Here is a 45,507-nt window from a genome sequence, read left to right as displayed (position 1 = left end):
TATAGAGCGACAATTAACTTGAACGGTTGAGCGACAACTATCTTGACCGGTTGTTCTGTTAAGGTTCGACACGACAATTCGAGGAGAATGGCGTGTCGGGAACTCACATCACAGAAAAACAAGTCAGGTTATATATGAAGTTTCGAAAGGATTTCACGCAGGAAGTTGCCGCCAGCAAAGCGAACATTTCTGTCAGTTCCGCCAGACGCATAGAGAACGGCCGTCACCAACCTAAAAAAGCCCACCGTCATTGGCGCACCCGGCCCGATCCCCTTGAGGCAGTCTGGGAGAGTATTGTTATCCCCCTTCTGAAGCAAGATAAGCTAATTACGCCAGTGGGCGTATTTGATTATTTGTGTGATTCGCATAGCGATCAGTTTCCTACCTCAGCGCGACGTACACTTGAGCGCAGAATTAAGAAGTGGCGACAATTACACGGTGGTGCTCAGGACGTAATGTTCTTACAGCACCACGAGTCAGGTTTATTGGGTATTTGCGACTTCACGCATGTTAAGTCTCCGGTCACTATCGGGCATGAGCCGTGTAAGCACATGTTGTTCAACTATCGCCTGGCCGCCAGTGGCTGGCACTACAGTCATGTAATTTATGGTGGTGAGAGCTTCGCTGCCTTCTCTGATGGGTTACAGAATGCCTTCAGAGCCAGTGGCGGCGTCCCCAAGGAAGTCCGCACCGACAGCTTGAGTGCAGCGTACCGGAATCATGATGATGCCGGTAAATTTACAGAACGGTATGCTTCACTGATGGCACATTATGGTTTTACCGGCACACGCAATAACACCGGTGTCGCGCATGAAAATGGCGTCATCGAGTCCAGTAATCGCCATATTAAAGCGCAGCTTGAGCAGGCGCTGCGCATTCGTGGCTCGTATGACTTTAATTGTCGCGACGATTATGAAGACTTTATCCGGCAATTAGTGGCGAGACGAAACAAACGCATTAATACGGCATTTATTAAAGAGCAGCGACAATTACAGCCACTGCCGCCGGCGGGCAGCGTCAATTACTCAACCGAATATGTGCGCGTCTCGCGCACCAGTACCATCAGCATTAAACGCGTCACTTATACCGTGCCTTCGCGTCTGGTAGGCAGTCGCCTGCGGGTGCAAGTGTATGATGACCGCTTAGCTCTATATCTCGGTCATGAGCTGACCTACACCTTAGAGCGGGTATATACCACGGGCACCGCGCGTAAACGCAGCGTCAATTACAAACACGTTATTGATGCGTTAGTAAAAAAGCCTCAGGCCTTCCGGTGTTCACAGTGGCGGGATGAGTTATTACCTAATGAGGATTACCGGAGTATCTGGCAGTACGCTAATGGCAATATGAAGGCTGATGATGCCTGTCGCTATATCGTCAGAGTACTTCACCTCGCGAGCAAGGGGGATAATGAAGTCAGGCTGGGTCGCTTCATTATGCAGCAACTGAATAGCGGCCGGTTACCCAGCTTGTTCGACTGTCAGGAACGCTTCCAACAGCAACCTCGCCACATCCCCCAGCTTCAGGTGGGGCAACACCCGTTAAAGCTGTATAGCCTGTTATTACAGGGAGGGAGGCAGACATGACTAATACAGCATCCCTGCCACTCATGCTCAAGAGCCTGCGACTGAGTGAGTTCAGGCTCCACTGGGAGAGCCTGGCTGAAAAGGCATTGCATGAACAATGGCGGCCAGAGCACTACTTAAGTGAGTTGTGCCACATGGAGTTGTCGAGCCGGACAGACAAGCGTCAATTACGTTATCTGAAAGAATCCAATCTGCCATCAGGCAAGCATGTTGGTGGGTTCGATTTTAATGTCATTGAAGGTCTCACCAAAGCCCGCCTCCATGAACTGGCGGATAACCATGAGTGGGTAAAACACGCCACCAATCTGCTGCTGTTCGGCGCAAGCGGTGTCGGTAAAACCCATCTGGCCAGTGCATTGGGCTACAGCCTGATAGAAGCCGGAACCCGCGTAAAGTTCTATGCGGCCACCGCGTTAGTGCAACATCTGCAGGAGGCAAAACAGCACCTCAAACTCCAGGACGCACTGAACAAACTGGATAAATACCAGGTGCTTATCATTGACGATATCGGCTACGTGAAAAAGACAGAGCAAGAAACCAGTGTGCTGTTCGAACTCATTGCTCACCGGTATGAAAGGTTCAGCCTCATCATCACCTCCAATCAATCGTTCGAAGACTGGGATGCACTGTTTACTGATACCACCATGACAGTCGCAGCCATCGACAGGCTCGTGCATCACTCACACATCATTCAATTAGAGGGAGAAAGCTACCGCAGAAAAGCAGCAATAAAACAGGAAGAATAACTCAGCGACAACCGGTCAAGTTAATTGACGCCAGACCGGTCAAGATAGTTGACGTTCTATACTGGGGTTTTTTAAATGCTGCTTTGATTCCAATTAATGGGTTGGCCTGAACCAAACCACAATTGGTAGCGAAGTTCATAATCTCGTTAAGGCGTTGAGACAGACGTTTCACGGTCTCCAAGCTGCCTTTCGCTTCAATTGGCTTCAATAATTCAATAATCTGCGGTGCAGTGATAGAACTTATTGGGACTCCAGAAATAGAGGGGAAGATGTGCAGTTCCAGAGAGCGCCAAATATCAACGGCATAATCTGGTGTAACTTCGTCCCTTTTTATTTCAAACCATTCTTTTGAAACGTTGATGAAGGTGTGCTGGTGGACTGATTTATGTTCTTCTTGCTGTCGCTTGCGGTCATCTTGAGGATCTATGGATTGGGCTAGTAGCTCGTTGGCTTCAAGTGTCATCTTCCGAGCATTGGCTAGCGATAGGTCAGGGTACTTGCCCAAACTTAAGTTGGCTCGCTTACGGCTAGTGGGGCGATAGTAGTTAAAAATCCAATGCTTTGAACCATTCGGTTTAATACGTAACCGCAGCCCGTCACCATCAAACAGGTTATATTCTTTATCACTTGGCTTCGCTGATTTGATTTCTTTATCGGTAAGCCGTGTCGTTACTTTTGCCATGTTGGGTACACCAAATTAATTCAGTTTTTGCAGTGTACCCAATCGTGTACCTATAAATCAAAGAAGCCACGGGAAGCTAATGAACGTTAAAATACGCTAAGTTATTGATTTTACTGTTCTGCAGATAAAGAAAAAGACGCCCTTGGACGTCTTTAAACTATGAATTGGTGGAGCTGGCGGGATTTGAACTATTCATAATATACCGTTTTTCAATGACTTATATTCTATTTGTCGCTATTTATGTCTTCATCACTGTTCAGGTTTATGTGAACTTCATACCAACAAACTGAATGGAAAATTGCAAAAGTAGCTGCCATTGTTGCTAATATTGCATAAGTAAAAACAAAATAGCTAATGCAATAAAATATTGGCGTCATGAACAAAATGAGTTCACCGAAAGTCAAGTAAATCTCGCTCGTTGGGTCCAGCTTGAAATCATAAGCTTTGGCGATTAAAGCAATGACAATAGACATAATCTGCAAAAGTATGAAATGGACAAAAGCACAATTTACATCCATCAGTGCTGATGTCTCGCCATTCTCTTTGTGAGCTAATATTTCTTGAAACTTCTTGTCTCCAAAGGCAAGAAACATTGCATAACCGCCCAAGGAAAACCCCAGCAAGTTTGGCATAATCGAAGTAACATCGTCCCACCAACCAGCTTTGGTCCATGAGGGAAACATTAAAAAGGTTAGTACCCAAGCAGTCCAGAAAAACGGACTTGCCAATAGAGCTCTAATCCCGCCATAGTTTCGCCAATAGAGAACCAGAGCGTTACGTGAATCATCAGAAGTAGTCATTTAATCAATCTTAATTGTCAAATGTTTGAGCAATACTCTCTTTAGTTTGAATCGACTTTTCTACAAGGGTACGGCTACTATTAGAATGATCTACATCATACGTTGAATCAATGATCATTGGATGTTTTTTCGTTGAATATGTCACTACCTTATTAAGTGCATCTCTTCCTTTAATAAAGAGTTCACCCGTTTTAGCAGCAAGCCTCGAAAAAAGAGTAATTTCCTCATCTACCTCTAAACTTTCGCCTTTCTCAGCCTTATATGTTTGTTGCATCGATGCTGCGTTGATATTTTGCATTCGTTGCTTGACCTTATTTGCAGTCTTAGCAAATGTGTCAGGATTAGGCTTTCTAATATCCATCTCAATGACGGTTTTAATAGGTAATCTCATCATCTCGTTATAGACATCGGCAGAAGGAACATGTACCACATCTACATCACCAAATTTTTCTACGAGCTTTTCTGAAGCAAAAAGGTATTTGAAAAAATTTACTGCAAGTGATGGGGCTAGTCTGTGGCCGCTGACATATGATTCGTAAAAAATAAGATGTTGTTCAGGATAAAATACAAAAGTAAATTTCTGGGAGTTTGGAAATAAATTATCAGGTATTTTAACCTGACCTACTTCATCGTCAGAAGCATAGGTGTTAGTGTCTAGATTAAACCAATTTGAATCCATATCAATTTGTGTGAATTTATATATCTCCCCAAGTAAAAATTTTTCTTTTCCAAGTTTTTCTGGAGCGCATGAAGTCATCAAAATATGGGTGTCACCATAAACTTTAATGGGCTTTTTCATCGAATAAGCTGCTTCAAAAAGATCTACGTAGGTGCGCGGAGAGTGAGGATGGGTAGTAATGTTTATAGCACCATAAGACATTTTTTTTCTTTTCATTTCGATTCCGTTCTAATTTCTAATGAAGTACTTAGACAGATATCCATCGACCATATATTCTTCTAATCATTCCCCAATCTGAATGGCCCATTTGATTTGCGACCCACATTGGATTTTTACCAGAAGACAGCATCATTGATGCATAAGTATGTCGACATTGGTAAGGATATCTATATGAAATATTTAATTTTTCTAAAGTGGGTTTCCAGATGTACTTTCGTAACCCGTCAGCGTATTTGTAACCTTTCATGGTTCTTGGGTCAATGAATACTCTTTCTAGGCCGGAATATATTGTCTCTCTGATGTTTGTTAATGCGACAATTGCTCTTGGGTCAAGTTCTATTGTTCTGATGCTACCCTTAGTTTTGGGGGGCTTCTCAATCCCTCCGGTTAGATTTACTCTTATGTGCGCTACGCCACGGATTAGATCTATATCCTCCCATCTTAGGCCTAAAAGTTCGCCAGTTCTTAGACCTGTGAAAAAGGCAAACTGAAAAAATTCACGGTATGGAGTAGTGAGTTCATTTAATATTCTAGCTATTTCTGTTTGAGTAAATGGTTTAGGTTCTTTTTGTATCTGTTTATATCTCTCGATTAATGATGCAGGATTTTTCTCTAATACTTCATCAAGAACTGCACGGTTATAAATTTGTTGTAAGACATTTCTTGTTTCATTTATTGACTTACCTGACAGCAAACTTTCAGATGCCCACTCATCAAACATACTTGCCTTGAACTCGGTGAGCAACAAATGTCCCCAATTAGGCTTGATATAAGTATTGTACTTCTGCGAATAGCCACGAATAGTGGTATGCGACCAGTTGCGCTGCTTCTGCTTGAACCAAATGCTTGAGTAATCGTCAATTGTATAATTGCATCCAGAGTCGAAAGCCTTCTGAATGATTTTGCTGCTCGGGAAACGGTCAGCAATAGATTTGTCGTTCATACTGATTGCAAATTTATAAACGGCTTCCTGTTCTTCTATTCGTTTCAATGCGGCTTTGTTTTGCGGGGCAGGGATGGTTTCCCTGTAGCGCTGATGCCCCAGAGTAAAATCTATAACGTAGCCGCCTTTAACTGCTTTAACACTCACTTGCTGTTCTCCTTAAACCATTGGTAAACCATCTCGACAACGAATATCAATTTGCCGTCTGGTGCTTTGAAATAATGTTCGTTTCGTGTCCACACGCCTTTCTTGACCTTCATGTGGATCGCGCCTTTCGTGTAGCCAGTTAGTTCAGAAAGCTTTTCAGTAGTCACCATTGTGTTCATTTGTGTACCTCCGTATTAAGACGGGGCTAGCATGGTCTGAAAAGGTCTGCTACAACAGGCACAATACGGGTATGTTACGGGTAGCAAAGGAAGTGATTAGTCAGGATATTCAAGAACTTAAAGAATCTCTGCAATTAGCTGATAAGTTTTTGAATGAGAAGCTAAACCAGCAGGGAAAAGCCGAGGAGGTGCTTCATGCGATAGTCATCAAGTCTCTTGAACTCATCAATGATGAAGTATCGGTGAGGGATATTTACTTCTATTACGCTGATATTTATGCCGCTGTCTGGGGGGAGGGCGATACCGATAAGGCATCCAGAACGGTCAGGAAATATCTGGACGATATTTCAAACGACAAGCTATCTGCTAACTCAGAACTTAATAATTTTTTGGTGTCCGAAAACTGTCAGCCATTATTCCTCACAGTCGATGCATCGACAGGGGGAAAGCGTACACAATTCTACTTGATAACATGTCGACAAGTAGACGAGTCGACGAATGAACAAAGTAATAATTCGATAGAGTATGTGGCAACGAAGCTGCCTAAACCTTATTGGTGGGTTAAACCGCTCATGGAAATTAAGGTCACTGTCTGGCGAGTCTTCTGTGTTGTGGCAATCGGTGTACTTTTGAGCTGGATGGGCGTGTACTCGCTTTCGAAAGTTTTTTCCGGTTCAGTTTCGACTGCTATGGCGATAATTACTTTTAGCATTGCTGCTATAGCTGGTTATCTGATGATGCGGTTAAGCGAACTCAGCACTAAAGGTTTAACACAAATCCCTTCATTCATGGTGCCGCTGAAACAAGCTAACAGCCTTTTTACGCTTGCAAGGGATACCGTTAATGAAAAGCAGAACCTGAAAATACTTGCTGTAACTTATGAAGCAAAATGCCCCCTTTGCGGTGATAAAATTATCATCGAAAAGAGCAGGGAGTTTCACGGTAGATATGTTGGCAAGTGTGCAATAGCACCCAGTGAACATGTATACACGTTTGACCATGTAGTGAAAAAAGGACGCTTCCTCAGAGGTTAAGGAAGCCCTTTGCTACCAGTTTTTAAAGAGCCGTTGATTAGATAAATTCAGGAGGTTGTAAGAAGCGCTCAGCAGCAAACTTCTCTTTTGCTACTGACATGGCATCTTCAGCGGATGAATATTTGAAACTGAATTTCATCTGACCATATTGCCGCCCCATCACAAACCAATCGCCAGGCTTCAACATTCTGAACTGCAACATCTGGTTATGAAGGTTTGCCAGATACATATTCGCTTGTAGAACCTGACAACAAGACTGCCGGTCAAAATCCAGATTAAAAGGGGATGCTTTGAGGTACTTCCTTTTGAACCCGTAATAAATGGTCACACCGGTATAGTCCGGTTCTCCGAGAACGTCATTTGGTTCAGGTCTGCGATTTGTGAATAAACAGCAATCTTTGAGAGGTAATCCGCTGCCGCAGTTACATGGAATGCTAAGTGGTTCGTTCATTGTTTTTCTCTTTATTAGATGTTCAGTACAGTTATTTACACAAGTCCAAGATTACCTACAGCTATTGGGAACCCTCCCCGCCAAGGCGGGTCCCCTCCCAATCGCTTTCGGTGACCCCCAGAGCCTGCGTCGACCTCGCGTCCGTCCCGTGGGACGGGCGCGTTGCCGACTTGTTCTGCGGGTGACGATAAAAGCAACCAGCCTTTATCCGCTAGCGGGTGTCTGGCCGATATAGAAAGGATGGTTTTGGGTTTGCTGTTATAAGCATGTTTTGAAAGCAGGTCGGGAGAAATATCTTCAAACATGGCTTTCACCTGCTTTTCATATTCGAGAGCGAAGGGGCGTTCTACCTTGCGCTTATTGGTGCCGCCCATCATTAGTAAGTAGGCCAGCCAATCAGATGAATCCGCAGCCTGCCTAAGCTGGTCTAACTCAAAATCTTTAATTGAACCGTCGACTTTGCGAAGCTGCCGCCAGAGCGAAACAGAGGGCAGGCCGAAGAACTGAAATTGTCTGATTTTGAAGAGTGAAGCCCAAGCCGTGATTCTCGATGCGGCAACTTTTGCATCATTGCCGTACTTGTCCGTATCGAGATATTCACCGTCGATGTTTTTGCAGATGTATTTGGCAATATAGTCTTGTGCTGAACCTTTTTCCTCGCGGATTTCTTCAGCTTTGAAGCGGCTTTCTTTTGCGCCAGATTCATCACCGTCATGCTCCATTGCATAATGACGCAAGATTTCAGTTACCCGTGAAGCTTTGTCCGGTGGCATGAACAGCATTAAGTGCCAGTGAGGTGTGCCATCATGGTGGGGTTCAACGACTCGAAGGCCATACACATTGATATCTTCTCTGTCGAACTGCGCCCGTGCTTTCTGCCACTGGGTATTTAAGTAATCACTGGCATCTTTGACGGTTAGCTTCTGATATTTCGGGTTAGCTTTACCTGACTTGTAGTGGGAGTGAAACTTGGAGGGGGTAGTCAAGGTGTAGAACCAGCCGCAATCGCCCTGTAATTTTGAAAATTCCTCAGTGCCTTTAATCCTGACCATGAGTTCTGCGCGCCTGATCTTCGGGTTGGAGACATTGGCGTTGTATGCATCCAGCATTGAAATGAATTCACCATCTGCACTACAGAACCACTTATTTTCCATAAACGCATGGGCTTGTTCTTTTTCCCATTGGTGCTGGCGTAGCCTGTCTTGACTGCAATAGGTGCTTTTCGCCTGATTCACTAAATCTAACTGTCGACGGACTTCTTCCATCTTTTGTGTGGCAAGTGTTTTCAGCTTCTTAAACCAGAACTTGTCGGAGCGAAGCAGAGAAAGGGCTTCAGTCTGCGACATATCATCGGGGATGGTAAAACCATAGCGGCTGAATTTGCTGATGCAGAACTGAAAGGCAACGTCAGTCGACATGTGCGCGGTATCCCGCATACATTCTGCGGCTTTGTGTTTGGCAAAGTTTTTTAGTTCGGCGATATCTTTGGAAAGATTGAGATCAGCCACTTCCAATTCTTTATCCAATTGGGATAGAAAACGGTTGGCTTCAACGTAGCTGAATTGTTCACTAATCTTGATGTATTTGTGCGCTACATTGTAGGCGATAGGCGGCATCTTATCGAAGATGCGTTTTCGGAACAGGTGGCATTCCCGTGTACCTATTCCGCGCGTCAATTCTTCGGGCGAAGTGACAGATTGGCGACATGGAAGTACAGATTCGCGACACTCTGTAGCCCTATTTAGACCATTCGAGAACGCATGATGATTTTGATGAGACTCGCTGGAGCCAGCGTATTTAGGGGGATAGAGCGGTCTAGAGTGTTCTAGACCGCTTCTGGTATTGGTGGAGCTGGCGGGATTTGAACCCGCGTCCAGAAAATGTCTACCTTTGGTACTACATGCTTAGTTTGTCTTTTATTTAACTACTTTAGACCCCGACAAACAGGGTTCCTGGTAGCTGTCCTGATACTATTTCGCGGTTCAACCTCAGGAGAGTTTCCCTCGCTAGTCTACTTATATGACCTTCCAAAATCCTGGCTAGCAGACAGAGCTTAGGTGGAAGGGCCTATGCCGGTTATTAAGCGGCTAGTGCGTAGTTTTCGTCGTTTGCGACTATTTAAATGCGGCTTTTTAAGAGGCAAACCGCTCCTCTGCATGCACCTCCAGCTTCCTAGATCCTGTCGAATCCTAATCAGCCCCGGCGATCGCCTGTTTCCAGGTTATTCAATAACCTTGAAACAACATGTTATTGAATATTGGGTGGAGTCTAACTTATTCAAGTGTACGCCACAAATTATTTCACCTTTTGTACGTCTGTTTGCTCAAAAAGTTTACGATAGGTAAAAGACCGGCATTTTGCCGGTCTGAGTTTTGATTTACTGCGGCGTTGTTACCACAAATAAGCAGGCAGCACGGCTACCGATTCTGGTGCGGTGAAAGTTACGCTGTAATCGGGCATTACATCGCCACTAGCGGCATTCATGATGTCGTCAAAGCGCAAGATCATGCCATTGGATTTCTCGGCTACATACACGTTACCGTTGCTTACCATGATGTCTACCGGGTTACCCAGCATACTCATTGGGCCTGCAATGTTCACCGTCATGTTGGTGATTCCCTCTGCCATACCCGCATCGGGCAAGACATACAGTTTACCGTCAGTTGCACTGTCGGCACTGCCCACATCGGAAAGTACCAGAGCATCACTTTCGGCATCGTAATCAATACCGTGTATGTTAGTGGGGGCCGCGATGGCAGTGTCGTTCATTGCCGGTACGATTAAACGGTCTTCGCCAACAATTTCGCTGGTGCCGCTCATTAGCTTGCGTGTCACTTCGTCAAATACCGCCACGGTTCCGTTGGTTAAGGCTAAGAAGGCGCGGTCTGTTTCGGCGTCGTAGTCTACATCCCATGGGCGGGCGCCGTCAGAGGCGGTTAGGGTCATAAGTGGCATTACGTTGCCTGCAGCACAACCTGAGAACACGCGAACGGCTGGCGTTGTTTCATTAAAATCGGCGACAAACACTAAATTGTGCTCACTGTTTACATCCAGGCCTTTAGGTGCAACCAGGCCGGTCATATCGCCCATGATTTCACGGTCTTGCGACAAACTGAACATGCCGTCATCACGCATGGAAGCTAAACGGTTCACTACCAATAATCCGCCCATTGCCGTGTCGGTATCGTCATAAGTAACAAAGCCATCGCCGTTTACCGAATACGCTACGCTTTCAATACTCATGCTGGTATCAAACATGGCCGTTTGACTGCCCAGCGGGGCATCGAACTGTGCAATCATACCGGTGCTGTCGCCTTCGGTGGCCGGGTTGCTGCTTACACTAATGCCGCCAATGGTGCTGTCTGCCAGTGCCTGATCAGAGAAGTCCATCATGTCAGGCATCGCTTTCATCTCTACCAGGGATTCAGGTTTTACTGATGCCGTTGAAAGTGTAGGCGCGATGTCGCCACTCTCGCCGCTAAATATTTCGGTATAAACTAAAATCGCATCATTAGACTTTTCTGCCACCCGAAGAGTAGTGCCAGAAAGGATAATATCAACGGGGTTACCCAGCATGGTAGAAGGGCCTGCGATGGTGCGTGCAGGCTCTACCGCGCCATCTGCCGTTGAGGCATCGTTAATAACAAAAATCTGTCCGTCATCGGCAACGCTTGCATCACCCACATCGGAGACTACTAAACGGTCGGAATCGGCGTCGTACACTATGCCGTGGCTGTTTATTGAGATTTGGTCGCCATTGGCATCTGAAGGCACAATAATGCGCATGACTGATGGTGCAAAATCAGAACCCATTACATTGTCATACACTGCGATAGTACCGTCGGTCAGAGCGACATACATGCGGTCGGCAGCTTCATCAACGGCGACGTCCCACGGTTGAGCGGGCAGCATAATTTCTGCCACGGGCATTACGTCGCCTGCGGCCGCGCTACCAAAAACGGCGATACGCATAGCATTGAAGTCGGCCACATAAATCATGCCGCTGTCATCAGCCAGGGCAATCCCTTTTGGATTTGTCAGACCGGTATTCGCGCCCATAATTTGAGAATCGATAGATGACATCATCATGCCATCTTCGCGGCCGGCAATCCGACAGAAAGCGCCAAGCATGGGCTCGCCGCTGTCTCCAGCCTGATAAAGCGTGCCTGAACTCGACAGCACAACACCTTCGTTTGCGCCGGTTTCAAAACTGCTCAGTGTTTCACCATCCTGATTGATCCAATCTACAGTGCCGCGATTGTCATCGCCGTTATTTGCGCGGATAAAAGTGCCTGTGGTAAGTGCTGGCGTGCCGTCCTGACCGTCAGAGCCATCCATACCGTCCATTCCATCATCGCCATCGCTGCCGCTACAGCCCGCAAGTGAAACGGCGAGTAAACTGGCTAAAAGAGAATATTTAAATGGTGCGTTTTTCGTCTGTGTATTCAGCATTGTTGTCTCCATTTGTGACATGCATATTTGAAGACGCGCCTGCTTTTCTGCGTCCGTACATGAAGCCAAACGACTGACAGATCTAACTGGATGCAAAAAATATAAATATTTTTAAATTTTTATTTTTTAGAAATTTAGCAGTGTAAATGAGAGGGTGTGAGAAAACCCGCGCAAAGCCTGATTAACAGGCGTTACGCGGGTGGCTAACTAGCACAAACGCTACACAGAGAAAATATTGGTGTGATACAGCACATCGGTTGGTGAACCATTGGGCGAACCGCCTAAAGGTTCCAAACTGACAGCTAATACGGTGACGTTTTTGTCTAACAACATCTCGGGAGGAATGCGGGTAATATCCCCGTTTTTAGGCAGCAGACCAAGTGATATGGGGGCGCCGCCGTCGGCTGGGGCCATCCATAATTGGTAGTCTTTGTCTGATACCGCCGCAAGGGCGTCGGTTACTCTCACGTTTAACGAATCCCCGGAGATTTCAATAATCCACAAGGGTTGATTGTCGGTATCGCTAAAAATAGCGACCCGCTCGATGGGAGCAACAACAGGTTCACTTAGCGTAACCAGTAATACGGCCATCATGAGTGCGGCAGCAGCGGCTACACCAGAGAACAGTCGCGACTGTTTTCTTCGCTTACGTTCAAAGGCAACAATATTGTCGTCAGAGGTGCCGTCTGATGAAGAGGGCGAATTGGCGCTTTCAGTTACCGATGCAGGGTCGATTTGCGCACAAATTGCTTCCCATACGCGGGGAGGGGGCTTCACGGGGGGAACACGTTGATTCAGCCCGCCCAGGTACTGCTCCCATAGTGCGGTGGTTTCAGCAATCAGTTGATACTGCATCATCAATTTCTGATAGCGAGCTCTGGCCTTACCACGCAGTGTGCCAAGCACATACTCCGCGGCCAGCGCGTTTCTTCGTTGTTCATTCAGATAGTTCATAATGACAGGCACCTCTGCAAACTTTGTAATCCGCGGCGGATCCAACTTTTGATAGTGCCGAGAGGTGAGGCCATATGCGCCTCTACTTCTTGATGAGATAAACCGTTAACATAAGCCAAATGAATCGCCTGTCGCTGTGAAGGCTCAAGCTCTCCCATACAGGCTTCGAGCTTTTGCAGTTCCGCATCGGATAAGGCGGATTCATCTGTAGAAACGGGGGAGTGGGTGTCTTCCGACAAGTCCACTTCATTACGCACTTTGTGATAGCGCATCAAGTCCAGTGCACGGTAGCGAGCGATGCTAAGCATCCAGGTAAACACCGTGCCCTTACCACGCTGATATTGCCCGGCGTTGTGCCATATTTTTATATATGCATCCTGAATGGCTTCATCAGCCAATTCCGGTCGCTTCAGCATTTTTAACGCCACTGCGTACATTTGCGCACTGGTTAAGTTATAAAGTTCCGCAAATGCTGTTTTATTCCCGTTCGCCGTTTCACACAAAAGTGGAAACAATGTTTCGTGCTCCATGAAATCCCAGTTCCCGCTTCGGTCGATTATTTACACAGTATTAACGTTTTATCTCTCCACTATCAAGTTAAACGTTCAATAACCAAACGATTCATCGGCGACTTTGGATGCACTTTTTTGACAAACGAATTGAGTCGGCGCTACTCACAAAACGTTTCGATATACAACGCCTCGACTTTCGCTCTTGCCCATGGCGTACGTCGCAAAAATTTAAGCGAGGATTTCACTGACGGATCGTTGTAGAAGCAGTTTACCTGAATGCGGTCGTGCAGCCCGTCCCAGCCGTAATGTTCTTGAAGACTTGTTACGATTTTCTCAAGGGTTAGGCCGTGAAGCGGGTTATTGGGTTGCTGCTGGCTCATAAAAGCGTGGTCCGATAATAGCTGAAAATGGCTATTGTAGCAGAACTGCAGGGCTGTGCCTTAGGTGGCTGGCAGCGCAAACATAAAAGGCTTATCTCTTGCCGATAAGCCTTTATAGAATGACGTTCGCCAACGTGGGCTAGGGCATCTTAACAACACGCACAATTGCGTTTTGTTTTTTTCATTTTGCCCACACCGGGGTTAAAGGTATTAGTGGGGTCGAGACTGCGATAAAAATCTTGCAGACCGTCTTCAGCTTTATACAAGTGGCCCACGTTGTGTTCTGCCGGGTATTTAGCACCGCGAGTATCGAGCAGTTCAAGCATGTCGGCTTTTACTTTATTGGCGTCGGCGCCTTTTTTCAAAATGTAATCCTGATGGAAGACATAGCAGAAAAAATGACCGTAGTAGAGCGACATCTCAATGTTATCGGCAATGTGCGGCGGCAGCTTTTCCACCCAATCGACATCGTTACGGCGCAGTGCAATGTCTAATGCAAGAATGTCACCCACGTCTTTTTGATGCAGTAATTCATAACGAATCGCAGCCCCGGCGGCTGCAAAGCGGTGCAGAAAAGCGGCACTGGATTCATCGCCATCACAGGTAAAGTAATCACCGGCTTCTGGGTTCCCGCCAAAATACTGCTTGAGGTACTGCTCGGCTTCGGCAATGCCTTCATCACTCATTTTAAGCAGTAAGTGATGTTCGTATTGGTTACGAAAAGCCATCATTCGGTCGGGCAAATGCTGCGGAAACAGTTTCGCTATGCCTTGCATTACCCGATCGGTAAGAAACTTTGGTAACCAGGACTGCTTATTGAGCACAGCATCAATACGGCCCTTTAATGCGAACATTTTTGGAAGCTTGTCGGTACCCAGGTGTTTAACAGCCAAAAAGGTGTCTTTTCCGTACTCACGGGCAATATCGAAAATGTCCCGGTGAAGATATTCGCCTACCTCTGGCAAATTCTGAAAATTGCTCAAAATGTCACGTCGAATGGTGGTTAGGGTATCTGGATTATTTGTACCAATGTAGAAGGTTTTTTCTTTACCCGATACCGGATACGTATCTAAACGTACTGCAAACACAGCGAGTTTGCCGGCACAGCCGCTGGCTTCATATAGGCGCGATGTATCAGCATTGAAGCGGCTCGGTGTGTCGGCGTTAATATCGCGAACACGTTGCTGATAGTCGGTGGCACTGGCTTTCTCGGTGTGTTCAAGAGTATCTAGCTGAAAATTTTCGTTTTCCAGGTTTGTAAGCATTTCCTCTGGCGAATCGCCAAGCTCTACGCCCAGGTGATTCACAATTTCAAGTTTGCCGTGCTCGTTCACCCGGGCAAATAGCGAAAGCTCGGTATATGCCGGCCCTCGTTTAATAAGTGCACCCCCCGAGTTATTGGCGACACCACCCACAATAGATGCGCCTAAGCAGGACGAGCCGATAACCGAGTGAGGCGCGCGATTAAGGGGCTTTAGTGTCGTTTCGAGTTTATACAAGGTGGCGCCTGGAAACGAAATGACTTGCTCGCCGTTGCCCAATACTAACAACTTGTCCATGGCAAGGGTGTTGATAACAACCACGTCGCGGTCGTAATCGTTACCGCTCGGCGTTGAGCCTTCTGTTAAGCCTGTTTTAGCCGCCTGCATAATGATAATGCAATTATGGTCGACGCAGATCTCCAGTACCTTCCACAACGCGACCAGCGATTGAGGAAATACCACTGCCAATGCCGTTCCCTGACCAGATCGCCAGCCTGAACGATAGTGTTCTGTTCGGCGATCGCCGGTAGCCACATATTCTTCAGTTAACAGGTGAGTCAGTTTGTCGACAACGGGGTGAGACATAAATGCTTCTCCTTGTGCTCCGGCCTTGTGCCGGAGGCTATGGTTGAATCTTATTGAAAAACGCGTGAGTTCGCCAATGTGGTTGCAAATAAGTTCATTGTGCCAGCGGACCGGTTAAGTTCATCACGTAGAGGGCGAACAGTGCTAATACACCTGATACAAGTACATAATAAAACGTTGGCAATAGGGTTTTGCGAAGTGTGGCGCCTTCTTGTCCTAGTAATCCAACGGTGGCACTCGCCGCAACCACATTATGAATGGCAATCATGTTGCCGGCAGCGGCACCGACGGCCTGGCACGCAATAATAATGGCGGGAGACAATTTTAAGCTCATCGCCACTTCATACTGAAACTGGCTGAACATCATGTTTGAGACGGTATTGGAGCCCGCGATAAATGCACCGAGTGCGCCAATGGTCGGGCTGACCAATGGAAACGCATTACCCAGTAAGTCTGCAAATAATTGTGCGCTGGCCATCGGCATACTGGGTAAATCCGAGAGGTTTACGCCGGAATTGATGAATAGGCGTACCATAGGAATGGTGAACATCAATACGAAACCGGCGCCAATCAGCGTTTTTGTCGACTCTTTTAATGCGTTGGTAAGGGCAAGGCCTCGTTGTCCACTTTTGCCTTGTAACGCGACTGCAACCAGCGCGGCGATCAATAATAAACCACCTGGTAAATAAAGCGGGCTGAAATCCGCATTGACGCCGGCTTCACCGAGAATGTTCTTTGCACCAATGCTAATGCTAACAAAGGCCGACTTCACCTCTGGAAATACCCGAGACACCACAAGCAGGGCTGCCACAACCAGGTAAGGCACCCAGGCGACAAACTGCGACATAGGTTTGTCTCGGGCAACATCGTCGGCGCTTATTTCTACTTTGCCAGACCAATCGGCTGGCCAAGTGGATTTATCGTCAAAATCCCAATGCGTTTTAGGTAAAAGAAATCCGGCTTTTGCGGTTTGAACCACAATAGCCAGGCTTACTAAACCACCAATTAACGAGGGGAATTCAGGGCCTAAATAAATGCCAGTTAGCGCATAGGGCAGGGTAAACGCCAGGCCCGCGAAAATGGCGAAGGGGGCTGCGGCGAAACCTTCTTTCCAACTACGGTTTTTGCCAAAAAAGCGGGTCATCATAATAATCATAAACAGTGGCATAAAGGTGCCAACAATACCGTGGATAACCGCGACATTGGTGGTGATTAATTGCAGGAATTGTTCCCACGTCCAGCCTTCTTGCACTAATTGTTGCGTGATGGCAGTGCTGTCTAAACCATTGTTCACACCTATAATGATTGGCGTACCGACAGCACCGAAAGACACCGGCGTACTTTGAATCATCATGCCTATCATGACGGCCGCGAGAGCGGGAAAACCCAGGGCAACCATCAGCGGGGCAGCTATCGCTGCCGGCGTGCCGAATCCGGAAGCGCCTTCCAAAAAGGTGCCAAAACACCAGGCAATGATGATGGCCTGAATGCGTCGGTCTGGCGAGACAAAGGCAAAACCCTGACGAATGGTTTGAATGGCGCCGGTAAATTTCAGCGTATTAAGTAGGAATATGGCACCGAAAACGATCCACAGCACCGATACGGTAACAATCAAACCTTGTAGTACCGATGCCACAACCCGGTTTACAGACATATCCCAACAGGTTAAAGCCAAAACGGCGGTAACCGCCAATACAACGGGCATTGCTTTTCGCGCAGACCATTGCAGGCCGAGTAATAGCAATGCTGAAAGGCCAATTGGCGCCAGCGCCAGTAAGCCAAGAGCAGTAGGGCTCATACTTTATCTCCTTCGTTCTTATACTTTCGCTGCTTCGGTAAATGATTAAGGTTTATTGTTAAGCACCGGTTAACAGCAGGTAAGTGACTCTACATTCACTCTCGACAGAGATATATATTCAGACGTATTATGATTATTTCCTTTTTTGCATAAATAGAGACTGCCATGCCTCAGCCCAAAGCCGACGATATGCTATTGTTCGTTTACGTTGTAGAAGAAGGCTCATTTTCCCGGGTTTCAGTGAAACATGAAATTACCATGTCGGTAGTGAGCAAGCGGATAGCGCGGCTGGAAAAGGCGTTAAACGTGCAGTTACTATACCGTACAACCCGTAAATTGAGTTTGACCGACGCCGGCCAGGCGTTGTACAAAAAAGCCAAAGTGGCCCAGGAAGCGTTGCAAGATGCTCAGGATGTGATTGCCGGTTACGGCAGTGATGTGCGTGGTAGAATTCGAATTACCATGCCCGTTGTTAGCGCTAATTTGGTGTTGAATCACGCGTTAACAGAATTTTGCGAACAATATCCGAATGTACGGGTAGAACTTAAAATAACCAACCGCTTTGTCGATATTATCGATGAAGGCTTCGATTTGGCAATTCGTACGGCACAACTTGAAGATTCTTCTTTGATTGCCCGCAGGTTAATCGACTCCGACTGGATCGTGTGCGCAAGTCCCGGTTATCTACAAACGTACGGCCGCCCGCAACATCCTGACGATCTCGCATCGCATCACTGTTTGATATACAAGTACGAAGGTTCGGGCCCGGATAACTGGTCATTTGTTTTAGACGGGAATGAGCATCAGGTGCAAGTTCAGGGGCGATTTCAGACGAATACATTAGATTCTATAAAACAGGGGGCGCTTGCAGGATTTGGCATTGGCTATTTGCCCCGTGCGCTCATTCATGAAGAACTGCTTTCTGGGCAGGTTGAAAGTGTGCTGCATGAATATATTGGTAAAAAGTTGGGCATTTACGCGGTGTATCCGAAAAGTCGGCAACCAGATAAAAAACTGAATTTGCTAGTAGAGCACTTTCGCAACGCATTGCTGCGAAAGCGCGAGTATTTCAGTTAATGAAACTCACTTAGAAAGTGAACTTTGCAGACAATTGCAGGTAGTTTGAATCGATGTCTTCAATGGCGGCATCTTTGATGGCGTAGTTACCAATTTCAACACCAACATCCAGATGCTTCGTTACCGAGTCAATCAGGTTAACGCCCCAGTGAGCGCGCTTTAGTTCAGTCACATCGGTTTCTGCGGTGCCGTAAAAAGCAGTTGAACGCATGCTCTCATTCCAGAAATGGCGGTAAGCAACGGTAAACGCCGTGGTTTCTTCTACCACGATCTCGTCGGTACGCGGGTCGCGAACGATATCATTCACCATAGCTGCGGCGGCATAGCGGCCTAAATCACCCGAGGATACCTGGAACCGCAGATCATCTTTACCGAATGTGGGAATGGCGCCCGACATTATAAATGCGGTACCGGTTTCGTCGATGCCACCCTGATCGATAATACGAACCAGAGCGCCAAATGACAGGCTTCCCCAATCTTTATTCAGGTTGTAACGAGCTACGAAATCCGGGGTATCTTCATCGGGATCGGCTTGATCGCCGGTTAGGCCCAACGCGCTTGACGGTGCGCCAATATCACCGTCGCCCCAGGTTTCTGGGTTTTCAATAGCAAACTGCCAATTGCCCGTGGTATAGCGAACCTGAACCGCGCGAGAGAATACTTCGCCTACGTGTGGTCCGCCAAAGTCTAAAGCTTCGGGCAGCGCTTTCAACGGCATGAAGGTTGACCAATTCTGACCAGCCATCCAATTTTTATATTTGATGTAAAAATGGCGCAGTCGAACGTTAGATGAGTTGCTAACAATCTCGTTGCCGCCACCGCCATAGAAATCTATTTCCATGTAACCGGTCACTTCACCGTGTTGCACCGTCATGCTCAATCGCGATTCTTTTACGTTAAAGCCGGTAGTAGATGTATCAGTTGGTTCGCCGCCGGGGAAATTACCAACCCAATAATCCTGATAGGCGATATCACCGTTTACGTGACGTACATCTACCTTGGCATAGCCACCGATAGATACTTTGGTGATGTTGTCGCCAGAACCGGATGAATACAGTTCTATTGCTTGCAAATTTGAACTTGTAAAGAGACCGCAAAGGGTGATTGATAAGAGCGTTGGCTTGATGAGATTTTTCATTTTTATACCAAATTTCGTTAATGGAAAGTTGGCGATGTAATTTACGGGTGAACAAGCATGATAAATAGTCTAGTAATCGATAAAGATTGTTTCCAAAAATGACCTAATAAAGTTTACTATTTGAACGTGATCGACCAGTTGTACAGGATTGCGGACGATAACGGTGCCACTATTCACGTCGATTTACATGAATCTAAATGCAATTTGCTTTAAAGTGTCGTGGCTCAAGCGACAGATATGGAATCATGCAGCAATCACACTTCAGTCCGGCGTTACCCTTCACACTCCCATGTGGGCAGACTGTTAAAAACCGAATAGTTAAAGCAGCCATGGAAGAAAACATGGCTGGCTGGGATCTCCAGCCGGATTCTGCCTTATATTCTCTTTATCGATATTGGGCGCACGGCGGTCCAGGTATGATAATCACCGGCAATGTGATGATAGACAGGACTGCGATGACAGGCCCTGGCGGTGTGGTAATGGAGCCGGATACGTCGCTTATTGCTTTCGAAAAATGGGCAAAGGTGATGAAGTCAGGCGGCGCAAAGGCGCTCATGCAACTTAACCATCCCGGACGCCAAATGCCTTCTCAGTTTGGACGCACTGCCTTAGCCCCGTCTGCTATAGCCTTAAAACTTGGCCGCTACAGCAAAAAATTTGCCCGACCTGTTGCTATGTCTTGCGAACAAATCCATCGGGTAACCCATCAATTTGCCATGGCCGCCAAGCGCGCAAAAGATGCCGGCTTTGATGGCGTACAAATTCATGCCGCTCACGGGTATTTGCTCAGTCAGTTTCTTTCGCCGTTATCCAATCAGCGCGAAGACGAGTGGGGAGGATCGCTGCAAAATCGTGCCCGTTTCCTCATAAATGTTGTGTGTCAGGTGAGGGCATTGTGCGGTAACGACTTCATTGTGTCGGTGAAACTCAACAGCGCAGACTTTCAGCGTGGCGGGTTTTCCGATGATGACGCGGTGGAAGTGGTTAGCAAATTGAGTAAGTTAAATGTTGATTTCATTGAGTTGTCTGGCGGCAACTATGAGTCGCCTGCAATGCAGGGAACGGGAGATATGTCATCGGCCTTGAAGCCAGAGGCGTACTTTATGGCGTTTGCCGCCCGCATTGCGCAACATTCTGATGTGCCAGTGATGACAACCGGTGGTATTACGCAACTAAAAACCGCAGAACAAGTACTTGAAGCCGGATACGATTTTGTTGGTATTGCCAGTGCATTGGCATTTACACCCGATTTAGTAAAGAAATGGCAACAAAATCCGGATTACGCCGGCGTTAAACCGCATTGCGATTGGCAGGATAAAACCCTGGCGTCATTGGTGAAAATGGCAAAAGTAAGACGTCAACTTCGCCGCCTGGGAAATGATTTTACTACCATGCACAACCCCACGGCATTGTGGAGCTTGTTCTTAGACGTTATCCATAAACGAAAAATGATGAAGTTGTACCGGGCTTATTGTGTTGAACAAACCAGTACAGAAAAGCAAGAAACGCACAGCGAGCAGCCCGAAAAGGCTACACGCTATGTTTCATCACACGTTGTTTCTGGCGTTCCCAGTCGCGATCTTTGATTGAATCACGCTTGTCGTGGTCCTGTTTACCTTTGGCGAGGTAAATCTCCAGTTTTACCCAACATTTTTTCCAGTACATGGCAGTAGCCACAATGGAATAGCCCTGTCTTTCACGACCACCAATTAAACGATCGAGTTCTCGTTTGTTCAGCAGTAGCTTACGGGCCCGCTCGGGTTCACAAATAACATGAGTGGAGGCTTGGTTAAGCGGTGTAATCCGGCAACCTACCAGCCAGGCTTCACCATTCTGCATAATGATGTACGCGTCGGTAATGTTCACTTTACCTTCACGAATGCTCTTGAGCTCCCATCCCTGCAACGATACACCTGCTTCGAATTTGTCCTGCAAGTGATAGTCATGACGTGCTTTTTTATTCAGCGCGATGGTGCCCGTGGAGTTCTGATTTGATTTATTCTTTTTCATGCCCGCTATTATACCGATTGCAACTAAAATGTCTTTTCTTTCCGGTTCGGACAGCGCTGCCCGTTTAACCTTATCCACAGTGAGTTACTCTGAACCTGCAGAGGCAGATCAATATGGGGGCGGTAACAAAAGCTTAAAGGGTAGGTGAGCATAAACAGTCGTGATAAACTTCTCCGTTCATGAGAAAAAGTGAAGAGTTTTTATGCCAAGTATTCAACGCAGCGCGTTAGTGGCACATAGTGCCCAGGCCATGTTTGATTTGGTCAATGACGTTGCCTCTTATCCTGAATTTTTACCCGGTTGCGCAGGCAGTAAAATCTTGCAGAGTGACGAGTCGCAAATGAAAGCCTCGTTACTGGTTTCTAAAGCCGGTGTTAAGCAGTGGTTTACCACAATGAATGCCTTAGAACCTGCGCGTAGAATTGATATGCAGCTGGTGGACGGCCCCTTTAAAAAGCTGTCCGGTGGCTGGACGTTCTCTCCGTTGTCAGAAGAGGCGTGTAAAATAGAGTTAAGTTTGGATTTCGAATTCAGTAACCGGCTCACCGAAATGGCTTTTGGCAAAATTTTCAGCGGATTGGCAACAAGTATGGTTAATGCCTTTACTGAACGGGCTCGGAGTGTGTATTCATGACCGGGTCGATTACAGTGGAGGTGGCTTACGCTTTACCGCATAAACAGTCGTTGGTAGAGGTGTCAGTGCCGGTGGACAGTGACATTGAAGCGGCAATAAATGCATCTGGCCTGTGTGCCTTGCACCCCGAACTCGACTTAAAAACCACGAAGGTTGGGATATGGAGTCGGGTAGCAAAATTAAAAGATAGTTTACGGGATGGCGACAGGATTGAAATTTATCGGCCGTTAATTGCCGATCCGAAAGAAATTCGAAAACGCCGGGCTGAGAAGGCGGTAGAAGAAGGGCGGGCCGATAAAGTTACCGGCGGCCGCCCGAATCCGTTGAAATCGAAAAAAGAAGATTAGCGGTCTCGCAACGAGCCCACTTCAAGAAAGGGCGATGCATCGATATTTTCAGCGTCCATCATAGACGCAATACGCTGCATAGTGGCAACCATCTGGCTTTGTTCCCAATCTTTCATATTGTTGAATCGCTCAACGAAGTGTTCCTGCAACGGACGAGGCGCGTTCTCCAGGGATGCTTCCCCTTTCTCGGTAAGATAAACACCGACTTTTCGTTTATCGGTGGTACTGCGAATGCGCGTTACCAACTCTCTGGCTTCAATACGATCCAGAATGTTGGTGATGGTCGCCGGGCTCAGGTTAATGCTTTCAGCGATTTCGCGCACCATCACACCCGGATGCTCCTGAATGTTTTGTAACACCAGTAACTGCGGACCCGTCAGGCCTACGTCCTTGCTAAGCTGTTTACTGCGTAAATCAACGGCACGGATAACTTTACGCAGTGCCACCAACAGTTCTTCTTCTTTTCTCATTTCTTTCCTAACAGATATCTAAATTATCAGACCAGACGATGTAAAAAATGCTGGTGCTTCTGATACTGATCAATTACGTCATTGATTACCGCAGTTGTAGACCAACCCATGATGTCGTAGTCCTGACCACCTTCAGACAGGTGTACTTCGGCGCGATAATACGTCTCGTCACTATCTGTGTCCAGTTTGCCGTTCAAGTCAGGCTGCACCGTTGGCGTAGAGTGTACAGAATAAACAAAATCCGGCTGTTCATTCAGTTTCAACGTCAACATCAGCGATTTATCTTGCTGAGCGATTTCGACTTCAAATTTCAGTTTTTCAAATTCAATTTTTACATCATTAAACGCCGACATAACCGTTTTGTCCATAAAGCGCTTAACTGCCTTACGATTAGGAAACGACACGATGTTTTCTAACCGCGAACGCCAGTTTTTGTCGTTGTCACCGGATAAGTTACTTACGCCAGTCGCGGCTAAACTTTCCCGCTTGTACGATTCCACTCGCAACGCTTTCATTAACCCAAACAAGGCTACCAGTAAAATAATCGAAAACGGCAATGCGGCAACAATGGTCATTGTTTGCAGTGCACCGAGACCACCGGCATAAAGTAAGGTGGCGGCGACCACGCCTACCGTCACTGCCCAGTAAATTCGCTGCCACAGTGGGGTGTCGTTTCTGCCGTTAGAACATAGCATGTCAACTACCATGGCGCCGGAGTCACATGAAGTAACAAAGAAAATTACCACCATCAAAACCGCAAGCAAGGTGAGTACAGATTGGAAAGGGAAGTTTTCAAGGAACACAAACAAGGCCACGGCAGTGTCTTCATCAACCATGTTCGCCAGCGCTTCATTACCTTGCGTTAGCACCATGTCGATTGCAGTATTGCCGAAAACGGTCATCCACAACAAGGTGAACGCGGTGGGGATGAGCAGTACGCCGATTACGAATTCCCGGATGGTTCGGCCGTAAGAAATACGGGCGATGAACAAACCTACAAACGGTGCCCAGGCCAACCACCAACCCCAGTAGAAGATAGTCCAACCACCAATCCAGTCTGTTTTGGCATAAGCAAACAGATTCAGTGTATTGCGCACAATGTCCGACGTGTAGGCACCCACATTCTGAATGTAAGCTTGCAGCAGAAATACAGTAGGCCCCAACACCAACACGAATAACAGCAATGCCACAGCCAACAACATGTTGGCTTCTGATAAACGACGAATGCCTTTATCCAGCCCAGTGGTTACCGACACAATGGCGATGGCAACTACACCGGCCATGAGCGCGATTTGCACATTGGTGGAGGTGGGAATGCCAAACACATAAGAAAGACCAGCATTGATCTGTGCTGCACCAAAACCCAGTGAAGTCGATACACCAAAAATGGTGGACGTTACCGCAAAAATGTCGACCAGATGACCGGGCCAGCCATAAATTCGATCGCCAATAAGCGGGTAAAGTGCAGAGCGCAACGTCAGTGGCAATTGATGACGGTAGGCAAAATAACCTAAAACCAGTGCCACGGCCGCGTAAATTGCCCAGGGATGAATACCCCAGTGGAAGAAGGTGGTTTTCATTGCCTCTTTAACTGCCTCAACACTGCCGGGATCGGCGGTAGGCGGAGCAAGGAAATGCATGATGGGTTCGGCAACACCAAAGAACATCAGACCGATACCCATTCCAGCAGCAAACAACATGGACAACCAGGTGAATTTGCTGAATTGCGGGGTGGCATGATCAGGACCCAGACGGATGTCTCCGTAACGGGAGAAACCTAAAATCACCACCGTTAATAAGATGATGGCTACGGTAAGAATGTAAAACCAGCCACCATTTTGTGTCACCGTGGTTTGTAATGATTGGAAGAAGGTATTGGCTTGCTCTGGGTTAGATGCCGCATAAATCAGCAGCAACAAAATGGCCGCTGAAGAGGGAACAAATACTTTCTTATTAAGCATGCCAGACGATGCTGTGTTTTCTGTCACTGCGTTTCCTTTAATTTTCTACTACCTCTGTAATGTCGTTGGTTACGTCTCTTTTTGCGGAACCGATTAGTTATAATAATATTTGAGTATAGTTGTAATAATTAGTGTTCAACTTGATTTTGTGCGTGAACAAAGCAATCATATAAAGGTAATTACTGAAAATAGCCAATAAATACCAATAAGACTCATGCCTTTTAGTGAGCTAAATAATTAGTAATGAAGTATAACGGTTCGCCGAACGTAAATAAATGGTCGGTAGAGTAGGTAAATTATAAATATAATCACTCCGAGAAAAGTTGAGGAACACATGCAGAAAACCAGATTAAGCTATGCCGTACTGGCAGCTCTGGCAACAACCCCCACACTCGCGCAGGAAGCCAACACGGGTGCTAAGCTGGAAACGATTGAAGTTACAGCGACGAAGCGCACCGAATCAATACAGGACGTACCCGTTGCCGTTAGTGCTCTGAATGGTGAAACACTTGAGAACCTGGGAATAGACAGTTTCCAGGATTACGTTGAATTCTTACCCAACGTGGTTTTCCAGGGAACCGGCCCTGGAATGAATGAGATTTACATTCGTGGTGCTGCCACCACACAGTCGAACATCATGTTATCTTCGGTACAGGCTTTACAGCCTTCCGTGGCGTTTTATTTAGATGAACAACCGGTTTCCATGGCCGGTCGTAATCTCGATGTTTACGCAACCGATATTCAGCGCGTAGAAGTGTTGCCTGGTCCTCAAGGTACGCTGTTTGGTGCCAGCTCGCAGGCCGGTACGGTACGAATGATTACTGCGAAGCCCGATCATTCAGGTTTTGCTGTTGGTTTCGACAGTAACATTGGTTTCACCAAAGGCGGTGAAATGAGTAATGCGGTTGAAGCTTACTTCAACATGCCGCTTACCGACGACCTTGCTGTACGTGTTGCTGCATACAATGACCGTCAGGGTGGTTGGATTGATAATATCCTGAACGATCCAGGCAACGGTGGTTATATCGGTAGTGCTCAGGTAATCAGCCGTATTTCCGGTGGTGTGCTTACTAATCCAGCGGAAATGGATGCAAACCGCATCACTAACCCGGCAATCTCGTCACCAGAAGATGCTGACGTGGTTTCACCGCGTAACGACTCTCTGGTAGAAGACGATTTTAACGATGCCGTTTATGCCGGTGCCCGTTTCGGTTTGTCTTACCACATTAACGAAGACTGGGATCTGCTGGTTCAACATACCCAGCAAACGTTGGAAACTGAAGGGGTATTCGCCTACGATCCTAACCTGGAAGGCGAAAGTTCGACCAACCGTTTCCAACCAGAAGAGAATAACGATGAATTCGGTTTAACAACTTGGACGTTGGAAGGCCGAATGGAAAAGCTGGATATGGTTTACACCGGTGGTTATTTAGATCGTGAGATCGATACCCTGGCAGACTATACCGGTTACACCAATGGTGGCCTTTTCTCAGCGTATTACGTGTGTAGTTATAATGCATCGGATGATACCAGCGAAGATCGCTGTCTTGACCCAACTAAATTCTTCCGCGAAGACACAACGTCAACCCGTTCTACACACGAGTTACGTTTCAATACCACCATGGATACACCATGGCGCGTAACTGCGGGTCTGTTCTACGATAACCAGGAAGTGGCCACTGTTGGGCAGTTCAACATCGCAAGCACCGAACTGTTCCCTGACATGGCGCGAACTCTGGTTGGCAATGAAGGCATTAATAGTGACGGCGGACCATTCCCGGCGGACATCAGTTTTATCAACGACATTACCCATACTATCGAGCAGGTAGCGGTATTTGGTCAGTTTGAGTACGACATCACGGATTCACTCACAGCGAGTGTTGGTGCCCGTTGGTATCAAATTGATGATGAATACAAAGGGTCTACCAGTACCGTAGACGTATCACGACGTATACGTGCTTTCGGTACCATGGATGAGTCTGAACTGGCTGCGGTGGGTCTTAACCCGACGCTGGTTAATGAAGCGGTTCAAAGTGGTCAATTGCAAGTAGACTTGTTGGATTCTGACGGCGTACTTAGCGTAGACGACACTATCTGGAAATTCTCGTTAGACTGGAAGGTAAACCGCGACATTCTGTTGTTTGCCAACTATTCTGAAGGTTTCCGCCCGCCGGTAACTAACCGTGTTGGTGGTGGTCTGGCAACCAATCAGTCTGGCAAGTTTGAAAACTTCCGCATTCCGGTTTATTCCACAACCGACACCCTGGATAACTATGAAATTGGTATGAAGGGTGATTTCTTTGATGGTCAGGTGCGGGTAAATGCCACTGCGTATTACTCTGAAATTTCTGATCTGCAAACGTCACGTTTTGATCCAACCAATATCTCGTTCCTGGTTTTCACCGACAACGTGGGTGATGCTGAAATCCGTGGTCTAGATGCCGACATCACCTGGCTTGCCGCCGACGATCTTATCATCAGCGGTGCATTCAGCTTACTGGATACTGAACTTACCAGCGTGAATTCAGAGCTGGAAGGCATTTCTGCCGGTGTGGGTTCTGAGTTGCCTTACTCCGCGTCGTTCTCGGGTAACATTAATGCTCGCTACTTCTTTGAAATAGAAGGCGACATGCGTGGTTACGTTAATGGTTCTGTGAGCTACACCGGTGATCGTCTGGCAGGCATGGTAATGGATGCCTACGTGATGGAAGATGCCACCCAACTGATTTACGGTACGGGTTCTGGTCTTAAAATTGAAGACGAAGGCGATGTTTACGAAGGTGTGACATACAGCGACAGCAACGGTGAAACCTTCCGTGGCGGCCGTTATGTTCAGGAAGCTTACGTACTGGCCAATCTAGCTGTGGGTGTTACTAACGATGAATGGAAAGCAGAGCTGTACATCGACAACGTGTTTGATGAGCATGCTATTTTAAACATCGATACCCAGCAATTCACACCAAAAGTGGTGACCAATCGTCCTCGTACCATTGGTATCCGCCTTTCCTACGATTACTATTAATCGACGGGGAATCACACGGTAAACGTGAATTGAGTTAAGATAAAACGGCAAACTTCGTGTTTGCCGTTTTTTGTTGTTTTTCAAAAGTGCGAGCCACTTTTCTGGATAAGTATGTCAGACCCCAATCAATCTCGTCTTAATGAGGCGAAAAAAGCACTCATGCAGTCACAATTTGAACAGGCGATTTCGATCTGTAATCAAATATTGTCAGACCGTAGCGACAGCAATAGTGAAAAGGAAAGTTTGTACCTTATCGCTGTGGCATTAAGAATGGCGCAGCAACCTCGTGATGCGCTGCACACTTTAGATAAGTTACTTCAGCGTTTTCCCGATTACGGTCGCGGGTTCCAGGAGCAGGGCTACTGCTGGAAGGCTTTGGGGGATGAACGCAACATGGCAACGGCGTTTTATCGCGCCACACGCTTTAACCCTACATTGTTGCCTGCCTGGCGGGAACTGGTGCAGTTTTACACCAAAACCGGCAACCAGCAGGCGCTTAATGTCGCTTCACAGCATATTCAGCACCTTTCTGCACTTCCCAAACCATTAATTGGCGCCATGGATCTGTTGCACGAAGGTCAGTTACATAAAGCCGAGCAGGTATGTCGCAGCTATTTACAGGCGAATAAACATCATCCTGATGCCATGATGCTGTTGGCGGAAATTGGGTTGCAGTTGAAGGTCTATCACGATGCCGAGTTTTTGCTGGAAAGCTGTGTCGCATTGTATCCCAAAAACGAACCTGCATTGGTTGCCTATCAGAGTTTATTGAACAAGCTGGGTAAGTTTCCTGTCGCAGCCAAACTGGCAAGAAAGCGTGTTGCTGACAACCCTGATAATGCACAAGCTAAAATTACACTGGCTTTTGCATTAGTGGGCGTAGGGGAACTGGATGAAGCACTGGCGTTGTATCAGGATTTACTTAGCCAGAACGCGCAGCGTCATGGTTTGTGGGTACAGTATGGCCATGCTCTTAAAGCCCAGGGGCAAACAGACGATGCGATAAATGCGTATGAAAAAGCGGTACACATTGCGGCTGATTATGGTGACGCTTATTGGAGTCTCGCGAATACAAAAACCTATCGCTTTACAGAAAGCATGGTGTCGCAGATGCAGGCTTTGGTGAGCGACGATTCAACTAGCCTTGACGATAAAATTCATGTTTGTTTTGCTTTGGGTAAAGCCTATGAAGATGTAAAGCAGTTTCAGCAGGCATTTCACTTTTATCAGCAAGGCAATAGCCTGAAAAACAAAACGCTGAATTTCGATATTTCCCGAACCGAGCGCGCGCTAACTGAACAAGCGCAAGCCTGTACCGCCGAATTGTTTGCCGATAAAGCAGAAAATGTGGGCTGTCAGGCACCTGATCCTATTTTTATTGTAGGTTTGCCACGGGCAGGTTCAACATTGCTGGAACAAATCCTGGCCTCCCATTCTATGGTTGATGGCACGATGGAGCTGCATGATATTCTCGGTATTGCGTCTGGGCTGAGTCAGCAGCAAAAGGCGTATCCGCATAATCTGACCGATCTCACCGACGAACAATGTGCAAAACTGGGTGAACAATATATTCAACAAACCCAGGCGTATCGTCAGGGCGCCCCGTTTTTCATTGATAAAATGCCAAATAACTTCGTCCACATCGGACTTATCAAACGCATTTTGCCGAAAGCCAAAATTATTGATGCGCGACGCGATCCCATGGCGTGTTGTTTCAGTGGCTTTAAGCAGTTATTTGCTGATGGACAGGAGTTCAGTTACGCACTTGAGGATATTGGCCGTTATTACCGTGCGTATGAAAAGCTGATGGCCCATTGGCAGTCGGTGTTACCAGGGCAGATCCTCACTGTGCAGCATGAAAATGTGATAAACGACTTAGAAGGCGAGGTTAAGCGCATTCTGGATTTCTGTGGCTTGCCGTTCGAGCAGGCTTGTGTGGATTTCTACCAAACAAAGCGGGTAATTAAAACGCCGAGTTCAGAGCAGGTTCGTCAACCTATCTATCGCAGCGGTATGACCCAGTGGGAAGGGTTCAGTGAATATCTCTCGCCACTGAAACAGGCATTACAGATATGAAAAACGGGCGCAACAGGCGCCCGTTTTGATTTAGTATTTACGTCGCTGAAGACCGGTTTCAGCCAGGATCTTCGCCGAAATTTCCTCAATAGAGAAATGGGTAGAGTTCAAAAACGGAATTTTTTCTCTGCGATAGAGGTTTTCAACCTCGCGCAATTCCATTCGACATTGTTTTATCGACGCATAACGACTGTTAGCCCGGCGTTCAGAGCGTATTTGGCTTAATCGTTCAGGTTGAATAGTCAGGCCGAACAATTTGTTTTTGAAGCCTCTTAGCGCAATGGGCATCTTCAGCATGTCGCCCATGTCTTCTTCGGTAAAGGGGTAGTTGGCCGCTTTAATGCCATACTGAAGGGCCAGATACAAACTGGTCGGGGTTTTTCCTGAGCGAGAAACGCCGACTAGAATAATATCGGCTTCTTCATAGTTTTTGATGTTAGAGCCATCGTCGTTCGCTAGCGCGTAATTAACCGCTTCAATACGTATATCATACGTTTTTTCATGAATACTGTGGGTACGATGTTTTTCCGGTTTCGAGGGTACACCGAGTACTTTTTCCAGTGGCGCAACGAATTGATCGAGAAAATTATAATTAATTCCAACTGATCTGGCGATAATTTTGCGCACATCGACATTCACAATTGTATAAAAAACGAGCGGTCTCTCTCCGGTATCTTGAAAACTTTCAGATATTTTTTCAAGAACCTTGTAAGCCTGTTCCTCAGTTTCAACGAACGGAATTGTGGTGTGATTAAACTGTATAGGGAACAGAGACAGCAGGGCGTGGCCGAAGACCTCTGCAGTGATGGCTGTACCATCAGAAATGTAGTATGCGGTGCGCAAAACAATTCCTTAACATTGTTGTAATTTTATTACGAGATACAGAAAGATTTTACTTTCAATTTTTCACCATTCTATGATGAATCTGTCGAAAAGCTAGTCTGCATTATTCAGGGTGGCAGTATCCTCGGCGTTTATCGCGATGGTCCGTAGTAAAGCGGATCTCACAAGTTTAATAAAGCTGGAGGCTTTGGCCGTGCAAGAATACGTACTTTGGTACCAAGAGTTGGGGATGCATGATGTGGGTCGCGTAGGCGGCAAGAATGCGTCGTTAGGTGAAATGATTTCTAACCTGGCAAATGCCGGTGTTCAGGTACCGGGCGGTTTTGCCACGACATCTGATGCATTTAACGAGTTCCTTGAACAAAGTGGTCTGGAAGCACGGATCCACGAAGTCCTGGACAGCCTTGACGTAGATAACGTCACCGCACTGGCAGAAGCCGGTAAGAATATCCGTCAGTGGATCATCGATACGCCATTCCAGCCTGCGCTGGAAAATGCGATCCGTGACGCGTTTGAAACCCTGCAGGGCGATGCGGGCGACGCGGCTTCTTTCGCTGTTCGTTCGTCTGCCACAGCAGAAGATATGCCTGACGCTTCATTTGCGGGTCAGCAGGAAACATTCCTCAATGTGAAAGGCTACGATGCGGTAATGGTTGCGATTAAGCACGTATACGCCTCTCTGTTTAACGATCGCGCTATTTCTTACCGTGTACACCAAGGTTACGACCATAAAGGCGTAGCGTTGTCTGCGGGCGTTCAGCGCATGGTACGCAGTGATATCGCTTCTTCAGGTGTTATGTTCACCATCGATACCGAATCCGGTTTCGACGATGTGGTATTTGTAACCAGCTCATTCGGTCTGGGTGAAATGGTGGTACAGGGCGCAGTAAACCCTGACGAATTCTACGTACACAAGCCAACCCTGGCGAATGGCAAACCGGCTATTTTGCGTCGTAATCTGGGTAGCAAGCTGACCAAGATGATTTACTCAGAAGATTTGTCTCATGGTAAGCAGGTCTCCATTGTTGATATTGAACAGCAAGATTCACTGACCTTCTCACTGACCGACGACGAAGTACAAGAACTGGCAAAACAAGCGGTTATCATCGAGAAGCATTATCAACGTCCAATGGACATTGAATGGGCGAAAGATGGTGTTGACGGTAAGCTGTACATCGTACAAGCCCGTCCCGAAACCGTGCGTAGCCGTGAAGATAGCCAAACCATCGAGCGATTCCAGCTCAAAGACAAGAGCAGCATCGTTTGTGAAGGTCGTGCAATTGGTCATAAGATCGGGGCTGGTGAAGCTAAGGTACTTGCATCCATTGAAGAAATGGACAAAATTATGCCGGGTGACGTGCTGGTTACAGACATGACCGACCCAGATTGGGAACCCATCATGAAGAAGGCGTCTGCGATTGTAACCAATCGTGGTGGCCGTACTTGTCACGCAGCCATTATCGCCCGTGAATTGGGTATTCCTGCTGTTGTTGGTTGCGGTAACGCCACCGATTCCATCGCGACAGGCGATAAAGTTACTGTATCCTGCGCAGAAGGTGACACGGGCTACATTTACAGCTCTGAACTGGAGTTTGACGTAGTAACTTCGCGCATTGATTCAATGCCTGATCTGCCGCTGAAAGTGATGATGAACGTGGGTAACCCAGATCGCGCCTTCGATTTTGCTCGTCTGCCAAGCGCAGGTGTGGGTCTGGCCCGTCTGGAATTCATTATTAACCGCATGATTGGTGTGCATCCAAAAGCACTGCTGAATTTCGACACACAGCCAGAAGAGCTGAAAGAAGAAATCAGTGAAATGATTGCGGGTTATGCGTCGCCTCGCGAATTCTACATTCAGAAACTGGTTGAAGGCATCGCCAGCATCGGTGCGGCATTCTCGCCGAAGAAAGTCATTGTTCGTATGTCAGACTTTAAGTCTAACGAATACTTCAACCTGGTCGGTGGTTATCAGTACGAGCCGGACGAAGAGAACCCGATGCTGGGCTTCCGTGGTGCAAGCCGTTATGTGTCAGAAGATTTCCGCGACTGCTTTGCGCTGGAATGTGAAGCCATTAAGCGTGTACGTAATGTGATGGGGCTGACGAACGTAGAAATCATGATCCCATTTGTACGTACTTTAGAAGAAGGTCGTCAGGTTATTGATATTCTGGCAGAGAATGGCCTTAAGCAGGGCGACAATGGCCTGCGCGTTATTATGATGTGTGAACTGCCATCTAATGCGCTGCTGGCCGATCAGTTCCTCGATATCTTTGACGGGTTCTCTATCGGTTCAAACGACATGACCCAGTTAGCGTTAGGTCTAGACCGTGACTCTGGCCTGATTGCGCATCTGTTCGACGAGCGTGACCCTGCCGTTAAAGCTTTGCTCTCTATGGCAATCCGCGCAGCGAAAGCACGTGGCAAATACGTAGGTATTTGTGGTCAAGGTCCGTCTGACCATGAAGATTTTGCTGCGTGGTTGGTAGACGAAGGTATCGATTCTGTGTCTCTGAACCCAGATACTGTAGTAGAAACCTGGTTATACCTGGCAGAAAAACACGGATAAGCTATAGTTACAATGTAGTTAAGGAATCGGCGGGTTCATCCCAACCAACCCGCTAAGACACAAAAAGCCGCGATAAGCGGCTTTTTTATTGTCTATTCAATATTGTGAGATGGTTAGGCCCCATCAATTGGGCGGTTAGCAGCGTTTGCGAAGCTTTCTTGCAAGAAGAAATGTATCGAGCTTTTTGGCGCCGCGCTGCATACTTCCCTGAACCACTTTAAGCCAAACCCGCGCTTTAGGCACATCGTAGCTAAGTACCACCAGACCAACCAATACTAATAAACTGGAACCAGGAATAATGGTTAGCACCACACCAGCAATGGCGAGTAGCGCCCCTAAAGTAATTCGAAATACTTTTAACATAAATAAGCCTGAAGTGATTGCAGCCTGTGAGATTACCTTAGTTATAGCAAATGAAAAGAAATTTGCTGTAACGAAGTGTAAACGTGAAAGAACCGGTTGGGCAAATAAGGACGAATGTTGCTGGCTGTGTTAAGGTTTCAGCTACTTAAAAATGATAATAAAACCTGAGAAGAAGTACGATGACAGACTCAACACCTCAACCTATGACCGAAGAAGAAAGCGCCGCATGGGTACGCGAACAATGGCAACACGCAAACATGTTTCTTGCCGAAAAAGGGGTAATACCTTCAACGCTTAACCACAAAGAAAGCCGCTACCTGATCCCTGTATTGGCACTGTGGAAAATCACGGGCGAAGACAATAAGACTTACTGGGTGATAAACGGTGAGTTGCCCACCGATTTTATGCTCGTAGAGAATGCTCCTGATGCCAGAGATGCCATGCGTCACTTTGCCTTAAAATGGCAGGTACAAGCGGCAAATACCCTGGAAAACAGCGAGAGCAGTGCACAACAGCGCAGTCAGGCTGATTTCCTACAAAACCGCGCTGAATCTCTGTACCGTTTTTACGAAGATGAATCTCTCTGGGTAAGTTAAGTAGAGCGCGTTGGTCAGTGAAGCTCACTGACCATGGGCAGTGAAAACTGACTAATGGGGCATAACATCCGCTGACGGGGAATACCGGCTTCCATAAATACCGGGCCTTCTGGCAGGTAGCCCCGCGATTTATGGGCTTCTACACTGTCCAGGTTGCACACAACCTTCACCTCGTTAACGCAAGCAGACTCTGCAAGCTTGATAAGAGAGGCGAACAACATTTTGTAGACGTCTAAAGTGCGATAAGGGTGAAGTACAGCAATACGGCCAATTTCACCGTCGGGGGTTATTCTTCCCGAGGCAATTGCCCGATGCTTATCGTCGGATATTAAAACATGAAAAGCGTCTGAATCTCTGTTGTCAAATTCAGCGTTTTGAGGGATATGCCACTCAATCACAAACACTTGTTCGCGAAGCTTTGTCAGTTGATGTTTACCACTCGTCCAATCAACACTTTCAACTTGAAAACGCATGATTATCGCTCTGAGTCATAGTTGCCTGAAATTGTCCTCATGATGCTTCCAGGCGACGATGGTGGTTAGTTACTTAGTTCCCAGTAACCTCTTGAGATCAGTATAGCTAACAGAGAAAGTAGCGCAATGTCACCGGCGTCAGCTTCCGGGGTGTTTATCGACAGCGGCTCGCCAGCAAAAAGTGCCAAAAGTCGGGGCATAAGATGCTTAGGTGCCGCAAATTTTTCACCATTAATGAAAAAAGTGAACTGCTCATGATTTTGCGTTTCACTGTACAGAGGCTTACAGCCTGGTGCTCTCATCACGCTGTCTCCCTCTTCCAAACAGGCAATCAGTTCCTCAGTGGTTATTTCTTCTGGCGCTTCAAGAGGAGCAAGATGCTGGTTACTCAATAAACTCAATAGTGCATCTTCGCCATCAGCACTGTTTAAGAACGCTAAGAACAGGTTTTTAAGGGCATTGCTGGTCTTTTCTGTCACCAGAGAAGGATGGGATTGGGCTACGAGATCCGGGTCGCTATAGCGCGAACTGCTATCTGTTTTATCGCCGGTTTGTTCGGCTACCGTGTCGGCGAGTTGCTGAAGTAAATCCTGTTGTGTCGGTGCGCGAAAGCCGATGGAATAGGTGAGGCAGTCTTCAAGCGCAACGCCATCATGGGCCCAGCCAGGAGGAATATAAAGCATGTCACCCGGTTGCAACACCACATCAATGGTTGGAGAGAACGCGGTAACTTGCTGTAAATCTTTGTGCGGGGTATGGGTTTCGCTGTTGTCGGGCGGTGCAACACGCCAACGCCGCGAGCCCTTACCCTGGATCAAAAATACATCATACTGGTCGGTGTGCGCGCCCACACCAGCCCCTTCTACAGCAAAACTGATCATTACATCGTCCATGCGCCAATATGGCACAAACCGGAAGGCTTCCATGAGCGCGTCGATGTCATTTATGTAGCGGTCTACGGCTTGCACCAGCAGTGTCCACTTACCTTTGCAAACATCTTCAAAATCTTCGAAAGGGCCGTGTGAAACATGCCATTCGCCGTTGTCGTGACTGACAATCCGGCTGTCTATTTGTTCTTCCTGGGCAAGGCCAGCCAGGTCGTGTTCATCAACCGGATCGATAAAACCGCTAAAGGCTTCACGGATCACCATAGGCTTTTTTTGCCAGTGTTGAGCGAGAAAAGTGTCGGTGCAGAATTCACCGTTCAGTTGATACATGCGTGTGTCCGGAGTAGTCAGGATTTAAAAATGAGCGTGTGTGCCACCAGGTTGTCACCAACAACAAAGCGGTCAGAGAAGTCGAATTGTGTATTTTGGCTGTCTGTGAGGTGGCCCCGGGTGCGGGCGCACACAGTAATGGTGCCGGGAATACTGGCTTGTTCAAGGAGAGCAGCACGGTTCACCGTTTTCCCCCAGATATCAAAATAGGGTTTATGCGTTCCAATAATACCGCCAATGACTGAGCCGGTGGCGATACCGATACGGATATTACAGCCCAGTTCCCGCGCTTCCGATAATGTGCGGAAGCTTTGCAACATATCTTGTGCAAAGGAACAAAGCGTTTCTACAGTGTGCGCGTTGCCCACTTCATTCCGCGCCAGGGTACTTGGAATTCCCACAGCAGCCATATATTCATCGCCATTGGTTTTTAGTTTTTCGATACCGTAGCGAATTGCCAGGCTATCAAACAGGCTGTAAAGATCGTCTAGAATCGACACAATGTGGACATCATCGTAGCGCTCACTGAGCTTGGTATAACCTTGCAAATCGGCAAACAGTACGCTGACATTGTGCAGTTTGTCTGTCATGCCAAGGGGCCAGTGCTCCGTGCTGTTTTTAGGCCCGAGAGGTAGCATGCTGTTCAGTAGCGCTTTATTTTGCTTTTCTGATAATGCCAGTGTTTGACTTTGTGTTTCGAGCTTTCCTCGTATCCACCGCAGAACCATTAGGCCACCAGTCACCAGAATCACCGCGTTGGCTAAGCGTAAAGAGGCGAAGCTGTGAGACTGACTAAAAACAATCACGGCTTCCACAACGACATACAGTAATCCAAAGGTTGTTTCTGCAAACCGCCGTTGGCGTTTCTCTTTGCGAGGAAAAATAAAACCACTGGTGATCATGCCAAACAGAAGTAACTGTTGCAGACCCGTGTCTTTTTCCCACATTAAAGAAAGTAATGTGATTAGCGTCATACTACTGCTAACGAAGAAAAACCTTGCGCGCTCTGATGAACCCGGGCGTCGGCGGTAAGTCAGTGCAACACAGCTGGCAAACAAAATACCATGCATGGCAATAAGCACGAGTACCGGCGTGGAGTAGTCCTTTAGGATCAGCACGACTGCCGATGTGTACAAGGCAAGCCCGGCAATCACGGCGAATGAGAGGTTTCGTACCAGCAAGGTGGTGGTCATACTGGTTTTGAGGTTAGGCTTTTTCACACTTTCCCTGACAGTGAAAAAAGGGCTGCGAAGCAGCCCTTATTACGAAGATTTTTCAGAGTCTACCGCTGAAAATTTATTCAGGCAACTGATCAACCAGGCGGATTGCATCGCCAATGTAGTTGGCCGGAGACAGGGTTTTAAGCTCTGCTTTAACGGCATCAGGTAGTTCCAGGCCGTCAATGAAATCGGCGATGACTTCCGCATTCACTTTTTTACCACGAGTCAGTTCTTTCAGCTTCTCGTAAGGCTTCTCGATACCGAAACGGCGCATAACCGTTTGAATTGGCTCAGCCAGCAGTTCCCAGTTGTTATCCAGCTCAGCCAACAGGCTTGCTTCGTTCACTTCCAGTTTGCTGATGCCTTTCAGGGTAGCTTGGTAAGCAATAACTGCATAGCCCACACCTACGCCCAGGTTACGCAGAACCGTGGAGTCAGTAAGGTCACGCTGCCAGCGCGATACAGGCAGTTTAGCGGCAAGGTGATCAAAAATAGCGTTTGCCAGACCCAGGTTACCTTCCGAGTTTTCAAAGTCGATAGGATTCACTTTGTGCGGCATGGTAGATGAACCAATCTCACCGGCAATGGTTTTCTGTTTGAAGTGACCCAGCGCAATGTAGCCCCAAACGTCACGGTCGAAATCCAGAATGATGGTGTTGAAACGGGCTACCGCATCAAACAATTCGGAGATGTAATCGTGTGGCTCGATTTGTGTCGTATACGGGTTCCACGTTAAGCCCAGGCTGGTAACAAAACTTTCTGACAGTGCATGCCAGTCGGTATCTGCATAGGCCGACAAGTGCGCATTGTAGTTACCTACCGCGCCGTTGATTTTACCCAGTAAGGTAACTGCAGCAATTTGGTCACGCTGACGACGAAGGCGCATTGCCACGTTAGCCATTTCTTTACCCATGGTGGTTGGGGAAGCAGGCTGACCGTGTGTGCGGGCCATCATTGGAATTGTTTTGTATTCTTTCGCCAGACGAGTGATTTCACTAATCAGTTTGTCACAGTAAGGCAAAAGCACTGTGTCGCGGGCTTCAGTTAACATCAGACCGTGAGACAGGTTATTAATGTCTTCTGAGGTGCAAGCAAAGTGAATGAACTCGCTGATAGCATTCAGTTCACTGTTGCTTTCCACTTGCTCTTTTAAGAAGTACTCAACCGCTTTCACGTCGTGGTTAGTGGTACGTTCAATTTCTTTGATGCGCATGGCGTCATCAACCGAGAAGTTGGCAACGATATTGTTTAGCAGCGTGTGAGACGCTTCACTAAAGGCGGGGACTTCAGCAATTGAAGCCTGCTCCGACAGCATTTGTAGCCATCTTACTTCAACCTGAACACGGTATTTCAATAAGCCGTATTCACTGAAAATGCTGCGCAGCTCGGCACTCTTACTGGCATAGCGGCCATCTACAGGGGAAATTGCGGTTAACTGAGTCAGTTCCACCTTTAGCTCCTAAACTAAACTAGTTGATTAATCTCAGTGCAAGGGTTGCACTGTGTAAAATTTGTTTACGGCCAAACAGGATCTGGCGTCTGCGCCCACCCATTTGCCGCCACATTACCGCAGCCCGCACACCAGCCAACAATAGCGCACGAACACGTTGTTGATTGAGCGGACGGCTAAGAAATTCATTATTACCCGCAACCTGAATTTTCGGGGCCAGCGGGCTAATAATATCGGAATAAATGCTGGCCAGAGAGGCAATAATCTTGCTGTTGTCGAAATCGACATGGGCAAGTTGTCGCTGAACATGGGAAATACGTTGACTGAGTTCATTCAGCGCATCTGGCTTTGCTGCCAGTTTTCTTTCTAAACTAAGTAAGCTGGCGACATATCGGGTCAGTTCTGCATCTTTATGACTGCTTCGGCCGGAAAGCTGAGACACAATACTTTTGTAACCCATTTTCAGGTTACTTAACTGGCCGAACACATGCTGGGGTGATTCCGGATCTGTCACTAAAATACTGGACAAGCTGGCCTCACAGGCTTCCGTATCTACCGCACCGGAGCGGGCAACTTTCTGCACCAGTGCTGCGGCCTGGCACACTCCGGCCAGGGCTATGTGTTGTTCTATCCTTGAGTCAAGCATCAGCGAATATAGCTCTCTATTATCCCGCCACCTAAGCACACCTCATCGCGATAAAATACCGCCGACTGACCGGGAGTCACTGCTTTTTGCGGTTCGTCGAATAATACTTCGACCTGGTCGTCGTCAATAGGGCGTAATGTGCAGGGAATATCTGTTTGACGATAGCGGGTTTTCACTACCGCACGCACGGTTTCTGTTACTGGCTTGCGGTCTACCCAATGTAATTGCTTGGCAACCAGGCCTTTTGAATAAAGGCGAGGGTGGTTTGTACCTTGACCAACGATGAGTACATTACGTTCAACGTCTTTGTCTACCACATACCAAGGGTCGTCACCGTATTTTGCCAGGCCACCAATGTGTAAGCCTTTGCGCTGGCCAAGGGTGTGGTACATCAAACCTTCGTGTTCGCCAATCACTTCGCCTTCAGCAGTTTCAATGACACCAGGCTGAGCGGGTAAAAATTTACCCAGGAAATCTTTAAATTTGCGTTCACCAATAAAACAAATGCCAGTGGAATCTTTCTTGTCGGCGGTGATTAGGCCTTGTTCTTCTGCAATTTCGCGTACCCGAGGCTTTTCCAGTTCGCCAACCGGGAACAGGGTTTTCGCTATATGCTCTTCGCCAAGGGTGTAAAGAAAGTAGCTTTGATCTTTATTGCCATCGAGACCTCGTAACATTTGCCAGTGACCATCTTTATATCGACGCTGCACATAATGTCCGGTAGCAATGTAATCGGCGCCTAAATCTTCGGCTGCAAACTCAAGGAAAGCTTTAAATTTAATTTCCTTGTTGCACATGATATCCGGGTTTGGCGTGCGTCCAGCTTTGTATTCTTCAAGGAAATACTCGAATACGTTGTCCCAGTATTCTGCGGCGAAATTAATGGTGTGCAGTTCCATACCGAGCTTATCGGCCACCGCCTGCGCGTCTGCCAGGTCTTCTGCGGCTGCACAGTATTCATCATTGTCGTCTTCTTCCCAGTTCTTCATGAACAGACCTTCCACCTGATAGCCCTGCTGCTGCAACAGATAAGCAGAAACAGAGGAATCCACACCGCCGGACATGCCGACAATGACTTTTTGTTTTGATGGAGAAGGGGTTGAATTTGATGACATACTGACTCTTCGCTAATTTCCAACGTTGTCCGGTTATTCAGGGTCGCGGATTCTACCAGAAACATCTGCAGTTTACACGGCAGATACAGTGCTAATGTGTTCTATCTTGTACCATTTTATGAAAAGCGCCTGGCAGCGGTGGTGGCTAACACTGCTATAAGGATAAACCATCCTGCCGAAACGGTTAGCTAATCTCGATATATTTGCCGTTATCGATACCATCGATGGTCCAGTTTCCAATGCGGTAGCGAATTAAACGAAGGGTTGGGAATCCCACGTGGGCCGTCATTCTTCGCACCTGACGATTCTTGCCTTCAGTAATGGTTATCGATAACCAGCTGGTGGGAATATGTTTTCGATACCTGACGGGAGGGGTACGGGGCCAGAGGTTCGGCTCGTCTATTCGTTTCACTTTTGCAGGTCGGGTCATGCCGTCTTTCAATTCCACGCCGCGACAAAGTTGTGCAATGGCGTTGTCGGTGACTTCACCTTCAACCTGTACCCAATAGGTTTTACTGGTTTTGGCTTTAGGGTTGGCGAGACGGTGCTGGAGTTTACCATCGTCTGTGAGCACTAATAGGCCTTCAGAATCGCGGTCGAGACGACCGGCTGCATACACGCCCGGTACGGGAATAAAATCTTTCAGGGTTTGTCGGCCTTCCTGGTCGGTGAACTGGGTCAGCACATTGAAGGGTTTATTAAACAGCAGCACTTTTCCTGCAGACATAATGGCACCAGGCAAAAAATAATTGTGCATATGCTACCGAAAAATCCGTGAAATTGCGGCACGGCTTTGCATTATTTCTGATGAAAAAAAACGGATTTGCAAAAATAATTCACAAAAACGGTTAAAAATAGATTGATCTTCACGCTTAAGACAATGGTATGACTTGTAACTCCTACGTCCGACCCTATACTATTGAGCGCGGTAATTTCGGCAGGACAGGGTGCGTCTGCAAGGCGGACTCTTGATAATGACGATTTGGGTGGCATGTTCGTGGGCGAGAGGACATGACACAGTGATCTGTAAATTACAGATATAGACCAGACTGAAAGGTTATTTCAGTATTCGTGATCAGAAACTTACGATATTACCGAGATGCCCTGCATATTATAGCGATTCCACGCGGGGTTAATGGAATAAATCAGGTAGCTCTTTACCGACAACTTTGAGGTATATAATGACCAAAGCTAAGTCGACTATCATCTACACCAAGACAGATGAAGCGCCAATGCTGGCGACTTACTCTTTACTGCCAATTATTGAGAAATTTGCCAAATCTGCTGACATCGACATCGAGTTAAGCGATATTTCACTGGCTGCGCGTATTCTCGCCAACTTCCCGGAATACCTGAACGACGATCAAAAAGTGCCAGATGCACTGTCTGACCTGGGTGAAAAAACGCAGGATCCAGAAGCAAACATCATCAAACTGCCTAATATTAGTGCATCAATTCCCCAGTTGCGTGCAGCAATCAAAGAATTAAACGCAAAAGGTTTCAACGTTCCGCCGTACCCGGAAGCGCCTTCTACTGACGAAGAAAAAGACATTCGTGAGCGTTACGGTAAAGTGCTGGGCTCTGCGGTTAACCCGGTTCTGCGTGAAGGTAACTCAGACCGTCGTGCACCAACTGCAGTTAAAAACTTCGCGAAGAAGCACCCGCATTCAATGGGTGAGTGGAGCCAGGCTTCACGTTCTCACGTAGCGCACATGCGCGGTGGCGATTTCTACTCTAGCGAGAAGTCCACAACGGTTGAGAAAGACGGCTACGTAAGCATTGAATTTACCGGCAAAGACGGTAGCAAGAAAACGCTGAAGCCTCGTGTTGATCTGCTGGCTGGTGAAGTTATCGACGGCATGTTCATGAGCAAGAAAGCGCTGTGTCAATTCTTCGAAGAACAAATTGAAGATGCGAAAGAAACCGGCATTCTGTTCTCTCTGCACGTAAAAGCGACCATGATGAAGGTGTCTCACCCCATCGTATTCGGTCACTGTGTAAAAGTGTTCTATAAAGAACTGTTCGACAAATACGAAGATCTGTTCAAAGAGCTGGGTGTTAACCCTAACAACGGTTTAGGCAGTGTTTACGATAAAATCGCTTCTCTGCCAGAGTCACAGCGTTCTGAAATCGAAAAAGACATCAACGCTTGTTACGCTGACCGTCCGCCTATGGCAATGGTTAACTCTGACAAAGGTATCTCTAACCTGCACGTACCTTCAGACGTAATTGTTGATGCGTCTATGCCTGCTATGATCCGTAACAGCGGTCAAATGTGGGGACCAGATGGAAAAGCGCACGATACTAAAGCGGTTATCCCTGAGTCTACTTACGCGACTATCTACCAAGAAGTCATTAACTTCTGTAAGACCCACGGTGCATTTGATCCAACAACTATGGGTACCGTGCCTAACGTTGGTCTGATGGCGCAGAAAGCGGAAGAGTACGGTTCACATGACAAGACGTTTGAACTGGAAGCTGACGGTACGGTTCAAATCATCGATCAGGACGGTACAGTACTGATTGAACACAATGTTGAAGAAGGCGATATCTGGCGTATGTGTCAGGCGAAAGACGCGCCAATTCAAGATTGGGTTAAACTGGCCGTTACCCGTGCCCGTAACTCTGGCATGCCAGCAGTATTCTGGCTGGACGATGAGCGTGCTCACGATGCACAGCTTATTCTGAAAGTTGAGAAGTACCTGAAAGATCACGATACCAGCGGTCTTGAAATTCACATCATGTCGCCAGTGCGCGCGATTCGTTTCTCCATGGAACGTGCAATCCGTGGTCTGGATACGATTTCTGTAACCGGTAACGTACTGCGTGACTACCTGACTGACCTGTTCCCAATTCTGGAACTGGGTACCAGTGCGAAAATGCTTTCTATCGTGCCTCTGATGGCCGGTGGCGGTCTGTACGAAACCGGTGCGGGTGGTTCTGCACCTAAGCACATTCAACAGTTTGTTGAAGAAGGTCACTTGCGCTGGGATTCACTGGGTGAGTTCCTGGCACTGGCAGTATCGCTTGAAGAGCTGGCTATTAAGCACAGCAACTCTAAAGCGAAAGCGCTGGCAGTAGCCCTGGATAAAGCCACTGAGAAACTGCTGAACACGGGTAAGTCGCCAGAGCGTAAGGTTGGCCAGCTGGATAACCGTGGTAGCCACGTATGGCTGGCGCTGTACTGGGCAGAAGCACTGACCGAGCAGACTGAAGATAAAGAACTGGCTGAGCTGTTCAAGCCAACTTTAGAAGCAATGACTGCTAACATCGACAAAATCATTGAAGAAATCGATGCGTCTCAGGGTCAACCACAGGATATCGGTGGTTATTACTTCCCAGACGAAGACAAACTGTACGCAGCGATGTCTCCAAGCAAAACGCTACAGGAATCTCTGTCTAAGTAAGCGCTTAAGCAAAACCAAAAAACCCGGCTTTCGCCTAATGCCAGTCAGTTAAGCTGACTGGCTTTTTTCTTTGTGGGGTATTTAGTCGGTTTTTTCCTCACCGCTCTTGGGTAATATCTGTCTGGACGTTTGTCGGGCAACCTCATCATTCTCAGAGATTCCATCAGATATTCATAGTGAACGGGCAGCTTAGTAACGGTTTCCGGAATGGTTGACAGGAAGAATACAATAATGTGTCTCATGCATAAGCCGAAGCTGAGTCGGGACGGAGATAGCTCCGGCATATCTTTGACAGCATCCAGCATCATCATTCGAATCAGGTTGTAGGCGAGTAATAGCCCCCAGAGCTCCTGTCGTACCATCTCCGGCTTCTTGCTTCGGAGTGTCAGTTTTGCCTGATGCATCGTTTGTTTCATTTCCCTGAAGCCCAGCTCTATTTCCCAGCGTTGAACATACACATCGACAACTTCGTCATAGGGAAACTGTAGCGCATTGACCATTGAACTAAGCACACGGTAAGTCTTTCCATCGACTTCATAGCTGGTCAATCTCGCTTCGAGGGTCTCAGGTAAGCCACTAAATTTTTTTCTGGCCTGGGGCGAGGTTTTCAGTGTGACAACAGCATCATGGTCGCTTAGTTGATGCTTTACTGTGTACTGTAAATCTTTACGAGCAGGCAGCATCCAGTGGGTATTCACACCTTTAGTCATCCATAGATGGAGTAATCCCAACGAGTAATATCCTCTGTCAAAGAGAGTCAGGGAGTTATCTGGCACCGAAGGAACAAGGCGCTCTGCAAGTGACATCTCGCCGACATCACGACTGTCGAATTCACTGGCTAATAGAAGATGGCTGGACGTTTCCATCAGGCTGCACATGCGTACCTGCGGATAAGGATTATCACCTTTAGCATTCCGGTCACAACCAAATGTATCAAGATTCTCATTGGTATCCTGCGCACGGAACATCACACCATCAACCGCCAGGACATTTAAACCACACCACTGTTCAAAGGCATACTCTCCAAATGCTCGCTGTGCCATTAACTTAAAGACGTGACCGACAGCTTCCTCCCCCAGTCGTTGCCGGGCTTGCACCACCGCACTGGGCGCAACAAAGCGGTTTTTACCCGGCAGCGAAACATCGAGTTTATTCGCGACATCCCAGACAGGGTCGTTACGGAAGAGGCTCATTCCCACAATCGTAAAAACGACGGAATCCAGCGGCAACCGGCGACGTCTGACGGTCGCTACACCCGATAAATCATAAGCTTGCTGGAGCAGTTCAGGGTCAACAAAAGACATGAGCTTATCAATAGTATTCAAATCTTCAGCATGACTGAATGTTTCATCGAGGTTGGAAAGTAAAGGCATAAAAAAATCCGATATCAGAAACTGATATCGGATTTTGAAGCCTTTAAAAGATCGGTCAACCGATCATGAAAATATTCTTAACTGATCGGCATTA

General features: G+C 47.2%; 39 protein-coding genes and 1 other RNA gene. 12 read left to right on the top strand and 28 right to left on the bottom strand.

Annotated features, from left to right (window positions below):
* The first annotated feature begins 92 nt into the window (after positions 1-92).
* Together istA and istB are read left to right on the top strand one after the other, a co-directional pair.
* On the top strand, positions 93-1,586 hold the full coding sequence (istA, locus tag BFC18_RS13985) for an IS21 family transposase (protein WP_070125211.1): 1,494 nt from the start codon (positions 93-95) through the stop codon (positions 1,584-1,586).
* Positions 1,583-2,332: an IS21-like element helper ATPase IstB gene (gene istB / locus BFC18_RS13980; protein ID WP_070125210.1), complete on the top strand. Its 750-nt coding sequence runs from the start codon at positions 1,583-1,585 to the stop codon at positions 2,330-2,332. Before istA ends, istB begins: the two co-directional genes overlap by 4 nt.
* 1 nt (position 2,333) lies before the next feature.
* On the opposite strand, the gene BFC18_RS13975 is transcribed toward istB, so the two are convergent.
* The 5 genes from BFC18_RS13975 to BFC18_RS13955 form a co-directional block, all read right to left on the bottom strand.
* The gene (locus BFC18_RS13975) at positions 2,334-3,014 is read right to left on the bottom strand and encodes an integrase arm-type DNA-binding domain-containing protein (protein WP_211481034.1); all 681 of its coding nucleotides are present in this window, start codon (positions 3,012-3,014) and stop codon (positions 2,334-2,336) included.
* Between the two features lie 224 nt (positions 3,015-3,238).
* Complete coding sequence (locus BFC18_RS13970; protein WP_070126184.1) at positions 3,239-3,814, bottom strand: hypothetical protein; 576 nt, start codon at positions 3,812-3,814, stop codon at positions 3,239-3,241.
* 10 nt (positions 3,815-3,824) lie between these two features.
* A complete protein-coding gene (locus BFC18_RS13965; RefSeq protein ID WP_070126183.1) occupies positions 3,825-4,709 on the bottom strand; it encodes a DUF4747 family protein in 885 nt (294 codons plus the stop codon).
* A 31-nt stretch (positions 4,710-4,740) separates the two neighbouring features.
* Positions 4,741-5,802 (bottom strand): site-specific integrase, encoded by a 1,062-nt coding sequence (locus BFC18_RS13960; RefSeq protein WP_083273102.1) that lies wholly within the window; start codon positions 5,800-5,802, stop codon positions 4,741-4,743.
* Positions 5,799-5,981: an excisionase gene (locus BFC18_RS13955; RefSeq protein ID WP_070126182.1), complete on the bottom strand. Its 183-nt coding sequence runs from the start codon at positions 5,979-5,981 to the stop codon at positions 5,799-5,801. Before BFC18_RS13955 ends, BFC18_RS13960 begins: the two co-directional genes overlap by 4 nt.
* Before the next feature lie 71 nt (positions 5,982-6,052).
* Between BFC18_RS13955 and BFC18_RS13950 the strand changes: the two genes are divergently transcribed.
* A complete protein-coding gene (locus tag BFC18_RS13950; RefSeq protein WP_070126181.1) occupies positions 6,053-7,015 on the top strand; it encodes a hypothetical protein in 963 nt (320 codons plus the stop codon).
* A gap of 37 nt (positions 7,016-7,052) precedes the next feature.
* On the opposite strand, the gene BFC18_RS13945 is transcribed toward BFC18_RS13950, so the two are convergent.
* The 9 genes from BFC18_RS13945 to BFC18_RS13905 all read right to left on the bottom strand — a co-directional run bounded on the left by BFC18_RS13945 (position 7,053) and on the right by BFC18_RS13905 (position 17,409).
* Positions 7,053-7,466, bottom strand: coding sequence for an SEC-C metal-binding domain-containing protein (locus BFC18_RS13945; RefSeq protein WP_070126180.1), 414 nt, complete (start codon positions 7,464-7,466; stop codon positions 7,053-7,055).
* A gap of 35 nt (positions 7,467-7,501) precedes the next feature.
* Positions 7,502-9,142 carry a replication endonuclease gene (locus BFC18_RS13940; protein WP_139139021.1) on the bottom strand — a complete coding sequence of 547 codons (1,641 nt, stop codon included), beginning with the start codon at positions 9,140-9,142 and terminating at the stop codon, positions 7,502-7,504.
* Positions 9,143-9,309: 167 nt separating this feature from the next.
* Positions 9,310-9,667, bottom strand: a transfer-messenger RNA (tmRNA) gene (gene ssrA / locus BFC18_RS13935).
* Positions 9,668-9,857: 190 nt separating this feature from the next.
* Positions 9,858-11,918 (bottom strand): YncE family protein, encoded by a 2,061-nt coding sequence (locus tag BFC18_RS13930; RefSeq protein ID WP_070126178.1) that lies wholly within the window; start codon positions 11,916-11,918, stop codon positions 9,858-9,860.
* A 219-nt stretch (positions 11,919-12,137) separates the two neighbouring features.
* Entirely contained in the window at positions 12,138-12,872 is a 735-nt protein-coding gene (locus tag BFC18_RS13925; protein WP_070126177.1) for an anti-sigma factor, read from the bottom strand.
* On the bottom strand, positions 12,869-13,402 hold the full coding sequence (locus tag BFC18_RS13920; RefSeq protein ID WP_070126176.1) for an RNA polymerase sigma factor: 534 nt from the start codon (positions 13,400-13,402) through the stop codon (positions 12,869-12,871). The genes BFC18_RS13925 and BFC18_RS13920 overlap by 4 nt, the downstream gene beginning before the upstream one ends.
* A 140-nt stretch (positions 13,403-13,542) precedes the next feature.
* Entirely contained in the window at positions 13,543-13,764 is a 222-nt protein-coding gene (locus BFC18_RS13915) for a VF530 family protein (protein WP_070126175.1), read from the bottom strand.
* A 149-nt stretch (positions 13,765-13,913) separates the two neighbouring features.
* The gene (gene dld, locus BFC18_RS13910; protein ID WP_070126174.1) at positions 13,914-15,611 is read right to left on the bottom strand and encodes a D-lactate dehydrogenase; all 1,698 of its coding nucleotides are present in this window, start codon (positions 15,609-15,611) and stop codon (positions 13,914-13,916) included.
* Between the two features lie 94 nt (positions 15,612-15,705).
* On the bottom strand, positions 15,706-17,409 hold the full coding sequence (locus BFC18_RS13905) for an L-lactate permease (RefSeq protein WP_070126173.1): 1,704 nt from the start codon (positions 17,407-17,409) through the stop codon (positions 15,706-15,708).
* Positions 17,410-17,574: 165 nt separating this feature from the next.
* Here BFC18_RS13905 and BFC18_RS13900 point away from each other — a divergent pair, with 165 nt between their 5' ends.
* A complete protein-coding gene (locus tag BFC18_RS13900) occupies positions 17,575-18,486 on the top strand; it encodes a LysR family transcriptional regulator (RefSeq protein ID WP_070126172.1) in 912 nt (303 codons plus the stop codon).
* 10 nt (positions 18,487-18,496) lie between these two features.
* Here BFC18_RS13900 and BFC18_RS13895 read toward each other — a convergent pair whose 3' ends face one another.
* On the bottom strand, positions 18,497-19,558 hold the full coding sequence (locus BFC18_RS13895) for a DcaP family trimeric outer membrane transporter (protein ID WP_245680392.1): 1,062 nt from the start codon (positions 19,556-19,558) through the stop codon (positions 18,497-18,499).
* A gap of 311 nt (positions 19,559-19,869) precedes the next feature.
* On the opposite strand from BFC18_RS13895, the gene BFC18_RS13890 reads away from it, so the two are divergent.
* Positions 19,870-21,210 carry an NADH:flavin oxidoreductase/NADH oxidase family protein gene (locus BFC18_RS13890; protein ID WP_083273101.1) on the top strand — a complete coding sequence of 447 codons (1,341 nt, stop codon included), beginning with the start codon at positions 19,870-19,872 and terminating at the stop codon, positions 21,208-21,210.
* On the opposite strand, the gene smpB is transcribed toward BFC18_RS13890, so the two are convergent.
* Positions 21,155-21,634 carry an SsrA-binding protein SmpB gene (gene smpB / locus BFC18_RS13885; protein WP_070126187.1) on the bottom strand — a complete coding sequence of 160 codons (480 nt, stop codon included), beginning with the start codon at positions 21,632-21,634 and terminating at the stop codon, positions 21,155-21,157. The genes BFC18_RS13890 and smpB overlap by 56 nt on opposite strands.
* A gap of 202 nt (positions 21,635-21,836) precedes the next feature.
* Here smpB and BFC18_RS13880 point away from each other — a divergent pair, with 202 nt between their 5' ends.
* Positions 21,837-22,268 (top strand): type II toxin-antitoxin system RatA family toxin, encoded by a 432-nt coding sequence (locus BFC18_RS13880; protein ID WP_070126169.1) that lies wholly within the window; start codon positions 21,837-21,839, stop codon positions 22,266-22,268.
* Entirely contained in the window at positions 22,265-22,615 is a 351-nt protein-coding gene (locus BFC18_RS13875; RefSeq protein WP_070126168.1) for an RnfH family protein, read from the top strand. The genes BFC18_RS13880 and BFC18_RS13875 overlap by 4 nt, the downstream gene beginning before the upstream one ends.
* Here BFC18_RS13875 and BFC18_RS13870 read toward each other — a convergent pair.
* Together BFC18_RS13870 and BFC18_RS13865 are read right to left on the bottom strand one after the other, a co-directional pair.
* Positions 22,612-23,085: a MarR family winged helix-turn-helix transcriptional regulator gene (locus tag BFC18_RS13870; protein WP_070126167.1), complete on the bottom strand. Its 474-nt coding sequence runs from the start codon at positions 23,083-23,085 to the stop codon at positions 22,612-22,614. The two genes, BFC18_RS13875 and BFC18_RS13870, sit on opposite strands and share 4 nt — an antisense overlap.
* A 26-nt stretch (positions 23,086-23,111) precedes the next feature.
* A complete protein-coding gene (locus BFC18_RS13865; protein WP_083273100.1) occupies positions 23,112-25,073 on the bottom strand; it encodes a BCCT family transporter in 1,962 nt (653 codons plus the stop codon).
* A 307-nt stretch (positions 25,074-25,380) separates the two neighbouring features.
* Here BFC18_RS13865 and BFC18_RS13860 point away from each other — a divergent pair, with 307 nt between their 5' ends.
* On the top strand, positions 25,381-28,068 hold the full coding sequence (locus tag BFC18_RS13860; protein WP_070126166.1) for a TonB-dependent receptor: 2,688 nt from the start codon (positions 25,381-25,383) through the stop codon (positions 28,066-28,068).
* A 111-nt stretch (positions 28,069-28,179) separates the two neighbouring features.
* Positions 28,180-30,144, top strand: a complete 1,965-nt coding sequence (locus BFC18_RS13855) for a tetratricopeptide repeat-containing sulfotransferase family protein (protein ID WP_070126165.1) — start codon at positions 28,180-28,182, stop codon at positions 30,142-30,144.
* 30 nt (positions 30,145-30,174) lie between these two features.
* Here BFC18_RS13855 and ppsR read toward each other — a convergent pair whose 3' ends face one another.
* Positions 30,175-30,987, bottom strand: a complete 813-nt coding sequence (ppsR, locus tag BFC18_RS13850) for a posphoenolpyruvate synthetase regulatory kinase/phosphorylase PpsR (protein ID WP_070126164.1) — start codon at positions 30,985-30,987, stop codon at positions 30,175-30,177.
* Between the two features lie 193 nt (positions 30,988-31,180).
* Between ppsR and ppsA the strand changes: the two genes are divergently transcribed.
* Complete coding sequence (gene ppsA / locus BFC18_RS13845; protein ID WP_070126185.1) at positions 31,181-33,553, top strand: phosphoenolpyruvate synthase; 2,373 nt, start codon at positions 31,181-31,183, stop codon at positions 33,551-33,553.
* 135 nt (positions 33,554-33,688) lie between these two features.
* On the opposite strand, the gene BFC18_RS13840 is transcribed toward ppsA, so the two are convergent.
* Complete coding sequence (locus BFC18_RS13840) at positions 33,689-33,916, bottom strand: tellurium resistance protein TerC (protein ID WP_070126163.1); 228 nt, start codon at positions 33,914-33,916, stop codon at positions 33,689-33,691.
* A 179-nt stretch (positions 33,917-34,095) separates the two neighbouring features.
* Here BFC18_RS13840 and BFC18_RS13835 point away from each other — a divergent pair, with 179 nt between their 5' ends.
* Entirely contained in the window at positions 34,096-34,512 is a 417-nt protein-coding gene (locus BFC18_RS13835) for a DUF4826 family protein (protein ID WP_070126162.1), read from the top strand.
* A gap of 14 nt (positions 34,513-34,526) precedes the next feature.
* Here the strand turns inward: BFC18_RS13835 and BFC18_RS13830 are convergent, their stop codons facing one another.
* From BFC18_RS13830 to BFC18_RS13800, 7 genes are all read right to left on the bottom strand, one after another.
* Positions 34,527-34,985 carry a GNAT family N-acetyltransferase gene (locus BFC18_RS13830; RefSeq protein ID WP_070126161.1) on the bottom strand — a complete coding sequence of 153 codons (459 nt, stop codon included), beginning with the start codon at positions 34,983-34,985 and terminating at the stop codon, positions 34,527-34,529.
* A 65-nt stretch (positions 34,986-35,050) separates the two neighbouring features.
* Entirely contained in the window at positions 35,051-36,202 is a 1,152-nt protein-coding gene (locus tag BFC18_RS13825) for a cupin domain-containing protein (RefSeq protein WP_070126160.1), read from the bottom strand.
* Positions 36,203-36,219: 17 nt separating this feature from the next.
* A complete protein-coding gene (locus BFC18_RS13820) occupies positions 36,220-37,422 on the bottom strand; it encodes an adenylate/guanylate cyclase domain-containing protein (RefSeq protein WP_070126159.1) in 1,203 nt (400 codons plus the stop codon).
* Positions 37,423-37,498: 76 nt separating this feature from the next.
* Complete coding sequence (gene purB, locus BFC18_RS13815) at positions 37,499-38,872, bottom strand: adenylosuccinate lyase (RefSeq protein ID WP_070126158.1); 1,374 nt, start codon at positions 38,870-38,872, stop codon at positions 37,499-37,501.
* Positions 38,873-38,891: 19 nt separating this feature from the next.
* Positions 38,892-39,518 (bottom strand): high frequency lysogenization protein HflD, encoded by a 627-nt coding sequence (hflD, locus tag BFC18_RS13810; RefSeq protein WP_070126157.1) that lies wholly within the window; start codon positions 39,516-39,518, stop codon positions 38,892-38,894.
* The gene (gene mnmA / locus BFC18_RS13805) at positions 39,518-40,633 is read right to left on the bottom strand and encodes a tRNA 2-thiouridine(34) synthase MnmA (RefSeq protein ID WP_070126156.1); all 1,116 of its coding nucleotides are present in this window, start codon (positions 40,631-40,633) and stop codon (positions 39,518-39,520) included. The genes hflD and mnmA overlap by 1 nt, the downstream gene beginning before the upstream one ends.
* Before the next feature lie 184 nt (positions 40,634-40,817).
* Complete coding sequence (locus BFC18_RS13800) at positions 40,818-41,360, bottom strand: rRNA large subunit pseudouridine synthase E (RefSeq protein ID WP_245680390.1); 543 nt, start codon at positions 41,358-41,360, stop codon at positions 40,818-40,820.
* Positions 41,361-41,814: 454 nt separating this feature from the next.
* On the opposite strand from BFC18_RS13800, the gene BFC18_RS13795 reads away from it, so the two are divergent.
* Positions 41,815-44,040, top strand: coding sequence for an NADP-dependent isocitrate dehydrogenase (locus BFC18_RS13795; RefSeq protein WP_070126154.1), 2,226 nt, complete (start codon positions 41,815-41,817; stop codon positions 44,038-44,040).
* Between the two features lie 44 nt (positions 44,041-44,084).
* Here BFC18_RS13795 and BFC18_RS13790 read toward each other — a convergent pair whose 3' ends face one another.
* Positions 44,085-45,413: an IS4 family transposase gene (locus tag BFC18_RS13790; protein WP_070123693.1), complete on the bottom strand. Its 1,329-nt coding sequence runs from the start codon at positions 45,411-45,413 to the stop codon at positions 44,085-44,087.
* Between the last annotated feature and the right edge of the window lie 94 nt (positions 45,414-45,507).

This window comes from Alteromonas confluentis, assembly GCF_001757105.1.
GTDB classification, from domain to species: Bacteria; Pseudomonadota; Gammaproteobacteria; order Enterobacterales; family Alteromonadaceae; genus Alteromonas; species Alteromonas confluentis.
This window is presented reverse-complemented; position numbering and strand designations above follow the sequence as displayed.

What these genes read in the sequence shown, in the direction of transcription:
- istB (WP_070125210.1), top strand. Translation starts at nt 1,583, where the DNA reads ATGACTAATACAGCATCCCTGCCACTCATGCTCAAGAGCCTGCGACTG.
- BFC18_RS13975 (WP_211481034.1), bottom strand. Translation starts at nt 3,014, where the DNA reads ATGGCAAAAGTAACGACACGGCTTACCGATAAAGAAATCAAATCAGCG.
- BFC18_RS13970 (WP_070126184.1), bottom strand. Translation starts at nt 3,814, where the DNA reads ATGACTACTTCTGATGATTCACGTAACGCTCTGGTTCTCTATTGGCGA.
- BFC18_RS13965 (WP_070126183.1), bottom strand. Translation starts at nt 4,709, where the DNA reads ATGAAAAGAAAAAAAATGTCTTATGGTGCTATAAACATTACTACCCAT.
- BFC18_RS13955 (WP_070126182.1), bottom strand. Translation starts at nt 5,981, where the DNA reads ATGAACACAATGGTGACTACTGAAAAGCTTTCTGAACTAACTGGCTAC.
- BFC18_RS13950 (WP_070126181.1), top strand. Translation starts at nt 6,053, where the DNA reads ATGTTACGGGTAGCAAAGGAAGTGATTAGTCAGGATATTCAAGAACTT.
- BFC18_RS13945 (WP_070126180.1), bottom strand. Translation starts at nt 7,466, where the DNA reads ATGAACGAACCACTTAGCATTCCATGTAACTGCGGCAGCGGATTACCT.
- BFC18_RS13930 (WP_070126178.1), bottom strand. Translation starts at nt 11,918, where the DNA reads ATGCTGAATACACAGACGAAAAACGCACCATTTAAATATTCTCTTTTA.
- BFC18_RS13925 (WP_070126177.1), bottom strand. Translation starts at nt 12,872, where the DNA reads ATGAACTATCTGAATGAACAACGAAGAAACGCGCTGGCCGCGGAGTAT.
- BFC18_RS13920 (WP_070126176.1), bottom strand. Translation starts at nt 13,402, where the DNA reads ATGGAGCACGAAACATTGTTTCCACTTTTGTGTGAAACGGCGAACGGG.
- BFC18_RS13915 (WP_070126175.1), bottom strand. Translation starts at nt 13,764, where the DNA reads ATGAGCCAGCAGCAACCCAATAACCCGCTTCACGGCCTAACCCTTGAG.
- dld (WP_070126174.1), bottom strand. Translation starts at nt 15,611, where the DNA reads ATGTCTCACCCCGTTGTCGACAAACTGACTCACCTGTTAACTGAAGAA.
- BFC18_RS13905 (WP_070126173.1), bottom strand. Translation starts at nt 17,409, where the DNA reads ATGAGCCCTACTGCTCTTGGCTTACTGGCGCTGGCGCCAATTGGCCTT.
- BFC18_RS13900 (WP_070126172.1), top strand. Translation starts at nt 17,575, where the DNA reads ATGCCTCAGCCCAAAGCCGACGATATGCTATTGTTCGTTTACGTTGTA.
- BFC18_RS13890 (WP_083273101.1), top strand. Translation starts at nt 19,870, where the DNA reads ATGCAGCAATCACACTTCAGTCCGGCGTTACCCTTCACACTCCCATGT.
- smpB (WP_070126187.1), bottom strand. Translation starts at nt 21,634, where the DNA reads ATGAAAAAGAATAAATCAAATCAGAACTCCACGGGCACCATCGCGCTG.
- BFC18_RS13880 (WP_070126169.1), top strand. Translation starts at nt 21,837, where the DNA reads ATGCCAAGTATTCAACGCAGCGCGTTAGTGGCACATAGTGCCCAGGCC.
- BFC18_RS13875 (WP_070126168.1), top strand. Translation starts at nt 22,265, where the DNA reads ATGACCGGGTCGATTACAGTGGAGGTGGCTTACGCTTTACCGCATAAA.
- BFC18_RS13870 (WP_070126167.1), bottom strand. Translation starts at nt 23,085, where the DNA reads ATGAGAAAAGAAGAAGAACTGTTGGTGGCACTGCGTAAAGTTATCCGT.
- BFC18_RS13860 (WP_070126166.1), top strand. Translation starts at nt 25,381, where the DNA reads ATGCAGAAAACCAGATTAAGCTATGCCGTACTGGCAGCTCTGGCAACA.
- BFC18_RS13855 (WP_070126165.1), top strand. Translation starts at nt 28,180, where the DNA reads ATGTCAGACCCCAATCAATCTCGTCTTAATGAGGCGAAAAAAGCACTC.
- BFC18_RS13840 (WP_070126163.1), bottom strand. Translation starts at nt 33,916, where the DNA reads ATGTTAAAAGTATTTCGAATTACTTTAGGGGCGCTACTCGCCATTGCT.
- BFC18_RS13835 (WP_070126162.1), top strand. Translation starts at nt 34,096, where the DNA reads ATGACAGACTCAACACCTCAACCTATGACCGAAGAAGAAAGCGCCGCA.
- BFC18_RS13830 (WP_070126161.1), bottom strand. Translation starts at nt 34,985, where the DNA reads ATGCGTTTTCAAGTTGAAAGTGTTGATTGGACGAGTGGTAAACATCAA.
- BFC18_RS13825 (WP_070126160.1), bottom strand. Translation starts at nt 36,202, where the DNA reads ATGTATCAACTGAACGGTGAATTCTGCACCGACACTTTTCTCGCTCAA.
- hflD (WP_070126157.1), bottom strand. Translation starts at nt 39,518, where the DNA reads ATGCTTGACTCAAGGATAGAACAACACATAGCCCTGGCCGGAGTGTGC.
- mnmA (WP_070126156.1), bottom strand. Translation starts at nt 40,633, where the DNA reads ATGTCATCAAATTCAACCCCTTCTCCATCAAAACAAAAAGTCATTGTC.
- BFC18_RS13800 (WP_245680390.1), bottom strand. Translation starts at nt 41,360, where the DNA reads ATGTCTGCAGGAAAAGTGCTGCTGTTTAATAAACCCTTCAATGTGCTG.
- BFC18_RS13795 (WP_070126154.1), top strand. Translation starts at nt 41,815, where the DNA reads ATGACCAAAGCTAAGTCGACTATCATCTACACCAAGACAGATGAAGCG.
- BFC18_RS13790 (WP_070123693.1), bottom strand. Translation starts at nt 45,413, where the DNA reads ATGCCTTTACTTTCCAACCTCGATGAAACATTCAGTCATGCTGAAGAT.